Consider the following 44,018-nt stretch of genomic DNA (forward strand, 5'->3'; position numbering starts at 1 on the left):
TACAATTATCTTTATGTATGCAAACACTATATGAATGGCATGTGTGTTTATAGCCAACGTATGAGCAACCGTGCTGGTTTGAGTTTTTCAGATGCGGAAGTTATCATGTAGCGTGGGTAATGGATCAGAAGATATTCGAAATAAAAAATATCAGGATTTGAATACATGGAAAGGGATCGCACTTAAAGAACTACTGAATAGACTCGTGGGGAAAGCTGCTGACGAAGTTCGTGTTTACACTGTCGCAACGACAAGATTTGATAAAAACTCAAAGACCATCCATCACTATGGCAGCGGGCCGAACCTAGAAGGCGGGCTTGCAACACTATGCACTTGCAAACATACCATGCGAATGTATCACGATACCAATGGGTGGAACGGTAAATGGATATTAGTTTTTACATCGAGAGCCAAGAGTAAGGGCTTTAGTGGCGAACACTACCTCTTATATATGATGAAAGTTGAACAAGCATTCGAATCTCATCTGGCATTTTATAAGCACTTGGCGCAAAAGAATCCAGCTGCTTTGAAAATCAAGAACACCGCAACCAATCCACTAGGTTATATTTTAAGCCCAAAGCCGTTTGCACAAATTCTCTTGACCCAAGAATGTATGAATTCCCTCACAAGAATGATTCAATGGACATGGCGTGGGTCAAGATTGGGAACACGATATCTCATATAGGAGATCAAGTGCTGAGATACTGCCCAATCCATTGCTATTAGTAGATACAAAAAATACATTTATATGGCCAAACCAAAATGATTAAATTTTTACAGAAGCGGCTTATTCCTAAATTTAAGGTGTGTAGTGCAGGAATTTCTCGATACATAATAAAATCAAAATTTTCTCGCCCAAAAACCTGTCAAACGCTTTTTGAATTTTTTTTTCGGGAGGTGAGTAGTTGCCGCTGATGAATGAGTTATTTACCTCCGACTCGGAAACCCTGAGTGCTGTCTTGAACGGGATCGACTCCGTACTTGCCTGGTTTTGGGGGGGTAGTGTGCTATTACATAATTTCATCACTGGACTCGGGTGGGAAGCTGGCCTGACCGGAATCGTCCTTGCGATCTTAATGATGACGTTGGGTTCCTGGTTGGCAGGAGAACCCCCTGCTATCGTTGGTCATGTTATCAATGGTACTTTTCATGGCCGGACAAGTGCAGGCCGGGAGGGGGCTGCAGAGACTTGGGCCGGCCGAACCATCGGTGGCATTGCAAAGCTTTTGGGGATGTATATTTTCATTGTATCCACGTTTGCGGCCATAAATGCCCTGTGATTCCGACCGGTCTGCTACCATCAGGATGGCCGCCATTCGTATTACCAGTCCAATCATCTTCTTTCAAGATGGCTTTGAACGGCCTTGTCACCTTGTTGTGAAGTTAGTCGCTATAGCCGAATGGACTTATTCAAGTTTGGCTCCACACCCAACCCCAACCCCGCTGCATACCTATCACCCAGTAAACAGGCAACGGGGACAGGTAGCGAATAAAGAAAATTAGAGCGTCGATCACAGGTCGACAGTTAAAAAAAGGCTCTGTAGCAATTAATTGTTGAATTGCTGGCCAAAATATGCATCGAGATGTAAAAAAGAGGTATGCATCATGAAAGCAGCTGAATTCAAAGATTGGATAAAATCGGTTGAACGGATGAGCCGCGGTCAGCGAGACAAGCTTCGAGAAAGATTAGAAGGAAAAGCTGGTGCTGATACGGTCATAGAATTGATTGAACAAGGGCAGAGTGATGAACCAATTTGCCCCTATTGTCAGGGAACAAAGCTGTATCGGTGGGGCAAAGCCAGTGAATTACAACGCTATCGATGTCGCCACTGCAATCACACATTTAATGCTCTGACAGGCACGGCATTGGCCCGATTACGCCTCAAAGACAAATGGTTTGATTATGAACAAGCGATGGTTCAAGGATTGAGTGTACGTAAGGCCGCGATCCACTGCGGAATAACCAAGAACACGAGCTTTAAATGGCGTCATCGCTTTTTGCGAATCCCTGCAATCCATCAATCTAACAAAATGAATGGCATTGTTGAAGCTGACGAAATGTATTTTCTGGAATCTTTTAAGGGGCAACGTCATTTACCGAGAGCCGCACGCAAACGAGGCGGCAAAGCTGCCAAGCGAGGCACATCAAAAGAACAGATACCTGTGCTAGTGATACGTGATCGTCATGGTGAAACTGATGATCGTATACTACGTGGCACAAGCGCAGAGCAAACCGGACCAGTGCTCATTCCTTTGTTAAGCAAAGATGTCATTCTTTGCACAGATGGAATGCCCGCCTACAGACAAATCACCAGGAATGCAAAAATTGTTCATCGTCCAGTCAAGATTGCCGCAGGGCAACGAGTTATCAACGATGTTTATCACATTCAGAATGTTAATGCTTATGGCAGCCGGCTCAGACAATGGATAGCAAAGTTCCATGGTGTAGCAACGCGCTATCTTGCGAGTTATCTGGGGTGGCATAGAATGATTGACCGTCTCGGTCAGAACGTTACGCCAACCCTTTGTTTCCTAATAGCACTTGGAAAAACAAGACAATTTCAACAGTTAATTGCTACATAGCCTAAAAAAATATGTTCACCTGCATGCTCTATATTGAATTGAATCTACTACATACCGCTTGGTAACGTATCCGGAGGATTATCCAGGGTTAATTTACCGGTATAACGCATTGGGTCAGCCCGATGAGGTGGTCGCACCGCAACGGGAATATAGCAGGTTGAGCATAACGGATGAATGGATGTTCAACGGCAAAGAGCCTATCGGCAGATGCTTGAGACACAGCTTATGGAAAAAGCGCTTGATGAAATACGCTCGGCAACCAATAAAGGTGAGTGCTAGGCAGTGATCAATTCAAGGCCAGGATAGCGTGGCAACTGAAGCGGCGAGTCTCGCCCGCACTCTAGGACTGAGATCGCAAATCAGAAGATTATCGACAGAAAGCCAGAATCAACCTAGCCAAAATGCTGTTTTTTTGACTCCAAACGTACCTGTTGTCACAATTATTGGTTGACTCACGCATCTACAACCTTGCAATCCCCATAATCACTGCTTTCCTGGTAGTTTAGTTCAAGAAAGTTTATTTGCCGCCGATAAGGTAGCAGCTAGTGCAAACTTTTGGAAGGCGGCGGTTAAACGCTATTTGTTAGGTGTTCTAGTTTCTCGGAGGGAATGCAATTGTCGAAAATTGAAAAAAAAATCTTGCGCCCCGGCATCACCAATCCCGAATTGTGGTATCCAAATCGCCCACCAAAGGCAGAATGGGATCGCATTCGAAAAATAGTTCTTGAACGAGACAACCACACCTGCACCAGTTGCGGCCACCGGGCGCTTAGGTGGATGAACGTTCATCATCTCGAAGAAAGTGGCGACAACAAACCTGAAAACCTTGTTGCTCTTTGCGTTGCCTGCCATGCGGTTCTTCATATGGGACGAAATCTTGCGCTTCAAACAATTGAAATATGGAAAGCCGATGTATCGCAAGTTGAGATAGTCCAAACAACCAGAGCAATGGTTAAGGCTGGCATGGTATTGGACCAAATTAAGAAAATGTTTAAACTCAAGCGTGGGCCATATGCAGAGGACTCCGCTGACTACGCAAATGATCTTGTAGCGCGAATGGGGGATTCACCACGCGCCTATCTAGACGAACCATTGTGCGCGGTATTCGTCAATTTGAGTCGGTGGCAAATTGAGTAGTGCCACACCTAACCGTTTGTTGGGCTAAACCCGGCAGGGCTGCCGACAGTACGATGCAAATATATCTCCATCCCTCCTGCAAATCTACCCATTTTCCCCTCAACTACCCAGAACCACCACGTTTAAGCGAAGTTCCAAGCCATTTTTCAACGCAAGCGTGGCGACATCCCTGCCTTCACCGGCAATTCCCCGCCTTCCGGAACCCGGCTGCTTGAGCCTCAGCTTCACTGGAAAACTCGACGATATTCTTCTGCTTGATCGTGTCATAACTCGGGCAACCAGTCGGCAGGTGATAAACCTTGCTGTTATTGTTGCCACGAATGACACCGGCTACAACCGGATTGGTCTTGGGCGATGCCGGATAATCGGCTGGAATCGGCTTGTAAATGCCGTCGGCGGTATTCTTATGCTCCAATGTCCATTAACGCTCACCAGTCACGAACAGATTACTATGCCCCATGCGGGTAGCAATGCGCCGGTCTCGTTCCCGTTCCCAATCGTTGACTGGTTATTGTTTATCCCACGCCATCAATAACTGTTGCTGTTGCCGGGATATCCGCATGTTGTAGCGGTCGTGCATGTAGAAATAGATGCGTGCGATTTGGCCTTTTATTTCATCCCTGGGTTCGGCGATTTGACCCTTGAAGTCGCAATCACCGTGCTGTTATGGTGAAGTTGATAAGGTGTTACTCAGCAGATTCCAGCAGGGAAAGAAAAAATGCATCTCATACAAAATCTAGATGTATGGCTGCAATCTTTTACCTTCTCAAAATCATCAAATGAAAGCATGGCATAAATATTGCTTCAATAATAACGATGCTTTGAGAACCATATCAATATGGAAGGTATCGTTTATCTTTGCCGTTTTCAAATCAATAATAAAGGAGAAAAAATCATTGATGCATACTCGCCTTTCGTATCATCGTCTGGCAATGTTTCCGTGACCCCGTCAGGGCTCTGACAATTCGTTGTATACGCTGGGTTTCATTGCATCCTCCCAACCACCCAAAACAAACATCCAAAAATCACTCTCCGCCGCGCACGAGCCGAACGCTATAGACGTGGGATTTAAGGGTGACGCTGCCATTTCCAGTGCTGAAAGCCACGAGCCACGCGAAATTCACGCTTTTGGCATCCGTGGACGCAGACCAGAAATTGGTCGATGGCGTAGCCGGAAAAGCCGTAGTGTTGATTGCGGGGCTGATGCAAGCCTGTTCCACAATGCTGCCAAGCTCCTTGATGTTGGGCAGCCGCCAGTCGTCGTGACCGGCGAAGCTGAAACCATCAGCGACCTGCAATGCGCCTTGCCAGTTATGCGACTGAGAATTGCCTGTGCAGCCCACGCCATTCCAGCTCTGGCCGAGTGCGCAGCGCATCCACATCAGCCCGGTTTTGTTGTGCGTAACCGTGCTGTCGTCATGAAGAGTAAAATCCTGGGTTGGCGTCGTCGGTGTGATGTCATTGCGGCAGGTTTGCGCGTACAGCGGTTTCGCGAATGTAAACAACGCGCACAATGCGATCAGCGCAAAATACAGAGAGTACTCTATTTTCATAGTGATTCTCCAGTCAGTTATCAAGGGTATTTTGAAAAATCCAATCTATCGGCAGATGCCGGGGGGCGCAGTGTTCATGTCAACTCGCCCAATTGCGTAGGTTGGCGGTGAGCCTGTGAACCCCAACCAAAACGCCACCACAAACGTGACACACATGTTGGGGTTCATTTCATTCACCCCAACCGCTGACTTCTTCGTTTTCAGCGGCTCCAATCACGCACAATCTGTCCAGCCGCGATATAACCGTGGATGCTCGAATACGCCCAATCAGCCGCGAGGCAGAAATAGCCATGTTTCACCGAATTGAAATGAAAATAATCCACAAGCCGCGCGTAATCCGCATCATCACGAATCACATGCTCCCGATACCGCCGCTGCCAGATACCGCGCTCACCCTTGTTAACCCAGCTGGCACTGCGTGGCGTTAATTGTTTGCCACAAATCGGCCCTTGATCAGCATTCAGCGCGTTGCAAAATCAGCATCACCTTCCGGCAGCATCCATAATGCGTGCAGATGATCCAGCAACACCACAGGCGCGTCGATATGGAAAGGATGATTTTTTTTTTTCACCGACATTACCGCAGCGCGCAACACATCAATATGCTCAACCAGTAAACACCGCTGGCGTTCCGCAAGATTTACCGTAAAAAATGCGTCTCTCCCGCAATCCACTTCCGCCGGTATCGCATGGTTTTATATCATACTGTTATTCATATATTCAGGGTATCGTCGGGGCTCATTGCATTCACCCCAATCTACCATGCCGCCATTCCCCGCTCTGTTTGCCCACGGCCAGCCTGGCAATGGTTTCATACGCCTTGAAATGACGAAAGGCTACCAGCACTATCGCCAGTTGCGGTTGTATTTTTAAATCATCAATGGCTTTATTTAGTTGAATGACATAAGCCAGCCTTGTTCCTTGTCATGGCAGGCACGCGCCAGAAACCGGCAAATCTGCATCGCCTGCCGACGCAGATCGGCCCACAGTATATTCGTGATAGTGCGGAAAATCCCTGACTGACTGATTGACTGCCCGACCAACAGCAATTGCTGACTGCCACGCCCTTACGACATCTGCCTTGTAACTCTATACGCATTCATGGCATCCCCCTTTAACAAACACAAATATCAAAAATCACTGTCCGCCGCGCACGAGTCGAACGTGGTGATTGAGGGACTTACCGCTGTTAAAGTCATGGCCACCGGCAAAAGCCACGCCCCGCGCGTTGTTACCCCCACCACTGATAATCGGGGACACAGACCAAAACGCTGCCGGCGGCGTACTCGGAAAATAAGTAGTATCGATGGCCGGCTTGATCCGGCTGTAATCAACGATGCTGCGCAATTCTTCTTTTGCGGGCATGCGCCAATCATACGCGCCGCAAAGGCCTTGAGCATTGACCGCCTGCACGTAACCATGCGTATCGCAGCTAGAATCGCTGCAACGGCTGGTGCCGTTCTGAACGCCGGGATGACCACCATTCGTGCTGCTGTCCGGGTTATACCAGGTGTAGAGATTGTGCATGCTGCGCAATCCGCTGGTTGTTTTTTCCTCCCAGATTAGGCCAGTGTGGTTGTCCTTGACGCAACTCCATTCAGTTGCGCTGGCCGGCAGCGGATTGCCGCTGGAATCCAGCTTGGTGAAATCAAACCCGGCATTGCCACCCCCCACCTTCTGCAACAAACCGACCGACGCCAGCGCGTCACGCCCGTGCTCGGCATCCTGGCCAGGAAAACCACTGACAGGACAAGGCAAACCGTCAACCGAGTTATTTGCGCAGGTGGAGATCCCGGTATCATTGAGTTTACGGGTGAGGATGGGATGTTCACCATCCTGCATTTCATTTCTCGCCATAGCCAGTAGACTAGCTAATGTATCAATAAATACCGGGATTTCATTACCGAATGCGCCGCCTAGCACATAAACGTTATGATTATCCGTATTGACACCTGCATAAACTCCCGTCTCGGGATAAAAGCGATAAAGCCAGGGTGGACTGCTTAAGGTTGCACGATGTTGTGTAAATAAATCTGGCAAGGCACTTTCAGCCCAATTAAAAAGCTCTTCCGTCTCAGATGCAGTATTCGCAGATGCCCAACCTGCCTGTCCAGCCAAAAAAAACACAGTGAGGGTAGACCATAATATTCTGTAACATTTTATACCAATAAAACGGGCCGGTGACCGATATATCCTGGTCTGGCCGGGTTCATCTTTGTTGTACATGAAACTCTCCCTGCCTAGCCTAGTTATAATAACCAAAAGTACCGGAAAACAGTTTGGTCGTCAATTGTTAGTCTCTTCCAATATGAAATGAGCGTAGTAATCTGCCTTCGTCCTCAATGCGTTTGAAAGAAATACGAAGCGGCGAGATGTGCGGTAAAGTGGAATACCGCGATGGCGAAGACCGAACAGTCACTGGAGCGTCCCTGCCCGTAAATGAGCGTGGTCACGGGTCACGTCTGCGACATTGGCGAGGCTGCGAAAGCAGCCATCCCGTTTGAGAGAGTGAGTATAACGACGTACCCGAACCGTTGCGGCATTCCAAACGAGATAATGGAGGAAGGCATGGCACAACGCAAGAGAATGGCACTAGAATTGACGCACCCGAATGCGGCGGGAATTGACATCGGTTCGGCAAGCCATTTTGTGGCGGCCATCCTCTTAACTTGATTCGCTTATCTTGGCTTAACCGTATTTGCCTACCCTGAGAAGGGATTTCCCAATGGTAAGCTTAAACCGATGTTATTTGATTTGGGTGATCCACTTGACGCACAGAAAGAAAGCTTGATCTCAATACGCTAATTGATTAATCAAACCGTACCGGTCAAGTTCAAGGGTCACCTGAGATCGAAAATCAATATAGGCTATTTAATACACAAGGACAGGGGGCAGTGTTCGGGGGTAATAGATCCATCTATACCCACCATTTCATATCTATAATTAATGAAACCTTAAACTCCACAAAGCTCAGCTTACTTCAGCCGTCTCTACGTAACTACCCACCGAGTGATATCACTTCACTTTGCATGGCTTTGTTTCTATATATGTCAACCATGCTTCCATCATCACACGCCTCTTTTCTATCATATCGCCACGCCGATAGGCCGCCTCGGCCTGATTTTTGATTGAGTGAGCCAAGGCCATTTCACACATTTCATGTGGAAAGTTCGTTATTTCGCTAGCCCAATCGCGAAACGTGCTTCTGAATCCGTGAACAGTGGCATCGTAATTGAGTGTAACTTGAAGCAATTTATCCATTGCCGCATTACTTAGGCCGCCGTTCCTGGTACGTCCAGGGAATATATAATCGTTTACCTTTAACTGTTTCACATTGGATAGGATTTCAAGTGTTCGGCTTGCTATCGGTACTCTATGTTCTTTCTTCACCTTCATGCGTTCAGCCGGAATAATCCAAATCTTTTGATTGAAATCGATTTCATTCCACTGTGAGCCGATGACTTCACCGGTTCTGGCAGCAGTCAAAATCAAGAATTCAAGTGCCATCGCTGAAATACTACTGTTAGATCTCAACGCCAACAGCAAGCCGTTCATTTCGTGATATGGCAAAGCCTTGAAATGTTTTATGCGCTGTATCTTGTTTGGACTACTCAATAGCTTGTCCAGATGTCCACGCCAACGTGCAGGATTATCTCCCTGCCGGTATTTGTGGACGCTTGCCCAATCCAGTATATTTTCTATCCGTCCGCGAAGACGTGATGCAGTTTCGTTTTTCTCTAACCATATCGGTTCAAGTACACGCATGACTAAACCGGTGTCGATTTGCTTAACTTGAAGATTGCCAATAATTGGCAAGACGTAATGATCCAGTGTGTTTTTCCATTGCTGTGCGTGTTTCGGGTTTTTCCAACCCGCTTGATGGCTTTCAATGAATTTGTTTGCGCATTGAGCAAACGTTGGATTATCGATTCTGCTACAATGTTTTTTATATTCCTGCTCGCGTTTAATCTCAATTGGATTGTCACCTGCGATTAATACTTTCCGCCACCTTGCTGCGCCGTCTCTCGCCACAGCAAGCGAAATATCAGGATAACCACCCAAGCCTACTTCATGTTTTCGGCCTTGGAATTTATAAATGAAAAGCCATGACTTGCTTAAAGCTTTGCTTACCTGTAAATATAGATTTTGTCCGTCAGCGTAATATCCTGGCTCCTTGATAGTCTCGCATTTACGTGCAGTCAAATTTTGAATTCGTCTCACAATGTTCCGCCCTTATTCTACCGTACCCTATACCGTACCCGATTAACAAGATTTGAGCATACACCATGAGACTAAAACAGACAACAATACTTGTAACTTACTATGATATATAAGGATAATTAGACTTAGAGAGATACCAGTAGACATTAGTGTGGAAGACGCCTTCTCCGCCAGATTCAGGCACGTTTGCCAGCAACTTACATATCGATACACGCTGGCTAATTTTTCTGCACCGTGATTTGTACTGAATTTCCGATCTGGCTCGCGCTTATACGTTAGCCACGGGCATATACCCATAACTGCAAAGGTTCCGGGAGAGGATGAAAATGAAATACCTTGCGATACTCTTGCTGTATTTGATGACATCTTCCCACGGCTTGGCAGAATCCTTGTCTGGATTACAGCGGCAGACCAGCTATGCTTACGAACAGATGAGGCAATCCGAACTGGAAGCGAGTAAGGCCAGAAAGGAAGTCGGGGTAAAAGAGGAACGCTGGCGCTACTTTAAGCGCAAGCTTGCTGAAGCCGAGCAAGAACTGCAGGCTGCCCAAAAAACCGCTCAGGAAGCTGATGAAAAAATGCTGGCGGCCAAAAAGAAATGGGACGAATATTCTGAAACGCTTTATCAGCAGTGGCATCAGCAAGGAAGCAGTCAACAGGAAAGCAACCCATAATTCCTAAAGATAACCGGGCCGAACGGCCACAACACCCAATGCTAGTACTCCGTTCCGTCAATTAGCTTACAAATGAAATCGATGGATTCGCCTGCCAGGCTAGGCGCAAACCGCAGTCATAGCCGTAGCTATGGCGAGGATTTGCAACAACGCATGACAGGCGAAGGCGCGATTTCATGTAAGCGTTTTGGCGGAACGGAGTACTAGGAGGCTGTCCGAGAATAGCGATCGTAGCGAGGGCGAGGCTGATTGAGTTGGATTTTTCGATCATTTGAGGCGAATAGTCATTCTATTTAACGAAAAGGATCGAAAAATCCGGCCAATCAGGCTCGTCCGCAGTAGATCAGTCTATTCTCGGATAGCCTCCTAGGGCGCACTTGCGCACCTTAAAACCGACGATGAATTATTGCTGAGCGCATATTCATCATTCACGAAGCTGAAAATCGCGAAGCCAGACTTTTTCCGACAACCGTAATTTAGCGTCGGCTGGATGGTGCGCAAGCGCACCCTACGTGACTGTAGCAACAAGAATTACAATCGATTCTGCATCCAGCATTCACCCATCGGGGTGAAATTCAATTATCCGCAATCCGCGTCTCCCATCACTCAAAAGGATGGCGGAATACAATTGTTTCCGCACGATCGGGTCCGGTGGAAATCATGGCTATTGGCACCCCGCACACTTCTTCGATACGTTTCAGATAGTTCTGTGCTGCAGGAGGCAACCGGTCAAGATCCTTGATTCCTGCAGTACTGTCCTGCCAGCCGGGCAATTCCTCGTAAACAGGTTCGGAATCCGCCAGATCGTCCGCTCCAAATGGCAAAATATCGTAGTAATGATCTGTCTCTTTTGATTTGTAACCCACACAGATTTTCAGAGTCTCGAGACCATCGAGCACATCCAGTTTGGTCATACATAGCCCTGAAACACCATTGATCTGTATCGAACGCTTAACGGCTGCTGCATCAAACCATCCGCAACGGCGAGGACGGCCGGTGGTGGAACCAAATTCGTTACCCCGCTGCGCCAGGTGATCGCCCACCGAATCGGAAAGTTCGGTTGGGAAAGGCCCTGCGCCGACGCGTGTCGTATACGCTTTGGTAATGCCCAGCACGAAATTGAGCATCTGCGGCCCGACACCACTGCCTGACGAGGCAGCACCGGCGATACAGTTACTGGAGGTCACAAACGGATAAGTGCCATGATCAATATCCAGCAACGCGCCTTGTGCGCCCTCAAACAGAAGACTGTCGCCAGCCGCATTGGCCTCGAACAGTAACTTGGGGATATCCGCAACCATGGGACGTATGCGCTCGGCATTCTGCAGGCATTCATCCAGCACCTGGCTGAAATCGATGGCGGCCGCATGATAATAATTTTTCAGTACAAAATTATGGTAATCAAGCACATCTTTTAGCTTACAGGATAGCCGTCCGGGATGAAACAAATCCTGCAGGCGAATTGCCCGCCTTGCTACCTTGTCTTCATAGGCAGGTCCAATACCCCTGCCGGTTGTGCCGATTTTGTCCAACCCCTTGGCGGACTCGCGCGCACTATCCAGCGCGATATGGTGCGCAAGAATCAGGGGACAGGTTTCACTGATTCGCAGTCTGCCGACTACATCCACCCCAGCCTGCTCCAGCATATCGACTTCTTCCAGCAGCGCGATTGGAGACAGCACTACGCCATTGCCAATATAACAAACGACATGGGGACGCAAGATACCGGATGGAACCAGATGCAGCACGGTTTTTTTGCCGCTGACCACCAGCGTGTGTCCGGCATTATGGCCACCCTGGAAACGCACGACACCCCTGGCCCGATCTGTCAACCAATCGACAATCTTACCTTTACCTTCATCCCCCCATTGCGTTCCAATGACAACGACATTTTTGGCCATACAATTATGATCTCTTCTGGTTATTGATTATTCTAAATCGGTACGACTTTCCACTGCTCATGCTGGAGGACGAGCTTTCTGTCGCAGCAGGTGTCGCTCGCTCTATCCTCTCCCGGCAGTTCTGCGATGACGATATGGCCTTCGGCGCGCAACTGTTTGACGACTGCATCCAACCGATCGTCGTTGGCTCGCCATGGTGCAAGAATGCCCTTGGGATAGTCGTTCACCTCGATCAGCCTCGACAATTCCTTTAAATCCAAGCTAAAGCCGGTAGCTGGCCGGGCTCTGCCAAATGATTTGCCGATTTCATCGTAACGGCCACCGAGCGCGATGGCGGCAGGACATCCCGCCGTATAGACAGCAAACACCATACCTGTGTGATAGTGATAGCCCCGTAAATCGGACAAATCAAAGGTGATTTTACTGACATGCGGCTGGAGCGTATCCGCCACATGTTCAAGCTGGTTCAATGCCTCTTTAATTTCTGGAAAAGCAGGCAAATATTTGCGTGCGCGCGCGAGCACGGTGCGATCGCCATACAATTCGGGCAGCAGCAACAATGCGGCCCGGATTTCCGGACTCAAACGCTTGTCCAGCCCTGTGCGCACGAGCTCCTGCAAGGAACCGATATCCTTTGCCTGGAGTGCGCTATACAACTCCATTTCAAATTCCGGCAGAATTTTCGCATCCCGAATCAGGTTGCGAAATACCTGTACATGCCCAAGATCAAGATGAATGGACTGAATACCGGAGATAGATAAACATGCCAGTACCAGGCGCTGAATTTCCAAATCACTTTCTATGCCGGCATGGCCATATAATTCCGCCCCTACCTGGAAAGGCTCCCGGGTGCGCGTGATTTCAAGAGGCACGGTATGCACGACACTGCTTGCATAACATAAGCGGGTGATCCCGCCGGTATTCAGCAAATGCGCATCGATTCGCGCAGCTTGGGGGGTCATGTCCGCGCGCAGGCCCATCATTCTGCCGCTCAGCTGGTCAACCACCTTGAACATACGCAAGTTCATGTCAGCGCCGCTCCCGGACAATAGCGACTCCACATACTCCAGCAAGGGTGGCATGACAAATTGATACCCATGGACATGCAGCAAATCCATTATACAGCGACGGATCTTCTCTATGCGATAAGCATCATGCGGCAAAACATCTTCAATATATTCAGGGAGCAACCAATTGCGCATTTTTGATGTTGAACCGGGCCGATTGTGCCCGGTTCAATAGTAGGAGTGATAAAGATAAAACAACTTGAGAAGTGTCGACTAATTGACCAGATAGAGAATAATCAAACCGACTAGCATGGCACTGAGACCTATAAAGCGTATCTGACCATCTTCTAGCTGCAAAAGTTTGTCGAAGGTCTCGCGCCAGGCTTTAGGAGATACGAACGGTAGAATACCCTCCAGCACGAGCATCAATGCAATGGCCATCATTAAAGTATCCCACATATCAGTACATCCTAAAATTAGAAAATCAATTCATTGATCAAAAAAACCGGCCTGCCATTCATTCGCGCCTGTATCCAGTTATTTTGAACACATAGGATTTTTGAAAACGCCTTGCTCAATAGCTTCCCGGCAGGAACATTAATGGCCTTATGGATCCCGTGACAAAATGCAGTACGGCACAAAAAGTGTCTACCGCATCCAGCCAGTTCAATCATCACAATCCAATAGAATTCCCTGTCGTCTTTTGTTTCAGGTTGAGTAAACTAGACACAACCGCCATTTGCTGGCACTACCATACAAAAACAATGCAGGAGTCATCAGGGAAATACCACAAACGCTTGTTATCGTACCGATGAGGCAATAGGAATACGTTAAATATTCGCAAGCATCTGAAATTGACCACCATGTTCAGAATCTAGCGGCCAATTTCGAATCAAGCTGTTTTTACTAGTACTCCGTTCCGTCAATTAGCTTACAAATGAAATCGATGGATTCGCCTGCCAGGCTAGGCGCAAACCGCAGTCATAGCCGTAGCTATGGCGAGGATTTGCAACAACGCATGACAGGCGAAGGCGCGATTTCATGTAAACGGTTTGGCGGAACGGAGTACTAGGCCTACTTTTTACGTTCCACTGGACTTTTCAGATATTTGAAGAAATCCGATTTAGGCTCCAGCACTAGCATATCGCCTTTTTCACTGAACGACTGCTTGTATGCTTCCAGGCTTCTGTAGAACTCGTAGAATTTTGCATCTTTCTGGAAAGCCTCAGCGTAGATTGCGGTTGCCTGACCATCGCCCTCACCCATGACTTTCTGAGCTTCGCGATAAGCTTCAGCCAAAATGACTTCTCGCTGGCGATCGGCATCAGCACGAATTTTTTCGGCCTCGGCAGCACCGGTCGAACGCAATTCATTGGCCACCCGTTTACGTTCAGCCTCCATTCTGCGATAGACAGATTCGCTCACTTCCTGGGGCAGATCGACCCGCTTCAACCGCACGTCGACAACTTCAACGCCAATTTTACGAGCATCCGCATTCGCTTTTTGACGCATGATTTCCATGATCAAGTCGCGTTCACCAGATACCACTTCATGCACGGTCCGGTTACCGAACTCATCCCTCATGCTCGAGTTGATCGTTTGTGACAGCCGCGTTTGTGCCAGGGCTTCGTCTCCATTTACAGCAACGTAGTATTGTTTCACATCGACAATACGCCACTTGACAAACAAATCGACGATAACGTTCTTTTTCTCGGAAGTAATGAAACGTTGCGGTTCGTCCGCATCCAGCGTCAGGATACGTGACTCAAAGAAGCGCACATTTTGCGCAATCGGTATTTTGAAATACAATCCGGGCTCTGTCTTGACGTCGATGACCTCCCCCAACTGGAATACCACGGCCTGTTCTCGTTCATCAACGATGTATATAGCCGCGCTGCCAACCACCAGCAGCAGTATCAGAATACCGGTAAATATCGAAGAAATAGCTTTCATATTATCTTATCTCCCGTTCACGGCTACGAAACGATTCACGCGAACGTAAAGTCGCATCTGTTGAATAATCCTGAACTTGCGGCAGCGGCTTCATATTGGCCGTCGGTTTGGACTTACCCGACTCCGTTTGAATCAACTTGTCTAGAGGGAGATACAGCAGATTGTTCCCGCCTTCCTGGTCGATCAGGATCTTGCTGGTATTAGATAGGACTTGCTGCACGGTATCGATATACATACGGTCCCGGGTTACGTCAGGCGCTTTGGCATATTCGACCAGCACCTGATCAAATCGGCTCGCATCACCTTCTGCGGTTGCCATCACACGCTGCTTGTACCCTTGAGCCTCTTCCAACAGGCGTGAGGCACTACCTCTGGCACGCGGAATGACATCATTTGCGTAAGCCTGGCCTTCGTTTCTTTGCCGTTCCCTGTCTTGTCCAGCTTTAACCGCATCGTCGAAAGCAGCTTGCACCTGCTCAGGGGGTTGCGCATTCTGCATGGTCACCCGGTTAATCAGAATACCGATCTTATAACGATCCAGAATTTCCTGCATCAACTCAGTCGTTCTGGCCGCAACTTGCTCACGCCCCTCATACAACACAAAGTCCATTTTACTTTTACCGATGACCTGGCGAATCGCAGTTTCTGCCACTTGCAAAACTGCAGCTTCAGGCTCACGATTGGTAAACAGAAAATCTTCGGGGTTACGAAGGATATACTGCGCAGCGAACTGAATATCGACGATATTTTCATCATCGGTCAACATCAACGATTCTTTCAGAACCTTGTTGCGCACATTAGTGCGGTAGCCAATTTCAACCGTGCGTACGCGACTGATATTGACCGTCTCGACCTTCTCTACTGGATACGGCAGGTGCCAACGCAAACCAGGGAAAGTCGTGTCCACATGCTTGCCAAAACGCAGCACAACACCTCGCTGACCTTCGTCGATTATATAAAATCCGCTACCTACCCAGGCGACCAGCAATAAAACGAGGATGATAATGATGCCGCCACTTCCATGTTTGTCGTGACCACCACCAGCTCCGCCTTCATCGCCACCGTCCCCGCCTTTGCGGCCGAAGATTTCATTAATCTTTTGGTTGAAGGTGCGCATAATCTCTTCAAGATCAGGAGGACCGGCATTACCCCTCCTTTTCCCCCACTGTGGATCATTTAAACCCATAATGATTTAATCCTTTCTTTTATTAAAAAAAGTGGTACGGGCATCATCATCCGCCTGTATAGGCAATGCGAGATGCGCCTGCGACCCGGTTTGATTCTGTTTGAATGCTTCTGCCAGCGCGGTATACAGATAATCCAAACCTTCTCCCGTTTTCGCGCTCAGACGAATGGTTTTGATTCTACCATACTCATCACGTATGTAATTCGCTGTAGAATTTGATTCGATCTGGTCAATTTTGTTCAAAATTAAAATCTGCGGGATCTCCCCCGCGCCAATTTCCCGCAACAATTTGTTGACCTCGTCTATATGCTGATCACGATCAGGGCTCGATGCGTCCGCCACATGCAGAAGTAAATCAGCCTGCCTGGTTTCCTCAAGTGTCGCCCGGAACGCGGCCACCAAGGTATGAGGCAAAGCGTGAATAAAGCCGACAGTATCGGAAATCACGATTGAGCCGTGGCCGGGTATGAACAGCTTGCGGGTGGTGGTGTCCAGGGTTGCAAACAGCTGATCGGCAGCATAGGCGTCAGCGCGAACCAGTCGATTGAACAAAGTCGATTTGCCCGCATTGGTATAACCGACGATGGAAACAGTCATGATTTCAGACCGTTTTCTTGAACGACGTTGTACTTCTCGCTGCCGCTTAACGGCAACCAGTTTCTCCTTGAGCAGCTTCACCCGTTTAGCGAGCAACCGCCGGTCCGTCTCTAATTGGGTTTCACCAGGCCCACGCAAGCCGATTCCGCCTTTCTGACGTTCCAAATGGGTCCACCCCCTCACCAGTCGAGTGGAAAGATATTCCAGTTGCGCCAGCTCAACCTGCAGCTTCCCTTCATGACTTCGAGCGCGTTGGGCAAAAATATCCAGGATCAGGCTGGTCCGGTCTATTACACGACAGGTCAGCCAATTGGATAAATTTCTTTGCTGAATGGGAGAAAGCTCATGGTTGAAAATCACCATTGCTGCGTGTGACTGTGCCAGCTCCTGGCGGATTTCCTCTAGCTTTCCCTTGCCGATAAAGGTAGCAGGGTCAGGCGCTTTCCGCTTGCTTTCGATAATCGCCACCACCGACAGCTGATCGCTGGCGGCCAATTGGCAGAGCTCATCCAGACTTGCCTGATCCCGCTTGCCAAAATCGACATTGACCAAAATAGCAGTATTTGCCGAATCACTCAGTTTTGCTTCCGTACCGGAATCATGAGTCATTTTGGTCAGTTGGCGTCTCAACCGGAATTGGCATTGATACTGCCTTGGCTGGGACTACGGTGGAAATCGCGTGCTTATAAACCATCTGCGTGACCGAGTTCCTCAGTAAGACAACATACTGGTCGAACGAATCGATGTGCCCCTGCAGCTTAATGCCGTTCACCAGATAGATGGAAACCGGCACACGTTCCTTTCGCAGGATATTTAGAAAAGGATCCTGAAGCAACTGCCCTTTAACACTCATGTCAACCCCCCTGATTAAATTTATAGTTGTTTGAAGTCAAAACATACGGGCATGATTTGCGGATAAATACATCTCATCCAGCAAAATTCGCCCTTGGTATTACGAACTACCTTGCAACATGAAGTTAACAAAAAGAAGTAAAAATATAGCTTGTCTTCATCACACTAAACCCTGCACTAAAAGTATAAGATGCGAAAGACCATAAGTCTAACACGGGAAATAACGCTATTAATGTACGTGTTTACGCTTATTTTCAAGCTGGGATTTTACCTGCCCTGGTGTTCAGCAACGAATTCGGCGTCCCTGGCCGGCCGCCATTTCATAAAAATAAATAATCGTTATTAAACATAGGCTTGTTTTTTTATATTCGCCAACAAGTCATAACGCCACGCGCCGGATTGCACCATTTTCGAGCTGCGGCGCGATGCGCAAGACCGCGCTTGCCCGGTGGCTTGCAGCCGCGCACATCACCCCCCTCAAGGAGGATGCCCCAATTTTTGGGGTTGGCTGGCGCAAAAAGGTATCAAGGGCATACTGACAATGTGGTTTTGGCAGTCTGCTGCTGCGATGCATCACGAGCGACTTTCACTGGCCTCGACTGGTGATGCCGCCGTATCCGGCGCTACAGACAACATTCTCGAAACAGGAAATTTGATCTTGAAGGCGCTGCCCACTCCCAGCTCGCTGGCAATCTCCAGACTTGCCTGATGACGATTCAACACATGCTTGACTATTGCCAGTCCGAGCCCAGTTCCGCCCGTTTCGCGGGAGCGGCTACGGTCGACCCGGTAAAAGCGCTCTGTCAGACGTGGAATATGCTCCGATTCAATCCCAATACCGGTATCCTGAACATAAAACAAACCCCTACCTTTTTCCAGCGCCCAGTTCAAGGATATTTTTCCGCCTTCGGGTGTATAACGCACGGCATTGCTGACAAGATTGCCAAACGCACTGCGTAATTCATCTTCGTTCCCCAAGACCATTGCCTCACTGAAAATATTCAAAGTGACCACATGGCGCCCGGCGCTTAACGAGCGTGCTTCCTGATGGAGTCCACGCAATAATTTCACGACATCCACGCTTTCTTCACACAGGGTATTCTGGGTATTTTCCAGTCGTGACAAAGTCAGCAAGTCTTCGACCAGCCGCTGCATGCGCGTCGCTTGATGCGCCATCAGTTCCAGCGCATTTTTCTCCATTTTTCCGGATATTCTGTTCTCGTCCAACAGGGTTTCCAGAAATCCTCCGATCACTGTCAGGGGCGTGCGCAATTCATGTGAAACATTTGCAATAAAATCGCGCCGCATAATTTCGATCTTTTCAAACCGGGTGATATCGCGGCTGATCAACAGTTTCTCTCTGTCACCGTACGGCACCAATTGCAGTGAAAGCAGGATATCTTGAGAACGCAGCTGTTTTATTATCAAAGGTTTATTGAAGTCACCTGAGTTCAAAAAAGCAACAAACTGCGCCTGGCGGACCATCCGGGTGATATGCTGCCCGGCATCCATTTTGAGATTCAATCCCAGATGTTGTTCGGCGGCCAGATTGCACCATTCGATCTGGCCGGTCTCACCAAGAATAACAATGCCTTCCGGCATTGCGGAAGTCGCGCGTTGCAATCGATCCAGCGATGTATTGAGATTCAGACATTCTTTGTCATAGCGCCTGACAAATCGCGCCAGCCGGACAAAAATCTCTGCCCACACCCCCGCGCCATCCGGCACTGTTGCAGAAGAAGGATTGATGTGACGCAGCCATTGATCCAGAGCGTAAAGCTTGCAGGTGTGATAGACGATCAGCCATAGGGATACGAGACTGAACAAGCTCAATGCGGTCAACGCACCAAATGCAAGCCAGGCAGCCGCCACGATGACTGCCAGCCAGATCAGTCCGGTAAAGTGCCGCCAGATGGAATTCACGTTATCAAGCTATCAAAAAGCAGGACATCCCACATTCAAAACCCGCAGCATTTTTGCTCTGGCTGGACTTGGCTCATAGGCCTAACGATAAAAAACGCATGATGCGCTGCGGCAGCCATTCCAGTTTGCCGGGGAACGCGCCATGCATAAAACCGACATGCCCCCCTTGGGCAGGAAAATCCAATGTAACGAATGATGAAACGTCTGCATGCCTGGGCAAAACATGGGCTGGCAGAAAGGGGTCATTGCAAGCATTCAGCAGCAGCGTCGGCACCCGAATTTGTCCTAGCCACGGCTTGCTGCTCGATTTGCGCCAATAATCGTCGGTATCCCGGAAACCATGCAGCGGCGCGGTCACCAGGTTGTCAAATTCATACAGCGTCTTGCATGCCGCAACCGCCTGAATATCCAACAGACCCGGGAAACGCTTGTGCTTATCCAACACCTTGCGCTTCAACGAAACAAGAAAATGCTGGGTATAGATACGGTTAAAGCCGGCATCGAGCGCAGTGCCTGCCGCCGCCAGATCTATCGGCACGGAAACAGCGACAGCGCCCGCGACAAATTTATCGGCCTGTGCGCCCTGCTCTCCCAGCCATTTTAACAAGGCGTTCCCACCGAGCGATACTCCGATCACATAGCAAGGGGAATGCTGGCTCATGGCACTGTCATGACTGGCCATTCTGCGCAATATCCGGTCTATTTCAGCCGAATCTCCGGCATGATAAGCACGCGGCAGGCGATTGGGTGATCCGGAGCAACCACGAAAATGCACAACCGCGCCCCGCCAATTCAGTGTCTGAAGCAAACGCATGATGCTCAAAGCATAATGGCTGCGCGAACTCCCCTCCAGGCCGTGCAACATAACCACCAGCGGTTTATCCGCGCGGCCATCGAGCCAGTCGACATCGATAAAATCCCCATCATCCAGCTCCCAGCGCTCGCGACGGTAGCCGATGGCTGGATTGGTATTCAAGAAATAAGGGTAAATGGTTTGCGCATTGCCACCGGGAAGCCATTTCGGCGCAGCATAAGGCAGCAATTGTTCGGCACTTGCCAACAGGGACAGATCATTCATACTGGATATAAGCGGATTCGGCCTAAGTGGCGGCCCTGAAATTCATAGTCATCATAAAATAACCAAATTATTTCTATGGATAAGTTCATACTCATCGACATAACCCAGCACGGCCTCAATCCGGCTGGTAGGAAGCCGCATGATCTTCCGTGCTTCCCGGGCGCTATAGTTGATCAGGCCGCGCGCAATTTCGCGACCACCAGCATCCAGACAAGACACAGCCTCACCGCGCTCGAAATACCCCCGGACCTCTTCCACACCGATTGGCAACAGACTCTTACCTTCGGCTAACAACGCCCTGGCCGCACCCGCATCCAGCACGACACTGCCTCTCACCTGCAGATGATCGGCAAGCCACAGTTTGCGCGCGACCCTGACCGGCATGTCAGCGAGCAGGCTAGTCCCGATCGCCTCGCCTCTTGCCAGACGAACCAGCACATCCTGCGCTTTGCCTGATGCGATGAGGGTGTGCGCACCGCTACGTGCAGCACGCTTGGCAGCCATGACTTTGCTTTGCATGCCACCGCGCCCGATTTCACTACCGGCACCGCCCGCCATGGCCTCGATGGCCGGATCGCTGACACGGGTTTCCGGTATCAGGGTCGCGGCAGAATTTTTACGTGGATCACTCGTGTACAAACCAGCCTGATCTGTCAGGATCACCAGGACTTCCGCCTCAATCAAGTTGGCAACCAGCGCTGCCAGATTATCGTTATCGCCAAATCGAATTTCATCGAACACGACAGTATCGTTCTCATTGATGATCGGTATGATACCAAGATTGAGCAAGGCCAGAATCGTCGAACGTGCATTCAGATAACGTTTGCGATTGGATAGATCATCATGGGTGAGCAGAATCTGCGCGGTCTGCAACCCATACGCACTAAAACAAGTGGCATAGGCCTGGGCCAGGCCCATTTGCCCCACAGCCGCCGCGGCTTGCAATTCGTAGAGCGCTGAGGGACGGCTTTTCCAGCCCAAACGCTGCATGCCTTCAGCCACCGCTCCGGATGAAACCAATACGATTTCCTTACCCATCTGCCCGATGCGGAAAATCTGCTCTGCCCAGCAACCGAGCGCTTCATGATCCAACCCATTGCCCTGATTGGTCACAAGGCTGCTGCCGACTTTGACAACGATCCGGCGGGCTTGTTTCAGAATTGGTTGCGTCATAGCAATCAATGTTCGAGTGCGGAGTCCAGCTGTTCCAGATGTTGCATGATAGCGTAGACTAACGCCTGGCAACCCTCTCCGGTCAGCGCCGAAATGACAAACCATCGACCTGTCCACGCCAGCTCATCCAGCAAACACTGGCAAGCTGCCTCTCGCTCGGTTGCAGGCAATAAATCGGCTTTGTTGAAGACCAGCCAGCGAGGCTTGTGATAAAGCGATTCATCGAATTGCCGGAGTTCGTCGATCAATGCCCGAGCGGTCTGTATGGGATCGACACTGTCATCGAAAGGCGCGACATCGATGACATGCAGCAGCAGGCGCGTGCGGCTTAGATGCTTGAGAAATCGATGTCCCAGCCCGGCACCTTGCGCCGCCCCCTCAATCAGCCCCGGGATATCCGCCATCACGAAGCTGCGGCTGGTATCGACGCGCACGACGCCCAGGTTAGGATATAGCGTGGTAAACGGATAATCGGCCACTTTGGGGCGCGCGGCGGAAACTGCGCGAATCAGCGTGGACTTACCGGCATTGGGCAATCCGAGCAGTCCGACGTCAGCCAGTATTCTCAGCTCCAGCTTCAGCTCGAATTTTTCACCGGGCTCGCCATGGGTAAACTGCCTGGGGGCACGATTGGTGCTGGATTTAAAATGGAGATTGCCCAATCCGCCCTTTCCGCCCTTGGCCAGCAATGCTTTTTGCTGATCCTGCTTAAGATCGGCCAAGACCTCACCGGTCAGCGCGTTGGTGATGATCGTGCCTACCGGCATGCGCAAGATGATATCTTCCGCACCCTTGCCATAACAATCGGAACCACGGCCATTCTCCCCCCGTTTCGCCCGGAAAATTGGCGTGTAGCGGTAATCGATCAGCGTATTGAGATTATGATCGGCAAGGGCATAGATACTGCCGCCATGTCCGCCATCGCCACCGTCCGGCCCGCCTCTCGGCACAAATTTTTCCCGGCGGAAACTGGCCACGCCATTACCGCCATCTCCAGCAAAAACCTCTATTTTTACTTCATCGATAAATTTCATGAATTCGCTCTGGCGTGACCACTCTCATTGCTGATAAAAAAATCTGCTCCTGGCTAACAGACCGGGACTAAAGCAAAAAGCCCCATTCCTGGAATGGGGCTTTTTGCTTCGGTGAGCACTGATCGTCAAGCGCAATCACTACGCTCACACGGGAATCACGGCGACCGTCTTACGGTTCAATGCACCCTTGATAGTAAATTGGATTTTCCCTTCCACTTTAGCAAAAAGTGTATGATCGCGGCCAATACCCACATTGTCTCCAGGATGGAACTGGGTGCCGCGCTGACGGACGATAATGCCGCCCGCCTTAATCAACTCACCACCAAAGCGCTTAATACCTAAACGCTTGGAATGGGAATCGCGCCCATTTCTTGAGCTACCGCCTGCTTTTTTATGTGCCATGAACTAACCTCCTTATGCGGAAATACCGGTAATCTGAATTTCAGTGTAATTCTGCCGGTGTCCCTGATGTTTCTGATAATGCTTGCGACGACGCAGCTTGAATATGCGCACTTTGTCATGCCGTCCATGACCGATCACAGTCGCATTAACTTTGGCCTGATCAAGCAACGGCTTGCCCGTAGCGATATTTTCGCCATCTGCCACCATCAGAACCTGGTCCAGCAATATTTCGCTGCCTGCTTCGGCAGACAATGTTTCGACTTTCAATTTGTTACCAACTTCAACCCGGTATTGTTTACCGCCTGTCTTGATTACTGCATACATATCCATCTCCCATCATAGAACCGCCAATTATATCGCTACCAGCAGATTATGTGTAACATTTATGCGTTTGTGCACGCGGGTCACGATGCTCGTGCTGCGAAAAACCAGCAGCCAGGTAAATTTCAACGCAAGCCAGCAGCACTCGTGACAAATACCGGCACCGGGGTGGCTCATCCCGCCCGGTCGACTCCCGGGACGGGGGTACTATTCCGGGCAGAATTTTTCGCCCCAGCTGTGATGCTATAATTAGCCATTCCAATTTTTATCTTTATGCTTTCCACATGCCGGTACCTCACCTCACTATCGCCTTGAACGGGCCGATTTTCGAACTCGAGAAACGCATCCTGGATGCCATGCCGGTAATCGAGCACTGGCTGCGCAAACAATGGCATGAACATGCCGTACCGTTCTATTGTTCGGTGGATTTACGCAACAGCGGCTTCAAGCTGGCGCCTGTCGACACCAACCTGTTTCCCGGCGGATTCAACAATCTCAACCCGGCGTTTATTCCGTTGTGTGTGCAGGCAATGATGACCGCGGTGGAGAAAATCTGCCCGGATGCACACAGCATCCTGCTGATTCCGGAAAATCATACGCGCAATATTTTTTACCTGCAAAATGTTGCCGTTCTGCAGTCCATCATGCGCCAGGCTGGCCTGGATATCCGCATCGGATCGCTGCTGCCGGAAATCACTCACCCCACGCCGATAGCGCTGCCCAATGGCGATACCTTATTGCTGGAACCTGTGCAACGCAAGGGAAACAGGCTCCATACAGCGGATTTTGATCCTTGTGCCATTCTGCTCAACAATGATTTATCCGGCGGTGTGCCAGAAATCCTGCAAGACCTGGAACAAATTACCATTCCGCCACTGTATGCAGGCTGGGCAACTCGCCGCAAGTCATCCCATTTCAATGCTTACGACAGCGTTGCACAGGCTTTTGCCGAATTGATCGATATCGACCCCTGGCTCATCAACCCCTATTTTACGTCTTGCGGCAAAGTCAATTTCCATGAAAAGGAAGGCGAAGACTGCGTCGCAGCAGCCGTTGATGAAATCTTGCGCGACCTGCAGGAGAAATACACACAATATGGCGTTAAGGAAAAGCCTTTTGTCATCGTCAAGGCCGATTCCGGCACTTATGGCATGGGCATCATGAGCGTTAAGGATGGCGCCGATGTCTACAAACTCAACCGCAAACAGCGAAACAAAATGGCCACCGTCAAGGAAGGTCTGTTCGTAAGAAATGTGCTGGTACAGGAAGGCGTATATACTTTCGAGAGCATACATCAGGCCGTGGCTGAACCCGTCATCTACATGATTGATCGTTACGTGGTCGGCGGTTTTTACCGGGTCCATACCGGGCGCGGCATCGATGAGAATCTGAATGCACCCGGCATGCATTTCGTGCCCCTGGCATTTGACACCACCTGCGTGCAACCCAACCCTACTGCCAGGCCTGATGCGGTGCCCAATCGCTTCTATGCCTACGGGGTGATTGCCAGACTGGCACTGCTTGCGGCGGCGATCGAGCTGGACCGTTATGCAAAACATCCTTCAGGGTACCTCTAAAAATTCTGCGTTTTAAATAAGACGAGGTGAGAACAAAAAATGTTGACGCCGCATATGATGGATATGCAAGGAGACATTTTTTGTAAACAACGACGTATTGTGACGAAATATGGATTTTTAGAGGTGCCCTTCACTGAATACGAACACATGAGGTGAAACATTATGAAACTGGCATTCATTCTGGACCCACTCGACACCATCAAGATCAACAAGGATTCCAGCTATGCCATGATGCGTGAAGCGGCAGCACGCGGCCATCAGCTTTATGTCCTGCAGCAAGGGGATCTAGTCTGGAAAAATGAGCAGGTGGTCGGTTTTGCGCGCGCGCTGGCCCTCACCGATCAGCCAGAAACGCCCTATCACTGGTATCAGGAAGGCGTAACGGAAGCGCTTCCACTGCATCGCTTCGACGCGGTTCTCATGCGCAAGGATCCTCCCTTTGACAGCGAGTACGTCTACAGCACTTATTTGCTGGAATTGGCCGAACGACAAGGTGCCTATGTCATCAACAGGCCACGGGCCATACGTGATCACAATGAAAAGCTGGCCATCACGGAATTTCCTCACCTCACTCCACCCTCTATCGTCACTCGGCAGGAATCTCTGATCCGCGAATTTCTCGCCGAATACCAGGACATCATCCTGAAACCGCTCGATGGCATGGGCGGTGCCGGAATTTTCCGTGTACACAGCACCGACCACAATATTGGCGTGATCCTGGAAATGTTGACGCATTATGGGACGCGCACCATCATGGCGCAACGCTTCCTGCCCGAAATCAGCGAAGGCGATAAACGTATTCTGTTAATTGCGGGGGAGCCCGTAGCTTACGCTCTCGCACGTAAACCGAAACCCGGGGAGACACGCGGCAACTTGGCTGCCGGCGGCACGGGCACGGCCCAGCCCCTGTCAGCGCATGACAGGGAAATCGCCGCGAAATTGGGGCAGATTCTCTACCAACGCGGCCTGATGCTGGTCGGACTGGATATCATCGGAGACTATCTGACCGAGATCAATGTCACCAGCCCGACAGGCATGCAAGAGATTACCGCTCAAACAGGCATCAATGTAGCGGGTTTGATGATCGATGCGATCGAGCGCGATCTTCAGGCAAAAAAAAGCCCCTGAACTTGCATCACTCGTTCCGCAGCCATGCAGGGATGGCAGGACTGGTCCGGCATATGCCCGGGCCAACCTCAAATCGCACCGCGCACTTCATCTACCATCTGCTTTAACCTCCCGACATCCAGCACACGCAGCGTGTGGCCTGTACGCTCGACCAAGCGATGCTTGGCCAGCTCGCTCAACTCGCGCGTCACCGCTTCTCGATGGGTGCTGACAAAACAGGCCAATTCGGCATGGGTAGGCGCCGGCTTGATTACAGCAGAATTCGGGGTATCCATATTCTGCCTGGCTAGGCGCAGCAACTCGGCATGAATCCGGTTGCGCACCGCAAGCGTGCTGAAATCGAATACGCGTTCGGTCAGGCGTCTGACCTGATCGGTCAGGCGCCTCAGAATCGCTGTACAGAATACCGGATTAACATGGATCAATTGAATGAAAACCTTGCCCGGCATCGAAGCCAGCAAAGCATCCGTTTTGGCCGCAGCGGTCGCTGATCGCACCTGGCCATCGATTGCCGTCAACTCGCCGAACATCTCCCCTGCGGGCAAATCACACAGAATCACTTCATCACCGGACAACCCATAATAATGAATACGCACACAGCCCTGGAGAATAAAGAATACGCTGTTGCTGTGGTCCAGGTAGCGCACAATTTCCTCGCCAGCAGCATAATGATGCCGGTGTAGGGATCGTGCTATGCCATGCAAATCAGCCGGCGGCAGATCCCGGAGTTCAACAATGTTTTTAAACAGCATCAGGCATGCTTCATCTGCCCAATCATAACCCTCAAAAGATCCATCCATCATTCGGCCTCATGGGTTGCAGAATCAAATCACTCAGGCTCAAAATGCCGATGGCAACTGGCCGTTTTATCCCCAGATATTACAGTCCGCCTGAAATGTCACCGGTGCACCGCCCTCACAAAACAGCGGTCCTTTTTCTGACCCGGAAGTTGCCCACCCACCTGGTACTTGCCTGAAATCCTGTTGGTACACGCAACATTTTCCATCGGGTGCTTTCTTTGCATAGTATTCCGTTTTAACACCCGGTCCATATACTATCTTTTTCAAAGCCCCACTATAAATAGTGGTTCTTTTATTGCCAGCCGGATCTGTTCTCTCTTCGACAAGCTCGCATCGGCCATTCGTATTTCTCACCGTATAGGTATAAGTACAAGTCATAATCGCAATCAGTCTATACAAACAAGATAAAGCGGCACCGCCCGCAGAATCTGAAGATCGATGCACCAGACGGGGATTGAAACATAATTATGCCGTTATTGGTATCCAATTATGTCAAATATGCACTATTTCATTCGCATCAACCGCACTGAGCATTCATTCGGCATATGATCCGGCGCCTACTCTGCAGAGCGGATTGACTGGACATGCACTCACATTGCCACCCAGCAGTGTTACAAATCTTTCTGAAAGCCGCAGTTAAATGGCCTTACCTATGCGTCTCTCAAGCCAGCACAATCTGCCGGCGATGCGCACTCGCGAGCAACCAGAGCTATCCGTCTAAAAATTCAGAGTTAATTTCCCGAAAATGGTGCGTGTGGGCGAATACAGCCTGGGATGGGGCTCGGAAGTAAAAAAATAGGGTTGTCTATAAAAAAATGTCTTATCCAGCAGATTCCTCACTTCCAGGCTGAGCAAGCCTCTGCGGTTAGGCAACCGGAAGCCGGCGATCGCGTCCAGCAACATAAAATCCGATGTCCCGGCACCATTCCAGGGATCATCATGCTCTTCCCTCGGCAGACCCGCCAGCCATTGTTGCTGTTTGATATAGGTCGTGGAAAATTTGGTAAAGAAACCTGAAGCATGAAAATATTCGATACTGACCGGTGCGCTTAAAGTATCGATACGCCGCGGTTGCAAATAATACTGATATCCACGACGATCGGCCCGCTCGAACTGCAACGCACCTTTTATCGACCAGGACGCGCCCAGCAACCAGTTGAGATACAGACGATACCATCGCTCCCGTTGCTTTTCCGTCGCCTGCGACGCTATCGGCAGCGCTTCAGACTGCACGAGAGGAATTTGCAATGTGCGTTCGGACACCTCGGCACCACCGTACAGATTGTCCGCCGCGCGGGCATCGAGGCCAATACCGGCACGCCGGGTTCTGGTGGCATTCGGATCATCGAAGAATTGATTGAATCCCGCAATCTGGGTCGGTTCCAATGTTTGCTGGCCGATCAAATGCGATTTGGTCGTTTCGAACCAGGCAGTCCTGAGCTGGAGATAATCGTTGACATACCATTGCAAGCCCATCTTGGGATTGACCTTGCCCGCCTTCTTGCTGTCCGCACCCGTAAACGAGTCATAGCCCAAACCAAGCGTGACATCGAGGCTAGCCAGTGCATTGACGTACAGATAGCTGTAGGCGCTTTCGCGGTGTAAACGATCGGGCAAAGCAAAAAAAGGTGACTGATTGTCGAACAGATAACGGTAGACAGCCCCCCCCGTGACGGCACGCAGGAAATCCTGCTTGAGTATGTGTTGCGCCTCGATCTGTTTTCCGGAAGCAGGAAACTTCATGCCGGTGAAATTTTCCATCCGGTCAACATACTTGGCCGACAGCAAGATATCCTGGCGCGGCGACAAGGCATATCTGGCGCCAATACGCACGGAATCTTCCCGCAGCGTCCTTCTGTTATAGGGATTGTAGTCTCTGTGATAAAAATTCTCTGCAGCAAAATCTCCATGCGCTGTCCTGCGAGAGACAAGCTCTGCCTGAAGATTGAATTTCGGGGTCAATGCATATTGCAGAAAAGCATTGTAAATATCATGGGTTACATCATGGTTGTTGCCACTTTGGATGAGCGTGCCATCTTTTCTGCTGCGACCGGGATCGGGGTGATCCGGGTCGAGATCATTCCGGCGGAAACCGCGGGTGCTGAAGTGGAATTGCCCCAGACTGATTGAGGCCCGGTCATACACGGCCGAGAAAACCACCTCATCGCCGAGTGTGCGATCACTGCCATAAAGGCCCGAAGCAACGAGCTGCGGACGATTGCGCGCCATCAGCGGCACAAATTCATTAAAACCCGCTACGGCGGGGCCGGTATTGGTAATGATATTGAGATCGGCCACAGCCATACGCGGCTGCACTGGATTGACATTGATGGGCTGCAACAGCTGCGCCTGCAGCAATTCGCTGACACGCGCGATTTCATGCCGGGGCATGCTGACATAGGCATCGGAAAGAAAACGATGGGCGGCATAGTTGGCAGGATCGGAACTCAGTGAGCTGGCGGTCTCCACCAGGGCACGTCTTTGCAACCCAAGGTTGTCATATATCCGGGCCAGACTTGCCCCACGCCCTGCCTGGTCCTGATCGAGCAACAATCGGGAACGGTAGACTGCCCGGTTGTCATTCAACTCGATCGATTTCTGGATATCACGCAAGGCTTCTATAGGCCGATTCTGTGTCTGCTTCTGGATCGCATCGTAGAACCAGGGAGTCGGATCCTGCGGATCCCTCGTTCTTGCTAAATCATATTGCGTGCTGGCCAGCCCATATTGCTTTTCCTCAAAATAAACCTTGCCGAGATAGCTGCGCACCAAGGAATTGGCAGGATCCAGGCTGGCAGCGATTTCGAGTGCCCTCCGCCCCGCCACCAGTTTGCCCTGGCGAACCAGGGCCAGCCCCAGTCCAAGCCGCGGCATGGGATCAGCCTGATCGAGTGCGATTGCCTGACCAAATATTAAACTGGCCTGATCCGTATCAATTCGTAACAAATGGGCAAACCCCAGCACCGTCTGAGTTTTCGCCAGCCCCGGATCGAGATCAACGGCCCGCCGGGCCGCCACAAGCGCCTGATCCAGTTCATTCATTGACATATGCAGCTCAGCCAGCCGGGCCCACGCCAGCGCATGGCCGGGATCTAACCGAACCACGGCGGCTACACTGTCCAATGCGGCCTTGATTTGAAAATGTGCCTGCTGCGCATAGGATAGCGCAAGTCTCGCCATGGATGAGGCCGGATTCAGTTCAACGGCCTGGCTTGCCCAATGCAGTGCTGCAGCCTTGTCATTCTGCGTCACCGCAATCACAGCCTGCAGCGCCAGCACATCGCTATTATCGGGTTCAAGCTGCAACGCTCGCCCAAGATCCCGCTGCGCGTCCTCGGCGCGCCCTACCACCAGCAACAGTCCCGCCCGGTGCAATAGGGACTCGATTGTGTGCGCATCAACCGCCAATCGATCCAGCTCTGACAAAGCCTCGGTCAATTTTCCTTGTCGATAATACGCTAAAGCGTTGCGCACCACCTCTGGCAAACGGGCCTCGCTTTCAGCATCCAGCCGGTAATCGATCACCGCTGGATAGTGCAACGCCCACTGCACTGCATCGAGCGGCTCCAGCAGAATTTCTCTGCGGGGTGACTGGGTCCGATGAATGACAGCCGCCTCACCATTTGTCAGCACGAGGCGGCCTTGCGCATTGACCACGCTGACCTTGCCTTCAAACACCACAACGGAGGCCTGTGGCTGTTGGGTGCTGATAAAGAATTCCGTACCCTCAACACTTGCATTGACTACTGGCGTCCTGATCTTGAAAGGTTTGGGCGTTCGTGTGATGACATGCATAGCGCCATTCATCAGCTCGAGCAAGGTGGAAGGGCCTGTTTCCGGATCCACAAGGGTAATCGCCGTTTTCTGATCCAGCCGCAGCATGGTTTCATTACTGAGCCTGAGCGCTGCGCGACTGCGCGAACGGACACGCACTCTGTCGCCTACGCACAGGGGCGTATTTAATCGCGCCGGATGCCAGCCTGTCTGACCCGCCCGGTGAAATTCGACCCGCCCTTGTACAGACACCACATGCGCAACCACCCTGGCACACACCTCCGCAGATGCCGCAGCCTGTCCCGGCATGGCATACAGACCCAAACAGAGCCAGAGTCCAGGGCGCCACTGTCTGGCAAAACAGCGGGACAGGCCAAGCCCATACCCCCTGATTGCCATCAGCCCTTCAACCAGCCACATTACAGCGAAATAATTGATGCCAATTACCAAGCGCACACCGGAATATCCTAATTGCATATCAGTTGATGACCAGTCTATACAAGGCAAATAAAATTTCTGTGATCTTTCGCACAACTCAATCTCTCCCGAATGGCTCAGTTGAACGCTATAACAGCGCCCCCCCAACCAGGCGGTTCAGGATTATTTCAATTGCATACGGATGACGGGCTGCCAGGGTTGAGAAGACGGCAGCTGCAGAGAGGCCTGACAATGCTTGAGATAAAATTGGGTTGGCCCGTCTTCCGGAAAATCATTTCGGATCATCTGAAATTGACGGCATGCCGCATTCAGATCGCCGGATGCATAGGCAAGCAATGCTTGCCGAAACATTTCGCATAACCGTTGCTGGGCTTCGTGGCTTGCTTCCCGGCAGGCAACCAGCTCCAGCAGATTGATGGCTTGCGATTTCCCCGGGAGTACAAACCGGCCGAGGGGACGCAACAGAAAATCATTCAGCCCCACCACAACCTCCTCGGAAACCAGCAAACGTGTGCCGAGGAATTTGTTGACGCCCTGAATGCGGTTAGCGGTATTCACAATATCGCCCACGGCACGGTATTCGTAATGCTGGCGCGCGCCGACATTACCCAATACCATCTCGCCAAAATGCAGCCCGAGCCGGGTAGGCAACGGCGGATGATGCGCGCTCTGGTTAAAATGGTCTATCGCAGCCACAATATCCAGACAAGCCAGGCAAGCCTGTTTACGCAACGCCTGATCGGGAACGGCCGCAGCCCAGATTGCCAGCATGGCATCGCCGATCACATCGGAAACCTTGCCCCCCAAACGCTCCACCGGCTCGAACAGACTGGCATAGTAGTCATGCATCAGCAATGCAAGCTGCCGCGGATCCATCGTCTCCGCCAACGTGGTATATTTTTCCGCGTCGGTGGCCAAACAGACCCCGTACACCAATTGACTTTCCGCATGAATCGGCCCCGCGCCATTCACCACATCCTGCACCACCTGCCATGGCCGGTACCGGCCAAAAAGCGCCTCGATTCGCTTCCGCTCCCGATTGGCCTCGAAATACCGTAATGCACTCACGCCAATCATGCCCATGGGCAACTGTATCAGCATGGGAATGGCCAAAGGCAGCCAGACATGTTTGGCGCTGAATAGCGCGATTGCCGAGCAGACGTATATGGCAGTCCATATGCCACCCAGCATGACCATAGCCAATACGGCGCGCGCGTTCTCGACCGGCACCAGGAAGCCAAGCAGACAGACCACCGATCCATACAAGCACAGGATTAGTGCGCCACTGAGCGGCGGCAACGGCAGCAGCGCCTTGTCTTCCAACAAATTCGCAACGGCCGTCGCGGCAATCTCCACGCCGCTCAGCGTCAACCCGTCCGCGCGGGAAAAGACGGTATGGTAATCATCCCGGATTTTGTCCTGTTCAGCGGCCGTTGCGGCCGAAAACCCAACCAGCACGATTTTTCCTGAAAAATCGAATGCCTCAGAAATGGCGAACTGATTGTCATGATCACGCTCAACCAGCTGATGGTATGGAATCGTCTTGATCGTTCGGGGGGGACCGTAAAAATTCAAGTAGCGTATCTCACTGCCGGCATAGAGATTCACCAGCGCATGTATCATCCGCCGATGCGCCGCGTTCAGGCCCGGATGCCGCGCTGCTTTATCCAGTATGAACGGCCCCAGCATCGGATCATGTAAAAATGCACTTCGCAAATCGAGAATCAGCTCTTCAATCTCAACTGCCTGTGCATCTGGGGGCAGCCGCCGGGCCAGCGCAGGGTTCACCCCGGCCAACAGGTGCAGGAGACTGCCATAGGCCGGCAAGGCAAACAATTGCAGGACGACAGCAGGAAAAGTCGGCATATCCCCCGCACTGGGCCTGAATGTCCAACTCTGATTGACCCAGGCCGACTTCGGCAAAGGAAAAGATGCCTGGGCACGTGCCGCATGCGCCAGAACGGGCACAATTTCCCCGGCCCATTCCTGCAGGATCGTGACGGCAGGCTGACCGGCCTTCTCATCCGCAAGCACAATCTCATCAAAATCCAGTTTTTCTACCAGCACAACATTGCGCGCATGCGCAATCGCTGCGGCAAACTGCACATCCTGCTCGGCCATCTGGCTGGGCCGATCGAACGCCAGATCAAACGCTATCACGGCCGCGCTAGCCCGAGACAGCTGCTCAACCAGACGCGCATGCAATGTGCGTGGCCATAAGCTGGGTCGGAGCGGTAAATCCAAATGGGAAGCAGCGGCCTGGTCGAGCGAGACCACGACTACCTCAGCTGGTGCCGGTTGATTGCCGCGGGCATGAAACAGCCAATGCAGGCCAAACTGTTCTTCGAGCCCCACCCCTTGTGGCATCAAATAGGTGGCCGCACCCAAAATGCCGACAAATAATGCAAGCAGAACGCGCACAAACCATCGTTTCATCACAGCGCAAAGCCAGCCAGCCGTTTATTGCAACGTTTACTGCGTTGACTGAAATCTTCAGGAGAATACTGGGTAACCAAAACCGATGCGTTTGACCAAACAATACAAAATGAGTCTCTATACAACTTTATTTGCTCGGCCGAAAATGCTTCAGAAATATGAAACACAAAAAATAAGCCGAAAAAAAAGGGCCTGAGAACAGGCCCTTTTTTTGGAAAAAGCAAGCTAATTAATAGCCGCCTTGCCAGGCATCGCCCGAAGCTTCACGTGCTTTCTTGACGATAGCCACGGCATCCGCACATTTCACTCTTACAATTTTTCCATCCTCAACATCAGTCCGGCTTTTAACGACATCAGTCGGTTTCTTATCTTTGCAGGACATATAGTTCAGGAGATCCTTAGCCGCGATTGGCGCCAAGGAAGAAGTCAGGTTACCACTTGCAAATGTTGCAGTCGAACCCAATACAAAAATCGAAACAAAAGCTGCAACGATTACTTTGTTCATTTGCGTTCCTCTTTAATAGTTTCAAAACCAAATCCATCGCCTGACAATTCTTTCAGGCAAAATCCCGCGGCTTGTTTTTAAACCAAGCTTTCCGAAAGGAAAACATTAACACAGATGAGTGGCCGGCAAATACCTTAACCCTCGCCATTCCCTGGTTAGCATGGACCCTGCACATTCTATCAAGTAATTCAAAATTTTTGCATCAAAAACGATCAATTTCCCCAAACTTCGGTAACGCTGGATCCATTCCATTGCCAGAAGCCAGCATCGAACGCGCCTCCTCACCGGCTTGTGCCGGAGCAGATCACAGGAAGCACGCTATTTCGACAACTCATTCCATCCGCCAAGCGGGACAATGCCCAGTCCATTCACTTGTCTCTTAAACGCGCGCGCAACCGGGCAATTGCCTGAGCATTGAGCTGGCAGACACGCGATTCACTGACACCCAGCACTTCACCAATTTCGCGCAAATTCATTTCCTGCTCGTAATGCATACCCATGACCATTTTTTCCCGGGGAGGCAAATGCTCGATCGCCTCGATCAGCAATTCACGTAGATTTTTTTCCAGCAGATGATCGAGCGGCTCGTTTTCCCTGTTACCGCACAGACGATCGAGAAAATGATCTTCCTCATCTTCCTGGAAATCCTCGTAATAGATCAGCTGCCCGCCACGCGCATCCTGCAGAGCGCCCTGATATTCCTCCAGAGACATATTCAATTCGTCGGCCAGCTCCTGCTCGCTGGGAGGATGATCCAGGCGCTGTTCCAAGGAACGGACGGCCGCTTCGATCTGACGCATCTTTTTGCGCAAACTGCGCGGCAGCCAGTCCGCGTCCCGCAGTTCATCCAAAATCGAACCACGAATACGCTGAGCCGCGTAGCTTTCAAACTGACGGCCATAAGAGCCCTCATAGCGGCCGATTGCATCCATCAGCCCGATCATACCCGCCTGAATCAGATCATCCACCTGAACGCTCGCCGGCAACTTGGCCATCATATGATAGGCGATCCGCTTGACCAATGGCGTATATTCGATAATGAACTGCTCTTTATCAATCGTGCCGGTTTCGGTATACATAGGCTCGCTCAAACCGTAAAATCCGCCATATTATTGAGATGGCTCGTACGAATCAGGCGATGCATGAAATTTTCCATTCCACCACCGTCTGTTCCAGGACAAGGGTAACGAATCATTTTTTCGGCCAGCTGCCGAAAATCCGCAGCAGACCGGGAAGCTGGAAAGGCTTCTACCACCGACTGACAAAGCTGGGTGGAACGATAGAGCTTGTCATCGAATGGTATACATCCCATCCACTCCAGTCTGACGGCCAGATGCTTGCGCGCGACAGCGGCAATATTTTCAAAAATATCGCGCCCCATGCTTTCAGATTCCACTTTGTTGACCAGCACCAGGAAATCCCGCCGCGCATACTCCTTGCTCATGAGTTTGATCAGTGCATAGGCATCGGTAATGGACTTACCGGTCCCCGAAAGCACGATCAGTACCTGCTGAGAAGCCAGACTCAGCGGCACAACATGACTGGCTGTCCTGATGGCGGTATCGATCAGCACGACATCGACCGACAGGGTCAATTCACCAAAGCTTTTGATCAACCACTCCTGATCGACTGGCGCAAGCTTTGCCAAGGAATCCATGCCACGCACCGCTTTCAGAATCAGCACACCCCGCGGACCCTGCGTCAGCACCTCCTCAAGGGGCCTCTCCCGATTGATCGCATGCAGCAAATCAAAATGCCCCTCCAGACCAAGATTGGCACTCACATCGTTATGCCGCGGATTCTCATCCAGAATCAGCACATGCCGGCCGATCTGCGCCAGCGCCATGGCCAGATTAATCACTGTGCTGGTTTTACCCACGCCGGTCCGGCCACCGGCCACTGTATACACACGCACCCCTTGCTCGATATCCAGCGCGCTCAGCGCACGCAAGCCGGAAGCCTGGTCCCTCATAGGGTTAGTCATGCCCCGCCTCGGCACAGACCTGCTGTGCACCCTCTGCTTGATTGAGGAAACTGCTCGCCATCACAATGGCAAACTCCGAATCCTGTAAAGCAAAAGGAGAATGCCTAGAAATGGATCTGAAAATCCGATGCAACAAATAGCGGGAATTGGCCGCGTGCAAGTCCTCTGGCACTTTCTGCCCATTGGTGACATAGTGCAGCACCAGTTTGCGCCGAATGGCCGCATCGAGCGCAATGCCCAGGCTGGTCGCCTCGTCGATTTTGGTGATGATGCAACCATAGATACCGTGATGCTGATAGGCGGAAATCACTTCATCCAGCGTGTTGCCATTACTGGTAGCATTAAGAAGCAGCAAATGCCGGACCTCGGTCCCGCATTGGCTCAGCATGGCGATCTGTTCCGCCAACATCTGATCCCGCTGGCTCATGCCGACCGTATCGATCAAGACCATATGCTTGCCCCGCAGCTCATGCAGAATCAACTGTAAATCATCGACATCCTTGATGCTGCGCACCGGCACGCCGAGCAATTTGCCATAAATACGCAATTGCTCGTGGCCGCCAATACGATAGCTGTCAGTCGTCAGCAAAGCGACTTTGTCTGCGCCGTGCCGGATCACGCAACGCGCCGCCAATTTTGCGGTGGTAGTGGTTTTCCCGACACCGGTCGGACCGATTAATGCATACACACCCCCATGTTCGATGATTTCGTCGCTGACCGCCGTGCGCAAATTAAGTGCCAACAGGGTGATGGTTTTTTTCAGACTTTGTTCGAAATCGTGACCGACCGGTAATTTTTCCAGCAAATGGCGCGCAAGCAGCGGACTGAAACCGGCATTCAACAAGGTACGCAGCACCCTGACACCATCAGGATTTTTCCGCGAAAAATTATCCCATGTCACGGTGGCCAGCTGATCCTCCAGCATTTGCCGCATGGCCTGAATCTCCTGAATGATATTCATACTCAGCGCATCTTCTGACCGGGGCGCCCCAGCCGCTTCCCCATTGGACGAAGAGGGCGCCGCCTTGGCTGCCAAGGTGGTCTCGGACAAAGCGGGCGCTTTCGCTTTCCTGTCCGCGGAAGATGCAGGGGCCGCTGCTTGCGTATCATTGGCAAGCGAGGAAATATCATCACTGGCCAGGGCCATGATTTCTATCCCACCTTCCACTTGCTTGTTTGACAGAATCACCGCATCAGCACCCAGCTCTTCTTTGACTTTGCGCAATGCCTCGCGCGAAGTTGCGGCCAGAAATCTTCTCACTCTCATGTTCTACTTCCTCCAACAATGGAAACGAATTTAATTTTTCTGGAATCCGGAATTTCGGAATAAGCGAGCACGCGCAGCTGCGGCAATGCACGCCGCAGGAAACGTGCCAGCAACAGCCGGATCGCATCGGACACCACCAGCACGGTGGGCAACCCGAGATGCTCCATGCGCCTGACCGCGTTACCCGCTTCACGAGTCAGTGTTTCGGCCAGCCCCGGCTCTATGCCCCCCTCCGCCATGGGCGCTGATTGCACCACCTGCGTCAAAACAGCTTCCAACTCCGGGTGCAGGCTCATCACTTGCAGTTCCGTGCCCGACGGATAGTATTGCTCGACAATGGCCCGCCCTAGCGCCACCCGGACCAGCGCGACCAGTTCCATGACGTCCTGGGTACGCGCGGCATATTCGGTCAACGTATCGACAATGGTGCGCATATCGCGGATATGCACCCCCTCTTCCAGCAAATGCTGCAACACTTTCTGCACCGTCGCCAAAGGCAACAGCTTGGGAATCAGGTCTTCGGTCAGCTTGGGCATGCTCCGCGCAAGATGATCGAGCAACTGCTGCAATGCATCCCGGTTGAGCAATTCGGAGGCATGACCGCGCATCAGATGATTCAAATGAGTCGTTACGACCGTGCTGGCGTCGACCACCGTATAGCCACTGGTCTGCGCCAGCTCGCGCTGACCAGTCTCGATCCAGACAGCCGGCAGGCCAAATGCCGGATCCTGGGTGCTGTTGCCGGGCAGGGCCATGGTGACCTGACCGGGATTGATTGCCAGATACATGCCGTTATAGGACTCCCCCTGGCCGATTACCGATCCTTTCATGGTGATACGATAGGCATTGGGGCGCAGCTCCAGGTTGTCCCGGATATGTACGACCGGTGGAAGAAATCCGATTTCCTGGGCAAACTTCTTGCGGATACCGTTGATCCGTCTCAGCAAGTCACCCTGCTGCAGCTTGTCGACCAGCGGAATCAACCGGTAACCCACTTCCAAACCGAGCGTATCGACTTGTGTCACGTCTTCCCAGCTGGCATCCTGCGTTTCGGGTGCCATCACTGGCGGCTCACTGGGCTTTGATTCCGCCGGCACAGGACGCCGGGACATGTAATAGGCCACCGCCCCGATCAGCGCCGATAACAGCAGAAAGACAAAATTAGGCATCCCCGGCACCAGGCCCAGCAGGCCGAGAATGCCCGCAGTCAGCCATAAGACCTGCGGCCGGTTGAACAACTGGCTGACCATCTGCTGCCCCAGATCCTCATCGGTACTGACCCGACTGACCACCAGCCCGGCTGCTGTCGAAATGATCAACGCCGGGATCTGCCCCACCAATCCATCACCAATTGTCAGTAAGGTATAATTACGGGCTGCGGCGGCAAGATCGAGATCATGCTGCAATACGCCCACCACCAGACCCCCGATGATGGTAATCAGCATGATCAGAATGCCCGCAATGGCGTCGCCCCGTACAAATTTACTGGCCCCATCCATGGAGCCATAGAAATCCGCTTCCTGTGAAATGCGCTCACGCCGCTGGCGTGCGTCGCCCTCCCCAATCAGGCCGGCATTGAGATCGGCATCGATCGCCATTTGCTTGCCGGGCATCGCATCCAGGGTAAAGCGCGCGCTCACTTCTGCGATACGCCCCGCACCCTTGGTTATCACAACAAAATTAATCACCACCAGGATAATGAACACGACCAAACCCACGGCATAATTGCCCCCCACCAGGAAATGGCCGAATGCCTCGATCACTTTGCCAGCCGCATCCGGACCGGTATGGCCATTCAACAGCACCACCCGGGTTGAAGCCACATTCAAGGAAAGCCGCAACAAAGTGGTAATCAGCAGAACTGTGGGAAAAACAGCGAATTCCAGCGCATGCCGGGTATAAAGGCCGACCAGCAACACGATGACCGCCAGCGCGATATTGAATGTAAACAACACGTCCAGCACAAAAGGCGGCAAGGGCAGAACCATCATTGCCAGAATCAGCATGATCAGTATCGGTCCCGCGAAACTGCGCAAATGGTTGCCCTGTAGCCAGGCAGTCAATGACAAAATATTATTCATATTGAATTGATCGGTTCACACTTGTCATATCAGTGGGTGACACTCACGTGATCCAGCGCGTCAGGAATCGCTATCTCCGGCGATAATTGCGGTGCCTCCCCGCCATAAGTCTGATACCTGCGCAATTGAAAAACATAGGCTAGGACATGCGCGACAGCGGTATACAGTGCCTCAGGAATTTCCGCCTCCAGCGCCACGTGGTGATACAAGGCGCGTGCCAGTGGCGGCACTTCCAGCACCGGCACATGGTGCGCTTCGGCCAGTTCACGGATGCGTGTCGCGACCAAATGCACACCTTTCGCCACCACCTTGGGCGCCCGCATGGATCGGTCCTGATATCTCAGCGCCACGGCATAGTGAGTCGGATTGGTAATGATGACATCCGCCTTGGGCACCTCTGCCATCATGCGGCGGCGGGCAGCCTCACGCTGCAGACTGCGAATACGCGCTTTGACTTGCGGATCGCCATCTTCTTCCTTGGATTCCTTGCGCAACTCCTCCTTGGACATCCGCAGCTGGCGCGCATGATTCCAGAGCTGGAACGGCACATCGATGAGCACGATCAGCACCATCGCACCCACGATCAGAATAAAGGCCAGCACCATCAACCTGCCCATGCCGGTCAATCCCGCAATCAGCGGCAGACTGATGAGATCAAGCACCTGCTGTTTGTAAAACCACATCACCCCGGCCGCCACCCCGCCCACGACCAATGTCTTAGTGATTGCCTTAACCAGCTCGATCAAACCACGCGCGGAAAAAATGCGCTGCAGTCCCTTGACCGGGTTGATACGCTTGAAATCCGGCATCAACGCCTTGGAACTGAACAACCATCCACTGAGCAACATCGGAGCAAAGAAAGCCACAATGACCAGCCAGGCCAGCAACGGCGCGATGGCCAGCAAACCATCGACTGCCAGCTGGAACAATCTCGGCAAAAGCAACGCCGGATCATATGCAAACGCCCGCTCCATCGACAGGCCGCTTTCCAGGATGCCCGCCAGCTTGTGCATGATAATCGAGCCGATAAACCACAAGCTTCCGGCCGTCGCGATCAGAACTGCAAACGTGGTGAGCTCCTGCGAACGCGCAACCTGCCCCTCTTCCCGCGCCTTTTCCAGGCGCCTGGGAGAGGCGGGCTCGGTACGTTCAAGATCGCTGTCTTCTGCCATATCGGGCTCCTCTCGATAAGGCTGAATTATCGAAGACACTGCCGGAAATCGATGCAGGGAACAAACGAAGATTTATCCTGTTAATCACTCGATCCAGAATGGAATCGGCGTACCGGCTGGCAGTTACCTAGGAGGCTGTTTGGAAATTTTTATTGCAGACCCAGCTCTTCAATGTCATAACCATTGCGGCGATGCCTCGCCGCCAAAAGCGTCTGGATGGCCACGGCCCTGCGGGCCTCGCCAAGACGGTGGTTGGGTTGGGAAGGTGGCCATTCTGCGCTGACTTGCCACAGCAACCACGAATGAACACCCATGCACACGAATAGAGGTCAGGTTGAATCCGGGCATGAGTTGGAACTGGCTGCTTGGTAGGGTGCGCTCGCGCACCGTTTTTTACATATGTGACAACTTGCTGGCAATGACCGATGTTTGACGGTGCGCGAGCGCACCCTACCGTTTCGCGAGCCGCGAAAGTGGCGCGGCGATCCAGCCCAACATCAACTTGGCCTTGATGCTGGATATTCTTAAAGGGAAGAATTGGCTCTAGTACTCCGTTCCGTCAATTAGCTTACAAATGAAATCGATGGATTCGCCTGCCAGGCTAGGCGCAAACCGCAGTCATAGCCATAGCCATAGCCGTAGCTATGGCGAGGATTTGCAACAACGCATGACAGGCGAAGGCGCGATTTCATGTAAGCGTTTTGGAGGAACGTAGTACTAGTCACCCATTCATGCAGCAAGGCAAGCCTTTCAGGTTTAATTCTCGGGGAACTCGGGGCGCACACTGCCCACCCCTTCATATTCTGGCCGAACCAGGCTGTGCCCGCGGAATTCGGGCAAAATATAACGCTCATCGGTCCGGAATGGTTCCAGCGCCGGTCGCAGGCCCGCGCGCCAAGCTTCCATCGACTCTTCAGCAAAGCTGGGTGATACGTCTTGCCCCGGGATAGGTTGCTGTTTGCGCAATTCCCGCCAGCGCCGGTCCAACCCATGATGTTGTTGCCAAACCAGACAATCAACGAAGGGAAAACAAGGATACATCCATTGCACGCCCGGATAAGCCAGAATAGGCGAAGGATAAGGATAATGATGAGCATGCCAGCCGCCGCTCACCCAGACCGCCCCCGAACGCACCGTCAATCGATCCACCTCAGATTGCCCAAAACTCAAGCCAGGCACGGCAACCATCCAAAAAGCAGCAGCGACCAGCTTGTGTCCGGATCCCGCCAACCCTCTCACGCATAATGAGCTCTTCATCGCGCATTTCCTCAGCATTCGGTGCGCCTGCGCACCCTACTCCATTGGACTGCAACCACCGCAGGATGCGCCTGCATACCGGCAAATACCATCAACGACCATCCCGACAAATCCAGCCTCTACCACACGTTCAATACCTGCTTGGTGCATGGAATGCACCCTGCCTCATTGGATTGCAGACACCGTCCGCCTCACTGCTTGCTCATCCATGCAGCAAAAACACGGCCGGCTTCTTGTTCAGGTCCGGCAAATCCTGCCGCCATTCGCCTATGGTGCGCGTGACGACGTATTCATCTGCAAGCGTCAAATGGCAGGCCACGCACAGATCCGTACCCGAATGGCACTGTTGTATTAACGCCTCGAGCAAACGCTTGTTCCGATAGGGTGTCTCGATAAAGATCTGGGTTTCATCCGCCATGATCGATGCCTTTTCCAGCTGCACAATTTTTTGGTTACGCGCCGCCTGCTCCACCGGCAGATAGCCATGAAAACAAAAGCGCTGCCCATTCAGGCCAGATGCCATCAACGCCAGCAAAATCGAGGAGGGGCCCACCAGTGGGACGACACGGATATGCCGCTGGTGCGCCAATCTCACCAAACCGCCGCCAGGATCGGCCACACCGGGGCAGCCCGCCTCCGACAACAAGCCCACATCGTTCCCGGCAAGCAACGGCGCCAGCAGTGCCTCCAGCTCGGCGGCGCGCGTATGCTCGTTCAGCACTTCCAACTCGATGGCCTGCAATGGCTGCAGGCCATCAATCTGCTTCAGAAAATGCCTCGCGGTTTTTGGATGTTCAACGATGAAACGATCAAGTGAAGCCAGGCGTTGCTGCACGCCCACCGGCAGCATCCAGGCAAGATCGCCCTCGCCTAGTGGCGCCGGAATCAGATAAAGCGTGCCGAAGGTCATAAATCGATATACTCAAGAAAAATACTCGGTTTGATATTTGAATCTGCTAGTCAATGCAGCACTCTGGGCACACTCAATATGAATTCAGGAATCTCCACCGAATAATGAAAGCCATCCTCGGCCACCATCTGATAACTGCCTTTCATGGAACCCGCCGGTGAGGAAATCGCCGTGCCACTGGTGTATTCAAAACTCTCTCCCGGCTTCAGAATAGGCTGCTCCCCCACCACCCCCAGCCCCCGCACTTCATGAACACTGCCATCACCGCTGGTAATGATCCAATGGCGGCTGACGAGCCGGGAAGCGACACTGCCGGTATTGTTGATCGTAATCGTATACGCAAAAACATGCCGCTCAGCACCCGGATCGGATTGATCCGGCAAGTAAACCGTGCGTACTTTCACTTCAATGTTGTATTTTTCTTCATTATCCATAGAACCTATTCCACACTATTTTTGTGGTTACGGCAAGCGAGTCAGTGCGTATTGCCGACTCCGATCCCATCTCAAACTATGCGGCAATTGATCAACAGCATTAACGTCTCCTCAAAACGACACATTTAAATATTTAAATACAAACACTTAATTACTATTACTATAATTACGTCTCTATTTAGAGACATCATGAATTGATTCAAGCACGACACAAGATGGTTAATGTTCTGCTGAATCAATAACATGAATAATTGGCACGATTATTGCTTAAAAATTTATCAGTTTCATTAAAAATTAACAAAGACCTGCCATGCTATATCCGCATGGCTTTTTTACTTCATAAGGGAATTCGGGGTATGACCCATAATAAAAACGTTAATCCATTCACCCACACACGCACACCATCAACCCATCCAGGAAACACGCTGGGAATACGCCGGTTTATCGGCATGGCCGCCCTGGCCGGTCTGACAAGCCTTGCAGCAACACTCACCCTTTCCCATGCAGCACCGCCTGCGCACGCAAGCGCAAGCGAACGCGCTCAAAATAATTTTGCCGAGGAAAAGCTTCCCACCAATGCCCGTGCCAAACAAAGCAGCAATGAAGAATGGGCTAGAGGACGCATCCTGGTCACACCACGCGCCGGCCTGCCAGCCAAGGC

At 51.5% G+C, this 44,018-nt stretch carries 38 protein-coding genes and 1 pseudogene; 8 read left to right on the plus strand and 31 right to left on the minus strand.

Translation table 11 applies throughout. From position 1 onward, the window contains the following. Positions 1-112: 112 nt before the first annotated feature. The 4 genes from ABTW62_RS07760 to ABTW62_RS07775 all read left to right on the plus strand — a co-directional run bounded on the left by ABTW62_RS07760 (position 113) and on the right by ABTW62_RS07775 (position 3,720). Positions 113-685, plus strand: a complete 573-nt coding sequence (locus tag ABTW62_RS07760; protein ID WP_430904019.1) for a hypothetical protein — start codon at positions 113-115, stop codon at positions 683-685. Between the two features lie 229 nt (positions 686-914). After that, complete coding sequence (locus ABTW62_RS07765; RefSeq protein WP_430904020.1) at positions 915-1,280, plus strand: hypothetical protein; 366 nt, start codon at positions 915-917, stop codon at positions 1,278-1,280. A gap of 325 nt (positions 1,281-1,605) precedes the next feature. Continuing rightward, on the plus strand, positions 1,606-2,583 hold the full coding sequence (locus ABTW62_RS07770; protein WP_430904021.1) for an IS1595 family transposase: 978 nt from the start codon (positions 1,606-1,608) through the stop codon (positions 2,581-2,583). A 615-nt stretch (positions 2,584-3,198) separates the two neighbouring features. Continuing rightward, entirely contained in the window at positions 3,199-3,720 is a 522-nt protein-coding gene (locus tag ABTW62_RS07775; RefSeq protein ID WP_430904022.1) for an HNH endonuclease, read from the plus strand. Positions 3,721-3,895: 175 nt separating this feature from the next. Here the strand turns inward: ABTW62_RS07775 and ABTW62_RS07780 are convergent, their stop codons facing one another. The 5 genes and pseudogenes from ABTW62_RS07780 to ABTW62_RS07800 all read right to left on the minus strand — a co-directional run bounded on the left by ABTW62_RS07780 (position 3,896) and on the right by ABTW62_RS07800 (position 9,493). Beyond that, positions 3,896-4,135 carry a sunset domain-containing protein gene (locus tag ABTW62_RS07780; RefSeq protein ID WP_430904023.1) on the minus strand — a complete coding sequence of 80 codons (240 nt, stop codon included), beginning with the start codon at positions 4,133-4,135 and terminating at the stop codon, positions 3,896-3,898. 93 nt (positions 4,136-4,228) lie between these two features. Continuing rightward, a pseudogene (locus ABTW62_RS07785) lies at positions 4,229-4,360 on the minus strand (endonuclease); the annotation flags it as partial. 385 nt (positions 4,361-4,745) lie between these two features. Beyond that, on the minus strand, positions 4,746-5,273 hold the full coding sequence (locus tag ABTW62_RS07790) for a DUF1566 domain-containing protein (protein ID WP_430904024.1): 528 nt from the start codon (positions 5,271-5,273) through the stop codon (positions 4,746-4,748). A 1,136-nt stretch (positions 5,274-6,409) separates the two neighbouring features. Continuing rightward, positions 6,410-7,312, minus strand: coding sequence for a DUF1566 domain-containing protein (locus tag ABTW62_RS07795; protein ID WP_430904025.1), 903 nt, complete (start codon positions 7,310-7,312; stop codon positions 6,410-6,412). 975 nt (positions 7,313-8,287) lie between these two features. After that, positions 8,288-9,493 carry a tyrosine-type recombinase/integrase gene (locus ABTW62_RS07800; RefSeq protein ID WP_430904026.1) on the minus strand — a complete coding sequence of 402 codons (1,206 nt, stop codon included), beginning with the start codon at positions 9,491-9,493 and terminating at the stop codon, positions 8,288-8,290. 326 nt (positions 9,494-9,819) lie between these two features. On the opposite strand from ABTW62_RS07800, the gene ABTW62_RS07805 reads away from it, so the two are divergent. Then, positions 9,820-10,167, plus strand: coding sequence for a hypothetical protein (locus ABTW62_RS07805; protein WP_430904027.1), 348 nt, complete (start codon positions 9,820-9,822; stop codon positions 10,165-10,167). Positions 10,168-10,769: 602 nt separating this feature from the next. Here ABTW62_RS07805 and ABTW62_RS07810 read toward each other — a convergent pair. The 13 genes from ABTW62_RS07810 to rplU all read right to left on the minus strand — a co-directional run bounded on the left by ABTW62_RS07810 (position 10,770) and on the right by rplU (position 23,597). Next, positions 10,770-12,068, minus strand: a complete 1,299-nt coding sequence (locus tag ABTW62_RS07810) for an adenylosuccinate synthase (protein ID WP_430904028.1) — start codon at positions 12,066-12,068, stop codon at positions 10,770-10,772. Positions 12,069-12,100: 32 nt separating this feature from the next. Further along, on the minus strand, positions 12,101-13,270 hold the full coding sequence (locus ABTW62_RS07815) for an ATP phosphoribosyltransferase regulatory subunit (protein ID WP_430904029.1): 1,170 nt from the start codon (positions 13,268-13,270) through the stop codon (positions 12,101-12,103). 78 nt (positions 13,271-13,348) lie between these two features. Continuing rightward, positions 13,349-13,534: a DUF2065 domain-containing protein gene (locus ABTW62_RS07820; protein WP_430904030.1), complete on the minus strand. Its 186-nt coding sequence runs from the start codon at positions 13,532-13,534 to the stop codon at positions 13,349-13,351. A 615-nt stretch (positions 13,535-14,149) separates the two neighbouring features. Beyond that, positions 14,150-15,028 carry a protease modulator HflC gene (gene hflC / locus ABTW62_RS07825; protein ID WP_430904031.1) on the minus strand — a complete coding sequence of 293 codons (879 nt, stop codon included), beginning with the start codon at positions 15,026-15,028 and terminating at the stop codon, positions 14,150-14,152. 1 nt (position 15,029) lies between these two features. Next, complete coding sequence (hflK, locus tag ABTW62_RS07830; RefSeq protein ID WP_430904032.1) at positions 15,030-16,214, minus strand: FtsH protease activity modulator HflK; 1,185 nt, start codon at positions 16,212-16,214, stop codon at positions 15,030-15,032. Between the two features lie 6 nt (positions 16,215-16,220). Continuing rightward, complete coding sequence (gene hflX, locus ABTW62_RS07835; RefSeq protein WP_430904033.1) at positions 16,221-17,420, minus strand: GTPase HflX; 1,200 nt, start codon at positions 17,418-17,420, stop codon at positions 16,221-16,223. Further along, on the minus strand, positions 17,410-17,664 hold the full coding sequence (gene hfq, locus ABTW62_RS07840; protein WP_430904034.1) for an RNA chaperone Hfq: 255 nt from the start codon (positions 17,662-17,664) through the stop codon (positions 17,410-17,412). The genes hflX and hfq overlap by 11 nt, the downstream gene beginning before the upstream one ends. 572 nt (positions 17,665-18,236) lie before the next feature. Further along, the gene (gene phoR, locus ABTW62_RS07845) at positions 18,237-19,586 is read right to left on the minus strand and encodes a phosphate regulon sensor histidine kinase PhoR (protein WP_430904035.1); all 1,350 of its coding nucleotides are present in this window, start codon (positions 19,584-19,586) and stop codon (positions 18,237-18,239) included. Positions 19,587-19,659: 73 nt separating this feature from the next. Then, the gene (locus ABTW62_RS07850) at positions 19,660-20,664 is read right to left on the minus strand and encodes a YheT family hydrolase (protein ID WP_430904036.1); all 1,005 of its coding nucleotides are present in this window, start codon (positions 20,662-20,664) and stop codon (positions 19,660-19,662) included. Between the two features lie 51 nt (positions 20,665-20,715). Next, on the minus strand, positions 20,716-21,837 hold the full coding sequence (proB, locus tag ABTW62_RS07855; RefSeq protein ID WP_430904037.1) for a glutamate 5-kinase: 1,122 nt from the start codon (positions 21,835-21,837) through the stop codon (positions 20,716-20,718). A gap of 5 nt (positions 21,838-21,842) precedes the next feature. Continuing rightward, positions 21,843-22,871, minus strand: a complete 1,029-nt coding sequence (gene cgtA / locus ABTW62_RS07860; protein WP_430904038.1) for an Obg family GTPase CgtA — start codon at positions 22,869-22,871, stop codon at positions 21,843-21,845. Positions 22,872-23,015: 144 nt separating this feature from the next. Beyond that, positions 23,016-23,273, minus strand: a complete 258-nt coding sequence (gene rpmA / locus ABTW62_RS07865) for a 50S ribosomal protein L27 (RefSeq protein WP_430904039.1) — start codon at positions 23,271-23,273, stop codon at positions 23,016-23,018. Positions 23,274-23,285: 12 nt separating this feature from the next. Continuing rightward, positions 23,286-23,597 (minus strand): 50S ribosomal protein L21, encoded by a 312-nt coding sequence (rplU, locus tag ABTW62_RS07870; RefSeq protein ID WP_430904040.1) that lies wholly within the window; start codon positions 23,595-23,597, stop codon positions 23,286-23,288. A gap of 281 nt (positions 23,598-23,878) precedes the next feature. Between rplU and gshA the strand changes: the two genes are divergently transcribed. Both gshA and gshB read left to right on the plus strand, forming a co-directional pair. Then, on the plus strand, positions 23,879-25,171 hold the full coding sequence (gene gshA, locus ABTW62_RS07875; protein ID WP_430904041.1) for a glutamate--cysteine ligase: 1,293 nt from the start codon (positions 23,879-23,881) through the stop codon (positions 25,169-25,171). A 162-nt stretch (positions 25,172-25,333) separates the two neighbouring features. Next, entirely contained in the window at positions 25,334-26,299 is a 966-nt protein-coding gene (gene gshB / locus ABTW62_RS07880) for a glutathione synthase (protein ID WP_430904042.1), read from the plus strand. 68 nt (positions 26,300-26,367) lie between these two features. Here the strand turns inward: gshB and ABTW62_RS07885 are convergent, their stop codons facing one another. The 13 genes from ABTW62_RS07885 to apaG all read right to left on the minus strand — a co-directional run bounded on the left by ABTW62_RS07885 (position 26,368) and on the right by apaG (position 43,357). Next, positions 26,368-27,102 (minus strand): Crp/Fnr family transcriptional regulator, encoded by a 735-nt coding sequence (locus ABTW62_RS07885; protein ID WP_430904043.1) that lies wholly within the window; start codon positions 27,100-27,102, stop codon positions 26,368-26,370. Between the two features lie 714 nt (positions 27,103-27,816). Beyond that, positions 27,817-31,329 (minus strand): FecR domain-containing protein, encoded by a 3,513-nt coding sequence (locus ABTW62_RS07890; RefSeq protein ID WP_430904044.1) that lies wholly within the window; start codon positions 31,327-31,329, stop codon positions 27,817-27,819. 144 nt (positions 31,330-31,473) lie between these two features. Beyond that, on the minus strand, positions 31,474-33,747 hold the full coding sequence (locus tag ABTW62_RS07895) for a CHASE2 domain-containing protein (RefSeq protein WP_430904045.1): 2,274 nt from the start codon (positions 33,745-33,747) through the stop codon (positions 31,474-31,476). 229 nt (positions 33,748-33,976) lie between these two features. After that, positions 33,977-34,252 carry a hydroxylamine oxidoreductase gene (locus ABTW62_RS07900; protein ID WP_430904046.1) on the minus strand — a complete coding sequence of 92 codons (276 nt, stop codon included), beginning with the start codon at positions 34,250-34,252 and terminating at the stop codon, positions 33,977-33,979. A gap of 368 nt (positions 34,253-34,620) precedes the next feature. Beyond that, positions 34,621-35,331, minus strand: coding sequence for an RNA polymerase sigma factor FliA (locus tag ABTW62_RS07905; protein WP_430904047.1), 711 nt, complete (start codon positions 35,329-35,331; stop codon positions 34,621-34,623). A gap of 8 nt (positions 35,332-35,339) precedes the next feature. Then, complete coding sequence (locus ABTW62_RS07910; protein WP_430904048.1) at positions 35,340-36,236, minus strand: MinD/ParA family ATP-binding protein; 897 nt, start codon at positions 36,234-36,236, stop codon at positions 35,340-35,342. Further along, positions 36,229-37,503, minus strand: a complete 1,275-nt coding sequence (gene flhF, locus ABTW62_RS07915; RefSeq protein ID WP_430904049.1) for a flagellar biosynthesis protein FlhF — start codon at positions 37,501-37,503, stop codon at positions 36,229-36,231. The genes ABTW62_RS07910 and flhF overlap by 8 nt, the downstream gene beginning before the upstream one ends. Then, positions 37,500-39,584, minus strand: a complete 2,085-nt coding sequence (gene flhA, locus ABTW62_RS07920; RefSeq protein WP_430904050.1) for a flagellar biosynthesis protein FlhA — start codon at positions 39,582-39,584, stop codon at positions 37,500-37,502. The genes flhF and flhA overlap by 4 nt, the downstream gene beginning before the upstream one ends. A gap of 29 nt (positions 39,585-39,613) precedes the next feature. Continuing rightward, positions 39,614-40,756 carry a flagellar biosynthesis protein FlhB gene (gene flhB, locus ABTW62_RS07925; RefSeq protein ID WP_430904051.1) on the minus strand — a complete coding sequence of 381 codons (1,143 nt, stop codon included), beginning with the start codon at positions 40,754-40,756 and terminating at the stop codon, positions 39,614-39,616. Between the two features lie 149 nt (positions 40,757-40,905). Beyond that, positions 40,906-41,070, minus strand: coding sequence for a hypothetical protein (locus ABTW62_RS07930; protein ID WP_430904052.1), 165 nt, complete (start codon positions 41,068-41,070; stop codon positions 40,906-40,908). Between the two features lie 442 nt (positions 41,071-41,512). Beyond that, positions 41,513-42,013: a hypothetical protein gene (locus ABTW62_RS07935; protein WP_430904053.1), complete on the minus strand. Its 501-nt coding sequence runs from the start codon at positions 42,011-42,013 to the stop codon at positions 41,513-41,515. Between the two features lie 202 nt (positions 42,014-42,215). Continuing rightward, positions 42,216-42,923: an SAM-dependent methyltransferase gene (locus ABTW62_RS07940; RefSeq protein ID WP_430904054.1), complete on the minus strand. Its 708-nt coding sequence runs from the start codon at positions 42,921-42,923 to the stop codon at positions 42,216-42,218. Between the two features lie 50 nt (positions 42,924-42,973). Beyond that, a complete protein-coding gene (gene apaG, locus ABTW62_RS07945) occupies positions 42,974-43,357 on the minus strand; it encodes a Co2+/Mg2+ efflux protein ApaG (protein ID WP_430904055.1) in 384 nt (127 codons plus the stop codon). Between the two features lie 356 nt (positions 43,358-43,713). Here apaG and ABTW62_RS07950 point away from each other — a divergent pair. Next, on the plus strand, positions 43,714-44,018 hold a 305-nt coding region (locus ABTW62_RS07950), incomplete at its 3' end, for a hypothetical protein (RefSeq protein ID WP_430904056.1).

The organism is Nitrosomonas sp. ANs5 (genome assembly GCF_050584665.1).
GTDB lineage: Bacteria > Pseudomonadota > Gammaproteobacteria > Burkholderiales > Nitrosomonadaceae > Nitrosomonas.

Coding starts and splice junctions, on each gene's coding strand:
- ABTW62_RS07765 (WP_430904020.1), top strand. CDS start 915: ATGAATGAGTTATTTACCTCCGACTCGGAAACCCTGAGTGCTGTCTTG.
- ABTW62_RS07770 (WP_430904021.1), top strand. CDS start 1,606: ATGAAAGCAGCTGAATTCAAAGATTGGATAAAATCGGTTGAACGGATG.
- ABTW62_RS07790 (WP_430904024.1), bottom strand. CDS start 5,273: ATGAAAATAGAGTACTCTCTGTATTTTGCGCTGATCGCATTGTGCGCG.
- ABTW62_RS07805 (WP_430904027.1), top strand. CDS start 9,820: ATGAAATACCTTGCGATACTCTTGCTGTATTTGATGACATCTTCCCAC.
- ABTW62_RS07810 (WP_430904028.1), bottom strand. CDS start 12,068: ATGGCCAAAAATGTCGTTGTCATTGGAACGCAATGGGGGGATGAAGGT.
- ABTW62_RS07815 (WP_430904029.1), bottom strand. CDS start 13,270: ATGCGCAATTGGTTGCTCCCTGAATATATTGAAGATGTTTTGCCGCAT.
- ABTW62_RS07820 (WP_430904030.1), bottom strand. CDS start 13,534: ATGTGGGATACTTTAATGATGGCCATTGCATTGATGCTCGTGCTGGAG.
- hflC (WP_430904031.1), bottom strand. CDS start 15,028: ATGAAAGCTATTTCTTCGATATTTACCGGTATTCTGATACTGCTGCTG.
- hflK (WP_430904032.1), bottom strand. CDS start 16,214: ATGGGTTTAAATGATCCACAGTGGGGGAAAAGGAGGGGTAATGCCGGT.
- hflX (WP_430904033.1), bottom strand. CDS start 17,420: ATGACTCATGATTCCGGTACGGAAGCAAAACTGAGTGATTCGGCAAAT.
- hfq (WP_430904034.1), bottom strand. CDS start 17,664: ATGAGTGTTAAAGGGCAGTTGCTTCAGGATCCTTTTCTAAATATCCTG.
- ABTW62_RS07850 (WP_430904036.1), bottom strand. CDS start 20,664: ATGAATGATCTGTCCCTGTTGGCAAGTGCCGAACAATTGCTGCCTTAT.
- proB (WP_430904037.1), bottom strand. CDS start 21,837: ATGACGCAACCAATTCTGAAACAAGCCCGCCGGATCGTTGTCAAAGTC.
- cgtA (WP_430904038.1), bottom strand. CDS start 22,871: ATGAAATTTATCGATGAAGTAAAAATAGAGGTTTTTGCTGGAGATGGC.
- rpmA (WP_430904039.1), bottom strand. CDS start 23,273: ATGGCACATAAAAAAGCAGGCGGTAGCTCAAGAAATGGGCGCGATTCC.
- rplU (WP_430904040.1), bottom strand. CDS start 23,597: ATGTATGCAGTAATCAAGACAGGCGGTAAACAATACCGGGTTGAAGTT.
- gshA (WP_430904041.1), top strand. CDS start 23,879: ATGCCGGTACCTCACCTCACTATCGCCTTGAACGGGCCGATTTTCGAA.
- gshB (WP_430904042.1), top strand. CDS start 25,334: ATGAAACTGGCATTCATTCTGGACCCACTCGACACCATCAAGATCAAC.
- ABTW62_RS07885 (WP_430904043.1), bottom strand. CDS start 27,102: ATGATGGATGGATCTTTTGAGGGTTATGATTGGGCAGATGAAGCATGC.
- ABTW62_RS07895 (WP_430904045.1), bottom strand. CDS start 33,747: ATGAAACGATGGTTTGTGCGCGTTCTGCTTGCATTATTTGTCGGCATT.
- ABTW62_RS07900 (WP_430904046.1), bottom strand. CDS start 34,252: ATGAACAAAGTAATCGTTGCAGCTTTTGTTTCGATTTTTGTATTGGGT.
- ABTW62_RS07905 (WP_430904047.1), bottom strand. CDS start 35,331: ATGTATACCGAAACCGGCACGATTGATAAAGAGCAGTTCATTATCGAA.
- ABTW62_RS07910 (WP_430904048.1), bottom strand. CDS start 36,236: ATGACTAACCCTATGAGGGACCAGGCTTCCGGCTTGCGTGCGCTGAGC.
- flhF (WP_430904049.1), bottom strand. CDS start 37,503: ATGAGAGTGAGAAGATTTCTGGCCGCAACTTCGCGCGAGGCATTGCGC.
- flhA (WP_430904050.1), bottom strand. CDS start 39,584: ATGAATAATATTTTGTCATTGACTGCCTGGCTACAGGGCAACCATTTG.
- flhB (WP_430904051.1), bottom strand. CDS start 40,756: ATGGCAGAAGACAGCGATCTTGAACGTACCGAGCCCGCCTCTCCCAGG.
- ABTW62_RS07930 (WP_430904052.1), bottom strand. CDS start 41,070: ATGGGTGTTCATTCGTGGTTGCTGTGGCAAGTCAGCGCAGAATGGCCA.
- ABTW62_RS07935 (WP_430904053.1), bottom strand. CDS start 42,013: ATGAAGAGCTCATTATGCGTGAGAGGGTTGGCGGGATCCGGACACAAG.
- ABTW62_RS07940 (WP_430904054.1), bottom strand. CDS start 42,923: ATGACCTTCGGCACGCTTTATCTGATTCCGGCGCCACTAGGCGAGGGC.
- apaG (WP_430904055.1), bottom strand. CDS start 43,357: ATGGATAATGAAGAAAAATACAACATTGAAGTGAAAGTACGCACGGTT.